The following is a 55,404-nucleotide window of genomic DNA, read 5'->3' as shown; positions in this document are numbered from 1 at the left end:
GCCGGCAGGTTCTCCTCGTACGGCGCCGTCCGGAAGTGCTCGTCCATGGTGTGGAACCCGTCGAGCAGCTCCCGGTAGTGCGCCGGGCCGATCGCGACCATGAGCGACAGCCCGATCGCCGACGTGAAGGAGTACCGGCCGCCGACCCAGTCCCAGAAGCCGAACATGTTGTCGGTGTCGATGCCGAACGCGGCGACCTTCTCCGCGTTGGTCGAGACCGCGACGAAGTGCCTGGCGACCGCCTTCTCGTCCCCGCCGAGGCCCTCGACGAGCCAGCGGCGGGCCTCCGTGGCGTTGGTCAGCGTCTCCTGCGTGGTGAACGTCTTCGACGCGACGATGAACAGCGTGCTGGCCGGATCGAGGTCCCGAGTGGCCTCGGCCAGGTCGGTGGGGTCGATGTTGGAGACGAAGCGGAAGGTCAGTGCGCGGTCGGAGTAGTCGCGCAGCGCCAGGTATGCCATGGCCGGCCCGAGGTCGGAGCCGCCGATGCCGATGTTCACCACGGCCCGGATCCGCTCGCCGGTGTGCCCGGTCCACTCGCCGCCGCGCACGCGGTCGGCGAAGTCGGCCATCCGCCGCAGTACCTCCTGGACGTCGCGCCGCACCTCCTGCCCGTCGACCTCGAGGCCGCCGGTGCGGGGATCGCGCAGCGCCACGTGGAGCACGGCGCGGTCCTCGGTGACGTTGATGTGCTCGCCACGGACCATGGCGTCGGTGCGCTCGCGGAGCCCGGCCCGCTCGGCCACCGCCACGAGCAGCCGGACCGTCTCGCGGGTCAGCCGGTTCTTGGAGTAGTCGAGGTACAGGTCGCCGGCGCGGCAGGTCAGCTCCTCGCCGCGGCCCGGGTCCTCGGCGAACAGGTCGCGGAGGTGGACCCCGCTCACCTCGCGGTGGTGCTCCGACAGTGCCTGCCACTCCGGGCTCTCGCTGATCCCCACCCGTCCACCTTCCCGCAGGCGGGAACGGGGGGCGACCCCGGGTTCAGGCGGTCATGCCCAACTCGGCCGCTGCGGCCACCGTCGTCTCCAGCGTCCGGCGGCGGACGACGAGCAGGTCGCCGTTGCCGAGCTCCTGCCAGTCGCGGCCCCAGCCGCTGGAGGAGACGACGACGGCGTCGTCGCTCACCCGGTACCGCAGCGTGTAGTACTCCGGGTCGTCGTCCTCGAGCGGGCCGTCGGGGTCGAACCGGCAGAAGGCGTACAGCTCGTCGGGGGTCAGCAGCAGGCAGTTGAGGCTGGTGAACGGCGTCGTGGCCGCGATCTCGTCCGCCGTCGTCCGCAGGGCCTCGGCCGGACCGGCGCCGTCGCGCAGCCGTTGGGCGACCGCGAGGAAGTAGCGCTCGCTGTCGGTCGTGCCGCGGCGCTGCCGCTGCGACCGCTGGGTCAGCAGCTCGTCGAGAGCGGCCGGCGGCCGGATCGAGCCGTTGTGCGCGAAGGCCACGCGTCCGTCGGTGAAGGGGTGCGTGTTGTCCGGGCCGATGCCCAGCCCGAGCGTGGCCCAGCGCAGGTGCGCGATGCCCGAGTCGGTGCGGCGCCGGCGCGCCCAGCGGGCGAACTCGTCGCTGGTCCGCGCGGCGTCGGCGCGCTTCCGGACGACCACCCGCCGAAGGGTGCTGCGGGCGACTCCCCAGCCGTCACCGTGCTTGACGGACAGCGCCGTGAAGTCGGCGAGGTCGTCCTCGCCGAGGAGGTCGCTCAGGGTCGTGGATGTCCGGGTGGTCCAGCCCAGCAGTCGGCACACGGCTCCACGATGACGGAGGAAGGCCCGGATCCGGCGCAACCCCAGGTGGCACCGGCACGTCGCGCCCGTCAGCCGTAGAAGCGGAACACCGGCTCGGCGATGCAGACCGGCTTGGCGGCACCGTCGGCCTCGATCACGGCGGCCACCGTGACCTGCAGGCCGCCGGCGACCTCCTCGACGTCCGTGAGCGTCGCGGTGAGGCGGAGCTTGGAGCCGACCGGCACGGGGGAGGGGAAGCGCACCTTGTTCAGCCCGTAGTTCACGGCCATCGTCGCGTCGCTGACGGCGAGCACCTCCGACCACATCGGGATGAGCAGCGACAGGGTCAGGTACCCGTGACCGATCGGCCCGCCGAAGGGGCTCTCGGCCTTCGCCCGGTCGACGTCGACGTGGATCCACTGGTGGTCACCGGTGGCGTCGGCGAAGAGGTTCACCCGGTCCTGGGTGACCTCGACCCACTCGCTGGTGCCGAGCTCCGTGCCCTTGAGGGCAGGCAGTTCGGCCATGGTCGTGGTGGTGCTCATGCGGTGGTCTCCTCGGTCGGGACGTAGCGGTGGCGCAGGTCGGGCTTGCGGATCTTGCCGGTGGCGGTCTTCGGCAGCTCGTCGGCGAACTCCACGTACTTGGGCACCTTGAACCCGGCGAGCCGGGTCCGGAGCCGGGTCCGGATCGCCTCGGGGTCGGGCTCCCGGCCGGGCGCCGGGACGATCACGGCCATGCCGACCTCGCCCCACGTCGGGTCGGGCACGCCGATGACCGCGACCTCGACGACCTCGGGGAACTCCAGCAGCGCGGACTCGATCTCGGCCGGGTACACGTTCTCGCCGCCGGAGATGATCATGTCCTTGTAGCGGTCGCGGATGTAGAGGTAGCCGTCCTCGTCGGTCGAGCCGGCATCCCCCGAGTGGTACCAGCCGTCGACGATCGCCGCCTCGGTGGCCTCGGGGGCGTTCCAGTAGCCGGCCATGATGTTGGGCCCGGACAGGACGACCTCGCCGATCTCGCCCGGTTCGCACTCGGTGCCGTCGGGGCGGACGACGCGGACGTCGACGAAGAACTGCGACTTCCCGGCCGACCCGACCTTGGCCACGGCGTCGGCGCTGTCCAGCGCGGTGCCGGCGGGGGCGGACTCGGTCATCCCGTAGGCCTGCTGCACGGTGATCCCCCGGTTGAGCCAGGTGTGCAGCAGGGGGAGGGGGAGCGGTGCGCCGGCGGCGCCGATGGTGCGCAGCGCGGACAGGTCGAGGCTGTCGAAGTCCGGCTGGCGGCTGAGCGCGTCGAGCATGGTCGGGACGGCGAAGAACGACGTCACCCGCTGCTCGGCGATGACCGCGAGCGTGGCCGGCGGGTCGAAGCCGCGGACGAGGACGACGCAGCCGCCCCGCAGCAGCGTCGGGTTGAGCGTGCCGTTCAGCCCGCCGATGTGGAACAGCGGCGCCAGCCCGAGGGTGCGCTCGTCGGGCGTGAAGTCGAACCCGAGGATCTGGTTGAGGCACGACCAGGTCATGTTGCCGTGGGTCAGGACGGCGCCCTTGGGCCGGCCGGTGGTGCCCGACGTGTACATGATCAGGCACGGGTCGTCGAGGCTGACCGGCTCGTCGCGGAGCACCGGCTCGGCCTCGGCGAGGAGCTGCTGCCAGTCGAGGGAGTCGCGGCCGCCGGCGAGCGGGGTCTCGGCGGCCATCCACTCGCGGACCGCCGGCAGCTCCGCCCGCAGGGCGTCGGCCGTCGTGCCGTGCTCCCGCCCGTGGACGACGAGGCTCGCCCCGGCGTGCTCGAGCACGTACCGCGCCTCGGGAGCAGTGAACCGGGCGTTCACCGGCACCCAGATCGCACCGAGCTGACCGCACGCGTACAGGGTCTCCAGCGCGGCGGGGTGGTTGGCTCCGAGCCAGGCGACCCGGTCCCCGCGCTGGACGCCGAGGGCGCTCAGCGCGGCGGCCGCCCGGCGGACCCGGTGGGCGAACTCACCGTGGGTCGTCGTCGTCCCCTCGAACCAGATGGCCGGCCGGTGCGGGGAGATCCGGAGCCGGCGCTCGGGCCACGAGCCCAGGCCTGCGTTCCTCATCGCAGCCCCAGTGCCTTGATCGCGTTCTCCTTCATGATGAGCGGCTTCACCTCGGGCTTGATGTCCAGCTGCTCGAAGTCGGCGATCCAGCGCTCGGGGCGCAGCAGCGGGTAGTCCGACCCGAAGAGCACCTTGTGCTTCAGCAGCCCGTTGGCGGCCTTGACCAGCTGCGGCGGGAAGTACTTGGGCGACCAGCCGGACAGGTCGATGTAGACGTTGGCCTTGTGGGTGGCCACCGAGATGGCGGCGTCCTGCCAGGGCACCGAGGGGTGCGCCATGATGATCGTCAGGCCGGGGAAGTCGGCGGCGACGTCGTCGAGCAGCATCGGGTCGGAGTACCGCAGCTTGATGCCGCGCCCCCCCGGGAGGCCCGCGCCGATGCCGGTCTGGCCGGTGTGGAACAGCGCCGGCACGCCGAGGCTCTGGATCTCCTCGAAGAGCGGGTAGACCGACCGGTCGTTGGGCTCGAAGGCCTGGATCGACGGGTGGAACTTGAAGCCGCGGACCCCGTGCGACTCCACGAGCTTGCGGGCCAGCCGGATGCCGGACAGGCCGCGAGCGGGGTCGACCGAGCCGAAGGGGATGAGCACGTCGGGGTGTTCCGCGGCCAGGTCGGCGATCTCCTCGTTGGAGAGCGCGGGCTGGCCGGTGGCCATCTCGGTGTCGACGCTGAACACCACGGCGGCCATGTTCTTGGCCCGGTAGTCCGCCGCGATGTCGGGCACCGTCGGGTCGTACGGGTCGCCCTTGAAGTACTTCGAGGCGGCCGCGGACAGCTCGTCGTCCAGGGCCATGTGCCCGTGCGTGTCGGCGTGCACGTGGGTGTGCACGTCGATGGCCACGAGTGCGTCGAGGTCCAGTCGGAGGCTCATTTCGGCGGCTCCGGGAACTGCTGGCCGACGGTCTGCTGGGACGGCGCGAAGCGGTCGGGCCAGATGCCGGCGATGGCGTCGGCCGACCAGCCGGTGCCGTCGGCGAACTCGACCACGGCCTCGGTCGGGTGGGACCACAGGGCGAGGCGGTCGCCCCCGATCCCGATGGCCTGGCCGGTGATGCCCGCGGCGGCGTCGGAGGCGAGGAAGGCGACCAGTCCGGCGGCGTCCTCGGGGGGACCGAAGGCCAGTTCCCGGCGGGCGTACGGGGGCAGCGGTTCGCCGGCCTGCAGCGCGTCCACGTAGGGCTTGAGGAAGGGCACTGTCTCGGTCATCCCGGTCGCGGCGACGGGGACGATCGCGTTGACCGTGATCTCGGCCCGGGCCAGCTCCATCGCCCAGGTGCGGACCATGCCGACGATCCCGGCCTTGGCCGCGGCGTAGTTGGTCTGCCCGAAGTTGCCGACCTGGCCGGTGGGGGAGCCGACGCAGATGATCCGGCCGCCCTCGCCCTGCTCGCGGAGCTTGATCGCGGCGGCCCGGGTGCAGGTGAACGTGCCGCGCAGGTGCGTGGCGACGACCGCGTCGAACTGCTCGTCGGTCATCTTCCAGAGGGTCGAGTCGCGCAGGATGCCGGCGTTGTTGACGAGGATGTCGAGCCGCCCGAACTCGTTCGCGGCACGGTCGACCAGTGCCTGGGCGGCCTCGCTCGACCCCACGGCGACCACCTCGGCGACGGCGCTGCCGCCGGCGTCGGTGATCGTCTTCACCGCGGCGTCGGCGACCTCGGGGTCGACGTCGTTGATGACGACGGCGGCGCCCGAGCGGGCCAGTTCGGTGGCGTAGGCGAGGCCGAGGCCCCGCCCGGATCCGGTGACGACGGCGACCTTGCCGGTCAGGTCCACGGCTGCTCCTCATCAAGGCGGGGGTGGTGCGGGCAACGTAGGCGGGTATCGTTGAGGTTGTCAACGATGGAGGTGTCCATGGAACAGCCCCTGGCCGACGACTTGGGTTTCCTGCTCTCCCGCGCCAGCGGACAGGTCGTGCGGGCGACGAACGCCGCCCTGGCCGAGCACGGGCTGCGGGTGCGGCACTACTCGGTCCTGGTGCTGGCCTGTGAGTCCGAGAGCGGGCTGAGTCAGCGTGAGCTGGCCACGGTGCTCGGGTTGGATCCCTCGCAGGTGGTCCTCCTCGTCGACGAACTGGCCGCCGCCGGACTGGTCGAGCGCCAGGCCCCGGAGGGCGACCGGCGGACCCGGCTGGTGGTCGCCACGTCCGAGGGGCGCCGTGTCCGGAAGGCCGCTGGTGAGGACGCCGACGCCGCCGTCGAAGGACCGCTCAGCCTGCTGGGGGACACCGAGAGGGACAGGCTCCGCGACATGCTGACCCGGATCTGGAGCGCTACCGGCTGAAGAAGGGCCACCTCCTCCCCACCACCCGTACCTAGCGGCGGGCCCCTGGGGGAGGCCTCAGGGGAGGCGGCCGCTCGCGCGGAGGCTGCGCTCGAGTGCCGCCCGGGCAGCCGGTTCCAGGCCGTCGAACACCCGTCGGTAGACGGCACTGCTGGTGGGCGCCGGCCAGTCCGCGCCCAGCTGAGCTGCAGGCAGACCGGGATCGGTCCGCAGCAGGGACAACCAGTCCGCACCCAGCAGCGTCAGCTGGGCGAGCGAGCCCGACACCCGCGGCGGGCGGCTCCAGGTCTCGATGAACCACGTGTGCGCCGCGCGGACGGCCGGCACGTCCCAGGCCCGGTGCACCAGCCGGTCGAGGTCGGTGCCCGGGAGGGCCCGGGCGGCGAACGCGTCGGCCAGTTGCGCGACCTCGACCAGGTCGGACCGGCCCAGCACGGCCGTGACGTCGACGGTGCCCGGAGCGATCCACAGGCCGTCCCGCAGGCCACCGAAACCGGCCCAGGTGAGCCGAGCCCGCACCCGGTGCCGCAGGTCGCGCCGGCTCTCGGGCACCGAATAGCTGAGCAGCGTCCACTCGCCCGCGGGGTGCTCGAACGGCGCCGCTGACGCCACCCGCTCACGGGCCTCGCGCAGCACCTCCTCGGCGAGCGGGGTGAGCGCGTACTCCGCCGTCCTCCCGACCTGACCGCGCGAGAACAGGCCGCGCTGGGTCATGCGCTTGAGGGTCGCCCGAGCCGCCGCCTCGGTGACGCCGAGGTCGGCCAGCAGGTCCAGCAGGGTCATCGAGGGCAGTGGGGGCAGCTCGGAGTCGAGGACCACCGCGCCCAGGAAGCTGAGAAGGAGGGACTGGGGCCGGTGGGCGGCCGGCCCGGGCTGCGCATCGTCCTCGACGACCGGTACCGCGCTCATCTACCGCTCCCTCCTGTTCCCGGTCTCATCGACGTCACGATCCACCGTCAAAAGTTAGACATCTCCTTGACGGACGTTCGTAGTCACTCTAGCTTTTGCGTGACCTGGAACACCATGGGCCACCTCGCTGGGGTTGACCGGCCAGCCGGAAGGACGCCGATGACAGCACCGCTGCTGAGCGTGGAGCACCTCGATGTCTCCTACGACGGCGCCGTCCAGGCCCTTCGGGACGTCTCGCTGGAGGTCGGAGCCGGTTCGGTCGTCGCCGTCCTGGGCTCCAACGGTGCCGGGAAGACGTCGCTCCTGCGGGCCATCTCCCGCGCGCTGGGCTCCTACGGTGGCTCGGTCACGGGGGGGACGATCCGCTACAAGGGTGTCGACCTGGCCGGGATGGACGCATCGGAGGTCGTCCGGCGGGGCCTGATGCAGGTGCCCGAGGGGCGACGGGTGTTCCGTGACCTGACCGTCGAGGAGAACCTCCAGGCCGGCGGGTTCACGGTCCGGGACGCCAAGCGCCGCAACGAGGCCCGCGACCGGGTCTTCGAGCTCTTCCCGGTGCTGGCCGAGCGGCGCACCCAGCTCGGCGGGCTGCTCTCCGGCGGTCAGCAGCAGATGCTGGCGATGGGCCGGGCCCTGATGACATCGCCCGAGCTGCTGCTCCTCGACGAGCCGTCCCTGGGACTGGCCCCGCTGCTGGTCGACCAGATCGGCGAGATCGTCACCCAGATCAACGGGCAGGGAACGGCCGTCCTGCTGATCGAGCAGAACGCCGTCATGGGCCTGCGCGTCGCCGACCGGGCCTACGTCCTGGAGGTCGGCCACGTGACGGCCTCGGGCAGCGCCGACGAACTCGCCGCCAGCGACGACGTGCGCGAGCGGTACCTCGGTGTCGCCGTCCCGGTACGGCCCGTCGACGTGCTGGTGTCCGAGCCGGCGATCCCGACGGCCGAGGCGCCCAAACGGCTCGCCGTCGAGGACCTGACCGTGCGCTTCGGCGGCATCGCTGCCCTGTCCGGGGTGTCCTTCCAGATCGACCCCGGCACGGTCCACGCGCTCATCGGCCCGAACGGGGCCGGCAAGTCGACCTGCATCAACGTGCTCGGTGGCGCCTACCGGGCCACCGAGGGGCGGGTCACCTACGGCGACGACGTCCTCACCGCGCTGCCCGCACACCGCACCGCCGGGCTCGGCGTGGCGCGGACCTTCCAGAACATCTCGCTGGCCCTCGAGGACACGGTCGAGGACAACCTGCTCGTCGGCCGGCACCGGCTGATGCGCTCCGGCGTGCTGTCCGGGGCCGTGCGGACGCCGCGGGCGCGGCGCGAGGAGCGCGTCCACCGGGAGACCGTTCGCGACATCGCGGAGCTGCTCGGCCTGACCCCGCTGCTGCGTACGCCCGTGCACAGCCTGTCCTACGGCAACCGCAAGCGCGTGGAGATGGGCCGGGCGCTGGCCGCCCGGCCGTCGCTGCTCCTGCTGGACGAGCCGGTCGCGGGCATGACCCACGGAGAGTCGCAGGAGATGGCCGAGACCATCCGGCAGGTCCGCCGCGACCTCGGACTGTCGATCCTGCTCGTCGAACACGACATGCCCTTCGTCATGGGTCTCGCCGAGCAGGTGACGGTCCTCGACTTCGGCAAGAAGATCGCCGAGGGCACCCCGGCCGAGGTCCAACGCGACCCCGAGGTCCTCCGTGCCTACCTGGGAGCGGCAGCCGTATGAGCTATTTCCTGACGCAGGTGCTCAACGGCCTGTCCTTCGGGCTGGTGCTGAGCCTGATCGCCGCGGGCTTCGCCATGGTGTTCACCTCGACCGGGGTGCTGAACTTCGCGCACGGCGCGATCGTCCTGCTCGGTGCCTACCTCGTGGCGGTCACCCAGCCCACGATCGGCTTCTGGCCGGCCGTCCTCGTCGGGATCGTCGGTGCGGCCGTCGTCGGCGTGCTGATCAACGCCCTCCTGGTCCGCAACCTCGCCGATCCCAACCCTGGCACGGCGGCCATCCTGATGCTCGGGGTGGACATCCTGCTGCTCACCGAGCTGACCCGCCGGATCGGCAACCGGGTGCTGCCGCTCGGAGCTCCCTGGGGAGCCGACGTGGTGCGCATCGGCGGCATCTCCCTCCCGACCGGCCGTGTCCTGGCTGCGGTCCTGGCCGTGGTGGTCTTCGCCGGCCTCTGGTTCCTGTTCGCCCGCACCCGCCTGGGGATCGGGATGCGCGCGGCGGCGGCCGACGGGCCCACCGCGTCGCTCATGGGCATCCGGCTGTCCCGCACCGGCGCCGCCGGGTGGGCGCTGGCCGGGGTGCTCGCCGCCCTCGCGGGCATCTTCCTGACCTCGTTCCCGTCGCCCGGGGTGGCTCCCACGGTGGCGCTGTCGGCCTTCCTCGCCATCCCCGCCTGGGTGCTCGGCGGCTTCGACTCGGTGCCGGGGGCGGTGCTGGGCGGCCTGGTCATCGGGCTGGTCACCGCGCTGACCGTCGGCTACGAGAGCGAACTGGCCTTCCTCGGCAGCGGCTTCGGCGAGGTCGTGCCCTACCTCGTGATGATCATCGTCCTGCTCGTGCGCCCCCAGGGCCTCCTCGGCAGCAAGGAGGCCGTCCGTGTCTGACCTCCCTCGTCGGATCGCCGGAGTGCTCCTGCTCCTGGTGGCCGTGGCGCTGCCCCTGGTGCTCGACGACTTCTGGCTCCAGCTGGGCCTCTTCGTGATGGCCACCATGGTCGGGGCGGTGGGCCTGACCCTGCTGGTCGGGGTGGCCGGTCAGCTGTCCCTCGGCCACGCCGCGTTCGCCGCCATCGGTGCCTACGTCTACGTCTGGGCGACATCGGAGTCCACGCCCACGCTCGCCGGTGCCGGCCTGCCGGCGATCGTGGGGCTCGTCCTCGCCGTGGCGATGGCGGCCCTCATCGGGTTCATCTTCTCCCCGGTCGCCAGCCGGCTGCGGGGCATCTACCTCGGCCTGGCCACCCTCGGGCTGGTCTTCGTGGTGCGGCACCTGCTGCTCAACCTGGACTCCTGGACCGGGGGGTTCAACGGGCGCTCGGTGGAGCCGTTCACCCTCGGCAACTTCAGCTTCAGCAACCGCGATCCCGACTACCTCGCCGTCGCCGGGGTGGAGCTGGAGGGCCTGCACCGGCTCTGGTACCTGTTCCTGCTCCTCACGCTGCTGGCCTGCTGGCTGGCCGCCAACCTGCGGACCAGCCGGACCGGGCGGGCGTGGGCGAACGTCCGTGACAGCGAGACCGCGGCCGCCGCCATGGGCATCGCCGTCGCCCGGCACAAGGCCTCGGCGTTCGTCGTCTCCTCCGGCTACGCCGGGCTCGCGGGGGCCCTGCTCGCCCTCGCGTACGGCCGCCTGGCGCCCGACGTCTTCACGCTCACGGTGTCCGTCGACTTCCTGGTCATGATCGTGATCGGCGGCCTGGGCTCGGTCGGCGGTGCCATGGTCGGCGCCCTCTTCGTCACCGCGCTCCCGCTCGTGCTCACGCAGTACAGCGACGTGCTGCCCTTCATGGCAGCCCCGGGCTCCGGCGGGCTCGATCCGGCGACCACGTCACGGCTGCTCTACGGGCTCGCCATCATCGCCGTCCTGATCTTCCTGCGCGGGGGCCTCGCCGGGGCCTTCCGCCGGCTCACCGGCAGGGGCACCGCGTCCGGCGCCCCGGACGACACCCCTGGCCCCACCACACCGATCGACCCCGGCCACGAGGCCGGGGACCACCCCTCCAGGTCTAAGGAGACCGCTCGATGAGGAAGACCCGTCCCGCCCTGGCCGCCGCCGCAGCCTGCTTGTTCGCGGTCACCGCCTGCTCCACCACGGAGCCGGAGGCCGCCGGCGGCGGTGACTCCGGAGACGTCGAGACCGGGAACGGAGTGACCGACTCCGCCATCAACATCGGCGTGCTGACCGACCTGTCCGGACCGTTCGCCGCCGGCGCCGCCGTGCAGGTCACCGAGTTCCAGGCCTACTGGGACCAGGTCAACGCCGACGGCGGGATCTGCGACCGCGACGTCGAGATGCAGGTGCAGGACCATGCCTACGACCCGCAGAAGGCGGTCTCCCTGTTCCGCAGCATCTCCTCCGACGTGGTCGCCCTGCAGCAGGTCCTCGGTGGACCCACCAGTGCCGCGGTGCTGCCGCTGGCCGACCAGGAGGGCCTCTACGTCGGCGGGGTGGGCTGGGCGAGCACGGCATTGGAGTACGAGTCCAACCAGCTGCCCGGCGCGAGCTACAGCATCCAGGGTGCGAACGCGATCGACTACCTGGTCGACGAGCTCGGTATCGCCGAGGGTGACTCGGTCGGCGTCGTGTACTTCGTCGGCGACTACGGCAACGACGCCCTCGCCGGCGCCGAGCACGCCGCCGAGGAGCGTGGACTGACGGTGATCCCGCAGGAGATCACTCCGGCGACGACCGACCTCTCGGCGCAGGCGTCCTCGCTCGTCCAGGAGGGTGCGTCCGCCGTCATCCTCGCCGCCGCTCCGGGGCAGCTGGCGTCGCTGGCCGGCGTGCTCGGGTCCCAGGGCGCGGACATCCCGATCGTGGGGATGAACCCGACGTTCAACCCGGCCCTGCTGAACACCCCTGCCGCGGACGCGCTGCTGGCCAACGCGTACAGCATCACCGCCGTCGCGCCCTACGCCTCCGACGCCCCGGGCGTCCAGGCGGCCAACGAGCTCTACGCCGAGGCCGACCCCGACGGCGCCGTCGGGTGGGAGGTGCCGCTGGCCTATGCGCAGGCACAGCTCCTGCGTACCTCCCTCGAGGGTGCCTGCGAGGCCGGTGACCTGACGCCCGAGGGCGTCGTCGCCGCGATGCGCGAAGGCTCCGACGTGGACACCGACGGCCTGCTCCCCGACGGCCTGGACTACTCCACGGTGGGCGAGTCCCCGACCCGGACGGTGTACGTCTCCAAGGTCAGCGACACGGCGGAGGCCGGGCTGGAGCTCCTCGACACCTACGAGGGCCCCAGCGCGCAGAGCTACACCTTCGGCTGACCGCCGTGGCCCTGGAGCGCAGTGAGCTGCTGGCCGCTCCGGTCCCGGGCCCGGTGGGGGGCGTCCTCGGCGACGTCCTCCACCGGGCCGCCCGGGAGTCACCGGAGGCGCTGCTGCTGACCACTCCGGCCTCCGGCGAGACCTGGACGGCGGCGCAGCTGCTCGCCGACGCCCGTGCGGTCGCCGGCGGTCTGCTCCAGGACCTCCAGCCCGGTTCCCGGATCGCCACCTGCCTGGGCAACGGTCCCGAGCCGGTGCTGCTCCAGCTGGGCGTCGCGCTGGCCGGGATGACCCTCGTGCCGATCAATCCCCGCTCGCGTCCGGCCGAGCTCGAGCACGCGCTGCGGCTGTCCGGTGCGGCGTGTCTCTTCGCCGCCGTCGACGTCGGCGGCAACCGGGTCGCCGACCTCGCGGTCGAGGCCGCCGCCCGACTTCCCGCGCTGCGGGAGGTCCGGCGGTGCGGCGACGACTGGCGGCACTCGATCGAGCTCGCCGAGCCCGCCGGACTGCCCTCGGTGGATCCGGAGAGCCTCGCGCAGGTGCAGTTCACCTCCGGTACGACGGGCCGGGCCAAGGGCGTCCGGATCACGCACTCCGGCATGGTCACCACCGGTCGCGCCTTCGCCGACCGCCTGGGGCCGCGGGCGGGCCGGGTGTGGGTGAACCCCATGCCGCTGTTCCACACCGCGGGCAACGTGCTGGGTGTGGTCGGCGCGCTGTGGGCGCAGGCGGAGCACGTCGTCCTGCCCTTCGCCCCTGGGCCGGTGCTGCGGGCGATGGCCGACCGCCGGGCAACCCTCCTGTCGGCCGCCCCCACGCTGCTCGACCTGCTCGCCTCCCACGTCGACCTGCCGGGAACCGACCTGTCCGCGCTGGAGGTGCTCTTCACCGGCGGCATGACCGTCACCCCGGCGTTCGTCGACCGCGTCGAGTCGCTGTTCGGCGCCCGGCTGTCGATCACCTTCGGCATGACCGAGACCTGTGGCGCGGTGCTGCAGACCGCGCCGACCGACCCCGACCGGATCCGCCGGGAGACCGTCGGGGCGCCGCTGGCCGGGACCGACGTGCGCATCGCCGGCCGGAACGGCGTGGCGGTGCCGCCGGGAACCCCCGGCGAGCTGTGGGTCCGCGGGGCGCGCATCACGCGCGGCTACCTGGACGACCCCGCGGCCACGGCCGAGGCCATCGACGCCGACGGGTGGCTGCACACCGGCGACCTGGCGGAGATGGACCGTGACGGTGCCTGCCGGGTCGTCGGGCGCATCAAGGACATGATCAAGACCGGTGGTGAGAACGTCTCGCCGGTCGAGGTCGAGGAGCTGCTGGTCCGGCACCCGGACGTCGACCGGGCCGCCGTCGTCGGGGTGCCCGACGAGCGGTGGGGGGAACTCGTCGTCGCGTTCGTCGTCCCCGCTGCCGGACGGGACCCGGACGCGGCGGACCTGACCGCGTTCTGCCGCAGCGGCCTGTCGCCGTTCAAGGTGCCCCGGCTCTGGCGCGTGGTCGACGACCTGCCGATGACCGCCTCCGCGAAGGTGCAGCGCGCGGAGCTGCGCCGCATGGCCACGGAGGACGTCGCGCCGCGCTGATCGCCGGGGACGGGCATCCTTGTCCGGGACGGCCGGCAGCGGCCCATCGATCGCGGCGACGCGGTCCGGACGAGGGGACGACGACATGGCACTGCTCGAGGACGGCGCCTGGCAGGGCAAGCTCTGGACCGGTTCGTGGAGCGACGGCAGCGGCGGCACCTACGACGCGGTCGAGCCGGCCACGGGGGAGACCCTCGGGGCGGTCGGCAGGGCGACGCCGGAGGACGTGCACGTCGCGGCGGTGCGTGCGGTCGACGCGCAGAAGGCGTGGGCCGCGCTGCCGTTCGAGGAGCGGGCCGCGGTCCTGCGCCGCGCCGGCGACGTCCTGACCGCTCACGCCGAGGAGATCAAGGGGTGGCTGGCCCGGGAGTCCGGAGCGATCCAGCCGTTCGGCGACTTCCAGGTCCACACCAGTGCCCAGGAGTGCTACGAGGCCTCCGCGCTGCCGTCGCACCCCTACGGCGAGCTGCTGCGCACCGGTTCCCCGCGGCTCTCCTTCGCCCGCCGGGTGCCGGCCGGCGTCGTGGGCGTGATCGCGCCGTTCAACGTGCCGACGATCCTCGCCATCCGGGCCGTGGCGCCGGCGCTGGCGCTCGGCAACGCGGTCATCCTCAAGCCCGACCCGCGGACGGCGATCTCCGGCGGCGCGATGTTCGCGAGGGTCTTCGAAGAGGCCGGGCTGCCCGCCGGCGTGCTGCAGGTGCTGCCGGGCGCGGCGGACGTCGGCGAGGCGCTGGTCGTCGAGCCCGCCGTCCGGGTCATCGCCTTCACGGGGTCCACCCGGGCCGGGCGCGCGGTCGGGGCGCTGGCCGGTCAGCACCTCAAGCGCGCCCACCTCGAGCTCGGCGGCAACTCCGCGCTGATCGTCCTGGGCGACGTCGACGTGACCGCCGCGGCGTCGGTCGGCGCCTGGGGCACGTTCGCCCATTCCGGCCAGATCTGCATGGCCACCTCCCGGCACCTGGTGCACGCCTCGATCGCCGAGGAGTACACGCAGGTGCTCACCGAGAAGGTGGAGAAGCTGCCGGTCGGCGACCCGTTCCGCGACCACGTGGCGCTCGGCCCGCTGATCGACGCCGGCCAGCGCGACCGGGTGCACGGCCTGGTCACCGCCAGCGTCGAGGGCGGCGCGCAGTTGCGGACGGGCGGCACCTACGACGGTCTGTTCTACCGGCCGACGGTGCTGGGCGACGTGCCGGTCGAGGCGCCGGCCTACCAGGAGGAGATCTTCGGCCCCGTCGCCCCGGTGACGCCGTTCTCCTCGCTCGACGAGGTGGTGGAGCTGGCTGCGGGCACGGAGTACGGGCTCTCGCTGGGCATCCTGACGAAGGACGTCTACGCCGGACTGCAGCTGGCCGAGCGGATCCCCTCCGGCCTGGTGCACATCAACGACCAGACGGTGAACGACGAGGCGGTCGCGCCCTTCGGTGGGGTGGGCGCCTCCGGCACGGGCTCGCGGCACGGCGGGCCGATGGCCAACATCGAGGCGTTCACCGAGACGCAGTGGGTCACCCTCCGCGGCGACCTCCCCGCCTATCCCTTCTGACCTCCCCAGTCGGCTGTCGGGTCGTCGTCGTCATGCGGGCCGAATGACGACGACCTGACGCGCCTCCAGCGGGTTCGCGAGGTTGCGGCGCAGGCGTCGGGGCGCGGATGCCGCCAGGTCCGTCAGGCAGTCGCACTGGCCGACGGGCTGGCCGGTTCACCGCAGGAGACGAGGGTTGCCTGCTGCTGCACGCGAACCGTGGCCTCCCTGCAGGGGCCCGCTGCGAGCTGGCGAGTGGTGGGGCGCAGGGAGGTCCTTCCGTTCGCGTGGCCGCACGCCGAGGTGATCGTCGAGTACGAGGGGAGGTGGCACGGCGAGACCCCGCAGCAGGTGGCCAAGGATCGGCGGAGGCTCAACCGGCCGAGCGCCGCCGGCTGGACGATCGTCTTCGTCACCGCCGAGGACCTCTGTCGACCCAGGGCTTTCCTCACCCGCATCGCGACCGCATTGAGCCGTTGAGTGTCGGGTCGTGGTCGCGATCCGAGCTCGATGACGACCACGACGCGACACTCGGCGACGAGGGCATTTCTCAGACGGTGGCGGGGAGGGGCATCTCGCGGAGGTCGTCGGCGATCGTGAGCGGGGCGCCGGTGGCGGCGACCACCTCGTCGGCGGTCACCCCGGGCGCGATCTCGCGCAGGACGAAACCGTCGGGCGCGACGTCGATGACGGCGAGGTCGGTGATGACGCGGTCGACGCAGTGCTTGCCGGTCAGCGGCAGGGTGCACTCCTCGAGCAGTTTGGGCGACCCGTCGCGGGCGACGTGCTCCATCATGATGATCACCTTGCGGGCGCCGTGGACGAGGTCCATCGCGCCGCCCATGCCGTTGACCATCTTGCCGGGGATCAGCCAGTTGGCCAGGTCGCCGCGGGGGTTGACCTGCATCGCACCCAGGACCGCGACGTCGAGGTGCTTGCCGCGGATCATCCCGAACGACATGGCGGAGTCGAAGAAGCTGGCGCCGGGCAGGATCGTCACGGTCTCCTTGCCGGCGTTGATCAGGTCGGGGTCCTCCTCGCCCTCGTAGGGGTAGGGGCCGACACCGAGGATGCCGTTCTCCGAGTGCAGGACGACGTGGATGTCGTCGGGCACGTAGTTCGGGACCAGGGTGGGCATCCCGATGCCGAGGTTGACGTACTGGCCGTCCTCCAGCTCGAGTGCGACCCGGGCGGCCAGCTGCTCGCGGGTGAGTGCCATCAGGCGGTGCCTCCAGCGGTTGCGATCTCCTCGCCGGCGCCGGCCGGGGTGTCGGAACGGTCGGTGCGCGGGCGGGTCGTGCGCTTCTCGATCTTCTTGCCCTCGGCGCCGACCACCACCACGCGGTCGACGAACACCCCGGGCAGGTGCACGTGCTCGGGGGTGATCCCGCCGGGCTCGACGAGCTCCTCGACCTCGGCGATGGTGATCCGCCCGGCCATGCCCGCGGGGGCGTTGAAGTTGCCGGCCGACTCGTGGAACACCAGGTTGCCGTGGCGGTCGCCGGTCTTGGCCCTGAGCAGCGCGAAGTCGGCGGTCAACGCGGTCTCGAGGACGTACTGCTCGCCGTCGAAGACCCGCACCTCCTTGGGCTCGCTGGTCTTCACGACGTTGCCCTCCGCGTCGTAGCGGACCGGGATGCCGCCCTCGGCGACCATCGTCCCGACACCGGTCGGCGTGTAGAAGGCGGGGATGCCGGCGCCGCCGGCGCGCAGCCGCTCGGCCAGCGTGCCCTGCGGCGTGAGCTCGACCTCCAGCTCACCGGTGAGGTAGAGCCGGGCCAGCTCCTTGTTGCCCCCGACGAACGAGCTGATCGTGCGGACGATCCGGCCGGCGTAGAGGAGCACGCCCAGGGCCTGGTCGTCGACGCCGCAGTTGTTCGAGATCGTGGTGAGTCCGCGGGAGCCCTTCTCGAGCAGCGCATCGATGAGCGCGACAGGGACGCCGCACAGCCCGAACCCGCCGACCGCGAGGACGGAGCCGTCGGCGATGTCGGCGACGGCCTCCCGGGTGGTGGCCACGACTTTGTCCAACACGTGCTCCCATCGGGTCGGGGACTGCCGCCGTCAGTATCGCCTGTCCTCCCGCGCGTACCCGACGTGCGGTCTCCGCTGGGTGGAATGGGTGCGGGAACTACTGACGCGCCGCCCCCGTTCGGCGGACATGGATCTGACCTGTCCGAAGTGCCAGGGGACGATGCGCACCTACGAGCGCAACGGCGTCCACGTCGACCAGTGCACCGAGTGCCGCGGGATCTTCCTGGACCGGGGCGAGCTCGACCGGCTCATCGACGCCGAGAACGCGTGGCACGGCGGCGGCGCGAAGCCGGCGGAGCGGCACGAGGAGCGTCCCGAGGAGCGTCGCGGGGACGAGTACCGCCGGGAGCAGGAGTCCTCCCACGGCTACTCGTCCGGCCACCAGTCCGCCGCGTCCGGCGCGGGCCTCGGCGCCGTCGTCGGGGAGGTGCTGCGCCAGGTGCAGGGATCGAAGTCGCACTCCTCGCACTCCTCGGACCCCTACTACAAGAAGCGGAAGAAGGAGTCCTTCCTCGGCGACCTCTTCGGCTGAGCGGCGCCGTCAGCCGAGGCGGACGGTGAGCCGGACGGCGACGCCGTGCTCACCGGCGGAGATGTCGACGTGGTCGCACAGCTGGCGGGCGAGCCAGAGACCCATCCCGCCGCGGGACAGGTCGTCGCCGTGCGCCGGCCCGTAACCGGCGAACGGGTCGTCGAAGCCCGGACCCCGGTCGCGGATGGTGCAGACGACGCGGTCGCCGCCGACCCACAGTCGCAGGCTCACCGGCGGCCCGCCGTGGCGGACGGCGTTCGACGTCATCTCGTCGACGGCGAGCAGGAAGTCCTCGACGAGGTCGCGCGGCGCGTCGACGGTGCCGAGTTCGGCGGCGACCGCGTGGCGCAGACCGATGAAGTCCGCGACGTCGCCGGCCTCCAGCCGCGGCACCGTCTCCTCGAGCGGTTCTCGCGGGACCGGCAGCGAGCGCAGGTAGGCAGCGGGCTCGGTGAACTGCGGGTTGGGGGCGCGACCACCGTCGCCGTCGAGGACGTGGGAGTGGGTGCGCAGGGCCGACTCGAGCAGGGGATCGGGCAGCCGCTGGGTGTCGAACACGCACAACCCCCAGAGCGGCCAGCCGCCGAGGGCCTCGTTGATCACCGACTCGTAGCGCTGCCACTCCAGCCAGTCCCGCTCGGTCGGGCCGAAGTCCACCTCGCCGACCACCCGCACCCGGGAGATCCCCTCGGCCGCGCGCTGCTCCGCCAGCGACCGGAAGGTCGTGATCGCCGTGGGCGTCCGCGCCCGGTAGACGTCGCCTCGCTCGAGGACGTGCACCCGCGGTTCGCCGCCGACGGCGTCCCGCAGGACGTCCGCCGTCGCAGCGCTGGTGGCGACCACCGCTGCATCGCCGGCGGCGAGACCCTCGAGCAGCCAGGGCGCGGCGATGTCGACGAGTTCGGCGGGCGAGTCGTAGAGGAGGGCGTCGTGGAGGTAGCGGTGAGGCGGGCGCGTCCGCGCCACCGCTGACTGCCCTGTCACGAATCCGTCCCTCGCAGTGTCGACCGCCACCGCTGAACGGAGGCATGCTCCCACGGTAGGTGACGCGAGCGAGGCATGTGCTCGGACGGTGGGGTCGCGACCCGCGGGCACGCGACCGCGGGACCCGTTTCGGCGACTCCGCGCCGGGCAGGTGTAGGACGGAAGGCGCGAACGAGCACGTCGACGGGAGACCAGCATGGCGATCGCCACCATCAACCCGGCCACCGGCGAGACGCTGAAGACCTACGAGCCGCTCTCCGGCGACGCGGTCGAGGAGAAGATCGCCCGCGCCGCCGCTGCGTGGGCGAGCTACCGGCTGACGACGGCGGAGGAGCGCGCCGGCTGGCTGCGGTCGGCCGCGGACGTGCTCGACGCCGACGCCGACGCCGTGGCGGAGCTGATGACCACCGAGATGGGCAAGACGCTGGCGTCGGCCAGGGCCGAGGTCGCCAAGTGCGGCAAGGCGCTGCGGTGGTACGCCGAGCACGGCCCCACGCTCCTGGAGCCCGAGCGCAAGGACGCCGACGCGGTGGGGGCGACCGAGGCCTACGTCGTCTACCAGCCGCTGGGCGTCGTCCTGGCGATCATGCCGTGGAACTTCCCGCTCTGGCAGGCGATGCGATTCGCCGCACCGGCCCTCATGGCCGGCAACGTCGGCCTGCTCAAGCACGCCAGCAACGTGCCGCAGACGGCGCTCTACCTGGAGGAGCTGTTCCGCAAGGCCGGCTTCCCGGCCGACGTGTTCCAGACGCTGCTCGTCGGTTCCGGCGCCGTCGAGAAGATCCTGCGCGACGACCGGGTGGTCGCCGCGACCCTCACCGGCAGTGCGCCCGCCGGGCAGTCCGTCGCCGCCATCGCCGGCGACGCCCTGAAGCCGACGGTGCTCGAGCTCGGCGGCAGCGATCCGTTCATCGTCATGCCCTCGGCCGACCTGGAGAAGGCCGCGGCGGTGGCCGTGACCGCGCGCAACCAGAACAACGGGCAGAGCTGCATCGCGGCCAAGCGGTTCTTCGTGCACCGGGACGTCGCCGAGGAGTTCACCCGGCAGTTCACCGAGAAGATCGCGGCCCTGACCGTCGGCGACCCGATGGACGCGAACACCGAGATCGGGCCGCTGGCGACGGAGTCCGGGCGCGAGGACGTGGAGAAGTACGTCCAGGACGCCGTCGCCAAGGGCGCGACGGTCCTCACCGGGGGGAAGCGCGTCGACGGGCCCGGCTGGTTCTACGAGCCCACCCTCCTGGCGCGCATCACGCCGGAGATGGACCTCTACTTCGAGGAGGTCTTCGGCCCGGTGGCGGCGCTGTTCACCGTCGACAGCCTCGAGGAGGCCATCGAGATCGCAAACGGCCACCCGTACGGACTCGGCGCCAACCTCTGGAGCGACGACGAGGACGAGCGGGCGCGGTTCGTCCGCGACATCGCCTCGGGCATGGCGTTCGTCAACGGCATGGTCACCAGCTATCCGGAGCTGCCGTTCGGCGGCGTGAAGCAGAGCGGCTACGGCCGGGAGCTCACCGAGGTCGGCATGCGCGCCTTCATGAACGCCAAGACGGTCTGGATCGGCGGGGCCAGCAGCGAGCACGACGGCGGGCACACCGCGGGCGCCGCGTCGGAGTGACTGCCGGGCCGCCAGGCCCTGGCCACTGCGGCTGGTCGCCGCCAGACTCGGGCCGTGTCCCCCTCAGTGCAGCTTGGCGCGCCAGTCGGCCGGTACCCGCTCCCGCGGGCCGGGCGCGGGCTGGTCGACCGGGTGGTGGTGCGGCGGCGCGAGGTCCGGCCCGTCGACCGCCTCCTCGGTGGTGAAGTTCCAGAACCACGTCTCACCGGGCTCGAAGCTGCGGATGACCGGGTGACCGGCCTCCTCCGCGTGGGCGCGCGCGTGCTGGCTCGGCGAGGAGTCGCAGCAGCCCACGTGCCCGCACTGGGCGCAGCGGCGCAGGTGGAACCACCAGCCGGCGGTCTGCTCGCACTCGGCGCAGCCGGTGCCGCTGGGCGGCACGCTGACGTCGATCGCTGACACGGAACTCTCGGGCACGGCGACCACCAGAGGAATCGGAGAGCGGCATGGAACCAGGCATCTACGGTACGGACGGCACGGACCCCGAGGAAGCCTCCGGCGTCCTGGAGCCCGAGGACACGCTGGAGGACTCCCGGGGCGTCCGCGACGTCCTGGACACCGGGTGGTCCCCGGCGGAACGGCCGTGGGCCGTCGACGACTGGGGGACGACGGAGGCCGAGGAGGAGGCGGGGGAGAGCCTCGACGGCCGCCTGCGGCGCGAGCTCCCCGACCGCTTCGACGACGACGGCGACGGGCTGGGCGACACCTCCGACACCGACGGCGAGCTGATCGACGACGAGGTCGGCGACCGGCGGGCCGGGCGGCTCGTGGACGCCGACGACGGCGGCACCGACGACAGCGATGACCGGCTCTACGCCCGGGACGAGGGCATCGACGGCGCCGCGGCGTCAGCGGAGGAGGCGGCGGTCCACGTCGTCCGGGACCGCGACCTGGAGGACTGAGCTGCGACGACCGCGGCCCCGCGAGCTGCGCGACTAGCGTTGTGAGAGGACCCCCTTGCCCCCCACCACTCGCACGCTCGCGGCGGGCCCCTGCAAGGGGGCCACGACACAGCAGGACGCCCGACAGGAGTCGCCATGGACAAGCCGGTCCTGCTGAGCGTCGACGACGACCCGGGCGTCTCCCGCGCCGTCGCCCGCGACCTGCGGCGGAAGTACGGCGAGGACTTCCGGATCCTGCGGGCGTCCTCGGGCGCGGAGGCGCTGGACGCGCTGCGGGAACTGAAGCTGCGCGGCGACGTCGTGGCGGTGCTGCTGGCCGACTACCGGATGCCGGGGATGAACGGAATCGAGTTCCTCGAGCAGGCGATGGACCTGTTCCCCCGCGCGCGGCGGGCCCTGCTCACCGCGTACGCCGACACCGACGCGGCGATCCAGGCGATCAACGTCGTCGACGTCGACGCCTACCTGCTCAAGCCGTGGGACCCGCCGGACGAGAAGCTCTATCCCACCGTCGACGGGATGATCAAGTCCTGGCGGCACAGCCCTGACACCGCCGTCGAGGACGTGAAGCTCGTCGGTCACCGCTGGTCGGCGCCCTCGTTCCGGGCGCGCGACTTCCTCGCCCGCAACGCCGTGCCCTACCGCTGGTACAGCGTGGACGAGCCGGAGGGGCAGCGGCTGCTCGCCGCGGCGGACGCCGGGCCCGACGACGTCCCCGTCGTGATCACGCCCGACGGCACGGTGCTGCGCGCACCCAGTGAGGTCGAGCTCGCCGGTGTCGCCGGGCTGAGCGTGGAACCGCAGGCGGACTTCTACGACCTGATCGTCGTCGGCGGCGGTCCCGCCGGCCTCGGCGCCGCTGTGTACGGCGCCTCGGAGGGGCTCCGCACGGTCCTCGTCGAACGCGAGGCCACGGGCGGGCAGGCCGGTCAGAGCAGCCGGATCGAGAACTACCTCGGGTTCCCCGACGGGGTCTCCGGCGGGCAGCTGGCCGACCGCGCGCGCCGGCAGGCCGCGAAGTTCGGCGCCGAGATGCTGCTGACCCGTGACTGCGTCGCACTGGAGGCCCATGGGTCCAAGCGGGTGCTGCGGTTCGCCGACGGCAGCACGATCGCCGCGCACGCCGTCGTCCTGGCGACGGGGGTCTCCTACCGCAGCCTGGGCGTGGCCGGCGCCGACGAGCTGACCGGTCGTGGCGTCTACTACGGCTCGGCCATGACGGAGGCGCAGGAGTGCGCCGACCAGAAGGTCGTCATCGTGGGCGGCGCGAACTCCGCCGGCCAGGCGGCCGTGTTCTTCTCCCGGTACGCCAGCACGGTGCACATCCTGGTGCGCGGGCCGTCGCTCGAGGCGTCGATGTCGCACTACCTCATCGAACAGATCGCCGGCATCGAGAACGTCCACGTGCACATCTGCACGACGGTGGCCGAGGCCCACGGCACCGACCACCTCGAGCAGCTGACGCTGCAGGACGCGCGCACCGGTGAACGCCAGACCGTGCCGACCACCCACCTGTTCGTCTTCATCGGTGGCGAACCGCGCACGCACTGGCTGGACGGGGCCGTGGTGCGCGACGACCGCGGCTTCATCCCGACCGGCCCGGAGCTGCTCGAGGACGGCCGCCGGCCGGCCGACTGGCCGCTGGACCGCGATCCGTACTTCCTCGAGTCCAGCCTGCCGGGGGTGTTCGTGGCCGGTGACGTCCGGGCCGACTCGGTCAAGCGGGTCGCGTCCGCCGTGGGCGAGGGTGCGATGGCGGTCACCCTCGTGCACCGCTACCTGGAGGACCGATGACGAGGGCGCAGCAGCTCACTCCTGAGGAACTGCGCGGGCTCTTCCTCTTCGAGGACCTGACCGAGGACCAGCTGGCCTGGGTGGCCGACAACGGCGACGTCGTCGAGTGTCCGGCGGGCGCGGAGGTCTCGGTCGAAGGTGAGCCGGCAGAGTGCTTCTTCGTGCTCCTGGAGGGGTCGCTCAGCATGGTCCGCCTGGTCGGGGGCAGCGAGGTGGAGACGGTCCGGACCGACCACCGCGGCGTCTATTCCGGCGCCGTCCAGTTCTACTTCGGCGACCGGCTCGAGCAGCGGTACCCGGCGACGGTCCGGGCCGTCACCGACTGCCGCTTCCTGACCCTGCCGGCGCAGCCGTTCGCCGCCGTCTTCCGGCAGTGGTACCCGATGGCGGTCCACCTGCTCGAGGGCATGTTCGTCGGACAGCGGAACTCCGCCGAGCTCGTCGGTCAGCGCGAGCGGCTGCTCGCACTGGGCAAGCTGACCGCCGGCCTGACCCACGAGCTGAACAACCCTGCGGCGGCCGCGGCGCGCGCCGCCGCCGCGCTGCGCGAGCGCTTCGCCGGGATGCGGCACAAGCTCGCACTGCTGTCGGAGAAGAAGCTCGACGGCGAGGTGCTGCGGGCGCTGACCGGGCTGCAGGAGGAGTTCATCGCCCGGATCCCCGGTACGCCCGACCTGTCGGCGCTGGAACGGTCCGACCGCGAGGACGCCCTGGGTGACTGGCTCGACCGGCGCGGCGTGGCCCAGCCCTGGGAGCTGGCCGGCGTCTTCGTCGCCGCGGGTCTCGGGCCGGAGGACCTCGAGCGCGTCGCCGCGGCCGTGGCGCCGTCCTTCCTGGAACCCGCCTTGCGGTGGCTGAGCTACACCGTCGAATCCGAGACGCTGCTCGCCGAGATCGCCGACAGCACCGGCCGGATCTCCAGCCTGGTGGACGCGGCCAAGCAGTACTCGCAGATGGACCGGATGCCGCACCAGCCGACCGACCTGCGCGCGGGCCTGGACGCCACCCTCGTGATGCTCGGCGCCAAGATCGCCCCCGGCGTCACCGTGGTCAAGGACTACGACGCGGACCTGCCGCCGGTGCCCGCCTACGCCGGCGAGCTGAACCAGGTGTGGACCAACCTGATCCACAACGCCCTCGACGCGATGGCGGGGGAGGGGACGCTCACCCTGCGCACCGCCCGGGACGGCGACTGCGCCCTGGTGGAGATCGTCGACACCGGCCCGGGCATCCCCGCCGAGCTGACCAGCCGCGTCTTCGAGCCGTTCTTCAGCACCAAGCCGGTCGGCCAGGGCACCGGTCTGGGGCTCGACGTCTCCTGGCGCATCGTGGTCAAGCGGCACGGCGGCGACCTGCGGGTGACGTCCCGGCCCGGCGACACCCGGTTCCAGGTCGTGCTCCCGCTCACCGAGCCGACGTCCCCGGCCTGAGATGTTCGACGACGAATGGATGGGGCTGCTCACCCGCGAGGTGCTGCGCGAGCGCACTGCCGAGCTGATCGCCGAGGCGTGCGCGTGGGCCGTCGGGATGTCCGACCAGCCGCACTACCTGCGCGCCGGCGGGCGGATCGTCGGGACGGGACCGACCGTCGGCGGACGGGCCCTCACCGGTCTGGCGCTGAGCGGGGACGAGGACGGCCGGCTCGACCTCGGCGACGCCCGGCCCGGCAGCTTCCGGGATGCGCTCAACGGCGTCGATTCCGCCGGCCGGCTGCAGGCCGACCGCTTCGACGACGAGCTGCTCCATCCGTTCGTCAGCGAGACCTGCCTGCGGGCGGCCGAGCGGGCGCAGCGCACCCGCCCCGGCGACTGGGCCGAGCTGGCCGACGACGTGGGCGAGGAGGAGGCAGACCTCGCCGACGTCGTCCGCGCCGGCGGCTGGGAGGCGCCGCTGCGGATCGACGCCGAGCACCTCGTCCTGGCCGCGCTGGGCGACGTCCCGCTCATCGAGGTGGAGGCGGAGGGACTGCCGTTGTCGCTGGTGCGGGCGGCGGAGGCGGCCACCCGCGCCGCGGTGCCCCTCGACACGGTAGTTCCGGACGACGCCCTCGCCGGTGCCCGTTTCCTCGCCGCGGCCGCCCTGGACGCGGCCGGTCTGCCGGTCCCCGTCCCGCCGGCCGACGCCGGCCGGCTGCTCGACGGGCTCGTCGCGCACGGCCTCGAGGACGACGAGGTCGTCCGGGTGCTGCCCGACCTGCCGCTGGAGACGGCGACCGCGGAGCGGATCAGCGAGCTGCTGCGCCGCCGCTAGAGCTCGGCCGCGACCAGGGTCTCCAGTGTCAGGTCCGGGTGCTTGTCCCTGAACACCCGCAGGCTCCACTTGTCGCTGAACACCGCGACGTACTCGCCGTTGGTGCGCTGCAGCACCTCCGCGCCGCGCGCGGTCGAGACGACCGGGGCGGAGGCCTCGTCGGTGCGCAGGGCGATGCTGTAGGGCAGCCGGTCCAGGTCCACCGCGGCGCCGAACTCGTGCTCCATGCGGTGGGTGGCGACCTCGAACTGCATCGGGCCGACGACGGCCAGCACCGGTGCCTGGTCGCCCCGGCGGTCCGAGCGCAGCACCTGGACGACGCCCTCGGAGTCCAGCTGCTCGATCCCGCGGCGGAACTGCTTGTGCTTGCCGGTGTCCCGGCCGCGGCAGACCGCGAAGTGCTCGGGCGCGAACGTGGTGAGCGGCGGGTAGGTCACCGGACGGTCGGCGTAGAGGGTGTCCCCGACGCCCAGCGCGGCGGCGTTGACCAGCCCGACGACGTCCCCGGGATAGGCGACGTCGATGCTCTCCCGCTCGCGGCCGAACACGTGCTGGGCGTACTTCGTGGCGAACGGGCGGCCGGTGCGGGCATGGGTGACGACCATGCCGCGCTCGAAGACCCCCGAGCAGATCCGGATGAACGCGAGCCGGTCGCGGTGGGCGGTGTCCATGCCGGCCTGCACCTTGAAGACGAACGCGCTGAAGGGGTCGGTCAGCGTCCGCGTGCCGCCATCGGCGTCGGTCTGGTCCGACGGCGCCGGGGCGAGGCCGACCAGGGTGTCCAGCAGCGCGCCGACGCCGAAGTTGGAGACGGCGGAGGCGAACAGCACGGGAGTCGTGACGCCGTCCAGGAAGAGGGACTGCTCGTGGTCGGCACCGGTCGCACCGAGCAGCTCGACCTCCTCCACCGCCTGCTGCCAGGCGTCGCCCTCGCGGGCGAGCGCGGCGTCGGCGGAGAGGGTCTCCTCCGGCGCGATGGTCGCCCCGCCGGCCGTGCGCGTGAACCTGCGGTAGGTGCCGTCGGAGCGGTCCAGCACGCCGCGGAAGTCGCCGGCGATCCCGACCGGCCAGGTCAAGGGCGTGGGGGTGAGACCGGTCCGCTCGCTGATCTCGTCCATCAGCTCGAGGGCGTCCTTGCCCGGACGATCCCACTTGTTGACGACGGTCAGCACGGGGATGCCGCGGTGCCGGCAGACCGCGAACAGCTTCATCGTCTGGGCCTCGAGGCCCTTGGCGGCGCTCCAGTTCGAGTACCAGGACGCGGTCATCAACCTGCTCGACACCCCGGGCCACGCCGACTTCTCGGAGGACACCTACCGCGTCCTCACCGCGGTCGACGCCGCCGTGATGCTGATCGACGCCGCCAAGGGCCTCGAGGCCCAGACGATGAAGCTGTTCGCGGTCTGCCGGCACCGCGGCATCCCCGTGCTGACCGTCGTCAACAAGTGGGATCGTCCGGGCAAGGACGCCCTCGAGCTGATGGACGAGATCAGCGAGCGGACCGGTCTCACCCCCACGCCCTTGACCTGGCCGGTCGGGATCGCCGGCGACTTCCGCGGCGTGCTGGACCGCTCCGACGGCACCTACCGCAGGTTCACGCGCACGGCCGGCGGGGCGACCATCGCGCCGGAGGAGACCCTCTCCGCCGACGCCGCGCTCGCCCGCGAGGGCGACGCCTGGCAGCAGGCGGTGGAGGAGGTCGAGCTGCTCGGTGCGACCGGTGCCGACCACGAGCAGTCCCTCTTCCTGGACGGCGTCACGACTCCCGTGCTGTTCGCCTCCGCCGTCTCCAACTTCGGCGTCGGCGCGCTGCTGGACACCCTGGTCGGCCTCGCCCCGGCGCCGTCGGACCAGACCGACGCCGATGGCGGCACGCGGACGCTGACCGACCCCTTCAGCGCGTTCGTCTTCAAGGTGCAGGCCGGCATGGACACCGCCCACCGCGACCGGCTCGCGTTCATCCGGATCTGCTCGGGGGTCTTCGAGCGCGGCATGGTCGTCACCCATGCCCGCACCGGCCGCCCGTTCGCCACGAAGTACGCCCAGCACGTGTTCGGCCGCGAGCGGGAGAGCATCGACGTCGCCTATCCCGGGGACGTCGTCGGGCTGGTCAACGCCGCCGCGCTGGGCGTCGGGGACACCCTCTACGCCGACCGTCCGGTGACCTACCCGCCGCTCACCACGTTCGCGCCCGAGCACTTCGCGGTCTGCCGCGGCCGGGACACCGGCAAGCACAAGCAGTTCCGCCGCGGGATCGAGCAGCTGGACTCCGAGGGCGTCGTCCAGGTGCTGCGCTCGGACCGCCGGGGCGACCAGGCACCGGTGCTGGCCGTCGTCGGCCCGATGCAGTTCGAGGTCGCCACCCACCGCATGGAGCACGAGTTCGGCGCCGCGGTGGACCTGGACCGGCTGCCCTACAGCATCGCCCTGCGCACCGACGAGGCCTCCGCCCCGGTCGTCTCGACCGCGCGCGGCGCGGAGGTGCTGCAGCGCACCAACGGCGAGTACGTCGCGGTGTTCAGCGACAAGTGGAGCCTGCGGGTGTTCAGGGACAAGCACCCGGACCTGACACTGGAGACCCTGGTCGCGGCCGAGCTCTAGCGGCGGCGCAGCAGCTCGCTGATCCGCTCCGCGGTCGCCGTCTCCAGCGGCAGGTCGGGCAGCACCCGGACGACCTCGTCGTCCTCGAGGCCGTGCGCGACGAGCCCGTCGAGCAGCCGGCCGGCGTCGGCCGGCGGGACGGGGACCGGCAGACCGGCCGCGTCCAGGGCGGCCGCGGCGAGGAAACGGGCACCGGCGAGGGCGTCGTCCGGAACTACCGTGTCGAGGGGCACCGCGGCGCGGGTGGCCGCCTCCGCCGCCCGCACCAGCGACAACGGCAGTCCCTCCGCCTCCACCTCGATGAGCGGGACGTCGCCCAGCGCGGCCAGGACGAGGTGCTCGGCGTCGATCCGCAGCGGCGCCTCCCAGCCGCCGGCGCGGACGACGTCGGCGAGGTCTGCCTCCTCCTCGCCCACGTCGTCGGCCAGCTCGGCCCAGTCGCCGGGGCGGGTGCGCTGCGCCCGCTCGGCCGCCCGCAGGCAGGTCTCGCTGACGAACGGATGGAGCAGCTCGTCGTCGAAGCGGTCGGCCTGCAGCCGGCCGGCGGAATCGACGCCGTTGAGCGCATCCCGGAAGCTGCCGGGCCGGGCGTCGCCGAGGTCGAGCCGGCCGTCCTCGTCCCCGCTCAGCGCCAGACCGGTGAGGGCCCGTCCGCCGACGGTCGGTCCCGTCCCGACGATCCGCCCGCCGGCGCGCAGGTAGTGCGGCTGGTCGGACATCCCGACGGCCCACGCGCACGCCTCGGCGATCAGCTCGGCAGTGCGCTCGCGCAGCACCTCGCGGGTGAGCAGCCCCATCCATTCGTCGTCGAACATCTCAGGCCGGGGACGTCGGCTCGGTGAGCGGGAGCACGACCTGGAACCGGGTGTCGCCGGGCCGGGACGTCACCCGCAGGTCGCCGCCGTGCCGCTTGACCACGATGCGCCAGGAGACGTCGAGCCCCAGACCGGTGCCCTGGCCGACCGGCTTGGTGCTGAAGAACGGCTCGAAGACGCGGCTGGTCAGCTCGGCGGGGATGCCCGGGCCGGTGTCGACGATCTCCACCAGGGCGCAGTCGCCGTCCCGGGCGGTGCGCAGGGTGAGCGTCCCCTCCCCCGCCATCGCGTCGAGGGCGTTGTGGATCAGGTTGGTCCACACCTGGTTCAGCTCGCCGGCGTAGGCGGGCACCGGCGGCAGGTCCGCGTCGTAGTCCTTGACCACGGTGACGCCGGGGGCGATCTTGGCGCCGAGCATCACGAGGGTGGCGTCCAGGCCCGCGCGCAGGTCGGTCGGCTGGTGCGGCATCCGGTCCATCTGCGAGTACTGCTTGGCCGCGTCCACCAGGCTGGAGATCCGGCCGGTGCTGTCGGCGATCTCGGCGAGCAGCGTCTCGGATTCGACGGTGTAGCTCAGCCACCGCAAGGCGGGTTCCAGGAAGGACGGCGCCACGGCCGCGGCGACGCGCTCGAGGTCCTCCGGCCCGAGACCCGCGGCGACGAAGACGCCGGCCAGCTCCCAGGGCTGGGCCACGCCGCGCCGGTCGAGCCAGTCACCCAGGGCGTCCTCGCGGTCGGACCGTTCCAGCGCCGACAGGTCGGGCGTACCGGGGATCCGGGCGATGAACTCCTCCTGCAGCCCGGTCAGCGCCCGCAGCACCTCGCCGTCGAGCTTCTTCTCCGACAGCAGTGCGAGCTTGTGCCGCATCCCGGCGAAGCGCTCGCGCAGCGCGGCGGCGGCGCGCGCCGCGGCCGCCGCAGGGTTGTTCAGCTCGTGGGTCAGGCCGGCGGTCAGCTTGCCCAGTGCGAGCAGCCGCTCGCGCTGACCGACGAGCTCGGCGGAGTTCCGCTGTCCGACGAACATGCCCTCGAGCAGGTGGACCGCCATCGGGTACCACTGCCGGAAGACGGCGGCGAACGGCTGCGCCGGCAGGGTCAGGAAGCGGCAGTCGGTGACGGCCCGGACCGTCGCCGGGTACCGCTGCTCGAGCCGGTCGCCGAAGTAGAACTGGACGGCGCCGGAATAGACGCCGCGGTGGTCGGTCCGGACCGTCTCCACCTCGCTGCCCCCGACCAGGCGGACCATGCTGAGCGACCCCTCCAGGAGCACGAAGAAGCACTCTGCCGGCTCACCTTCGACCGAGACCTCCGCGCCCGCCGGACACTCGACGACGTCGCCGTTGTCGGCCACCCAGGCCAGCTGGTCCTCGGTCAGGTCCTCGAAGAGGAAGAGCCCGCGCAGTTCCTCAGGAGTGAGCTGCTGCGCCCTCGTCATCGGTCCTCCAGGTAGCGGTGCACGAGGGTGACCGCCATCGCACCCTCGCCCACGGCGGACGCGACCCGCTTGACCGAGTCGGCCCGGACGTCACCGGCCACGAACACCCCCGGCAGGCTGGACTCGAGGAAGTACGGATCGCGGTCCAGCGGCCAGTCGGCCGGCCGGCGGCCGTCCTCGAGCAGCTCCGGGCCGGTCGGGATGAAGCCGCGGTCGTCGCGCACCACGGCCCCGTCCAGCCAGTGCGTGCGCGGTTCGCCACCGATGAAGACGAACAGGTGGGTGGTCGGCACGGTCTGGCGTTCACCGGTGCGCGCGTCCTGCAGCGTCAGCTGCTCGAGGTGGTCGGTGCCGTGGGCCTCGGCCACCGTCGTGCAGATGTGCACGTGGACGTTCTCGATGCCGGCGATCTGTTCGATGAGGTAGTGCGACATCGACGCCTCGAGCGACGGCCCGCGCACCAGGATGTGCACCGTGCTGGCGTACCGGGAGAAGAACACGGCCGCCTGGCCGGCGGAGTTCGCGCCGCCCACGATGACGACCTTCTGGTCGGCGCACTCCTGCGCCTCCGTCATGGCCGAGCCGTAGTAGACGCCACGACCGGTCAGCTCGTCGGCGCCGGCCACGCCCAGGCTGCGGTAGGAGACCCCCGTCGCCAGGACGACGGCGTGCGCGGCGATCGTGCTGCCGTCGGCGAACCGCAGCACCCGCTTGGACCCATGGGCCTCCAGTGCGACGCAGTCACGGGTCAGCAGCATCTCGGCGCCGAACTTCGCGGCCTGCCGGCGCGCGCGGTCGGCCAGCTGCCCGCCGGAGACCCCGTCGGGGAACCCGAGGTAGTTCTCGATCCGGCTGCTCTGACCGGCCTGCCCGCCCGTGGCCTCGCGTTCGACGAGGACCGTGCGGAGCCCCTCCGAGGCGCCGTACACAGCGGCGCCGAGGCCGGCGGGACCGCCGCCGACGACGATCAGGTCGTAGAAGTCCGCCTGCGGTTCCACGCTCAGCCCGGCGACACCGGCGAGCTCGACCTCACTGGGTGCGCGCAGCACCGTGCCGTCGGGCGTGATCACGACGGGGACGTCGTCGGGCCCGGCGTCCGCCGCGGCGAGCAGCCGCTGCCCCTCCGGCTCGTCCACGCTGTACCAGCGGTAGGGCACGGCGTTGCGGGCGAGGAAGTCGCGCGCCCGGAACGAGGGCGCCGACCAGCGGTGACCGACGAGCTTCACGTCCTCGACGGCGGTGTCAGGGCTGTGCCGCCAGGACTTGATCATCCCGTCGACGGTGGGATAGAGCTTCTCGTCCGGCGGGTCCCACGGCTTGAGCAGGTAGGCGTCGACGTCGACGACGTTGATCGCCTGGATCGCCGCGTCGGTGTCGGCGTACGCGGTGAGCAGGGCCCGCCGCGCGCGGGGGAACAGGTCCATCGCCTGCTCGAGGAACTCGATTCCGTTCATCCCCGGCATCCGGTAGTCGGCCAGCAGCACCGCCACGACGTCGCCGCGCAGCTTCAGTTCCCGCAGCGCGTCCAGCGCCTCCGCGCCCGAGGACGCCCGCAGGATCCGGAAGTCCTCGCCGTACTTCCGCCGCAGGTCGCGGGCGACGGCGCGGGAGACGCCCGGGTCGTCGTCGACGCTCAGCAGGACCGGCTTGTCCATGGCGACTCCTGTCGGGCGTCCTGCTGTGTCGTGGCCCCCTTGCAGGGGCCCGCCGCGAGCGTGCGAGTGGTGGGGGGCAAGGGGGTCCTCTCACAACGCTAGTCGCGCAGCTCGCGGGGCCGCGGTCGTCGCAGCTCAGTCCTCCAGGTCGCGGTCCCGGACGACGTGGACCGCCGCCTCCTCCGCTGACGCCGCGGCGCCGTCGATGCCCTCGTCCCGGGCGTAGAGCCGGTCATCGCTGTCGTCGGTGCCGCCGTCGTCGGCGTCCACGAGCCGCCCGGCCCGCCGGTCGCCGACCTCGTCGTCGATCAGCTCGCCGTCGGTGTCGGAGGTGTCGCCCAGCCCGTCGCCGTCGTCGTCGAAGCGGTCGGGGAGCTCGCGCCGCAGGCGGCCGTCGAGGCTCTCCCCCGCCTCCTCCTCGGCCTCCGTCGTCCCCCAGTCGTCGACGGCCCACGGCCGTTCCGCCGGGGACCACCCGGTGTCCAGGACGTCGCGGACGCCCCGGGAGTCCTCCAGCGTGTCCTCGGGCTCCAGGACGCCGGAGGCTTCCTCGGGGTCCGTGCCGTCCGTACCGTAGATGCCTGGTTCCATGCCGCTCTCCGATTCCTCTGGTGGTCGCCGTGCCCGAGAGTTCCGTGTCAGCGATCGACGTCAGCGTGCCGCCCAGCGGCACCGGCTGCGCCGAGTGCGAGCAGACCGCCGGCTGGTGGTTCCACCTGCGCCGCTGCGCCCAGTGCGGGCACGTGGGCTGCTGCGACTCCTCGCCGAGCCAGCACGCGCGCGCCCACGCGGAGGAGGCCGGTCACCCGGTCATCCGCAGCTTCGAGCCCGGTGAGACGTGGTTCTGGAACTTCACCACCGAGGAGGCGGTCGACGGGCCGGACCTCGCGCCGCCGCACCACCACCCGGTCGACCAGCCCGCGCCCGGCCCGCGGGAGCGGGTACCGGCCGACTGGCGCGCCAAGCTGCACTGAGGGGGACACGGCCCGAGTCTGGCGGCGACCAGCCGCAGTGGCCAGGGCCTGGCGGCCCGGCAGTCACTCCGACGCGGCGCCCGCGGTGTGCCCGCCGTCGTGCTCGCTGCTGGCCCCGCCGATCCAGACCGTCTTGGCGTTCATGAAGGCGCGCATGCCGACCTCGGTGAGCTCCCGGCCGTAGCCGCTCTGCTTCACGCCGCCGAACGGCAGCTCCGGATAGCTGGTGACCATGCCGTTGACGAACGCCATGCCCGAGGCGATGTCGCGGACGAACCGCGCCCGCTCGTCCTCGTCGTCGCTCCAGAGGTTGGCGCCGAGTCCGTACGGGTGGCCGTTTGCGATCTCGATGGCCTCCTCGAGGCTGTCGACGGTGAACAGCGCCGCCACCGGGCCGAAGACCTCCTCGAAGTAGAGGTCCATCTCCGGCGTGATGCGCGCCAGGAGGGTGGGCTCGTAGAACCAGCCGGGCCCGTCGACGCGCTTCCCCCCGGTGAGGACCGTCGCGCCCTTGGCGACGGCGTCCTGGACGTACTTCTCCACGTCCTCGCGCCCGGACTCCGTCGCCAGCGGCCCGATCTCGGTGTTCGCGTCCATCGGGTCGCCGACGGTCAGGGCCGCGATCTTCTCGGTGAACTGCCGGGTGAACTCCTCGGCGACGTCCCGGTGCACGAAGAACCGCTTGGCCGCGATGCAGCTCTGCCCGTTGTTCTGGTTGCGCGCGGTCACGGCCACCGCCGCGGCCTTCTCCAGGTCGGCCGAGGGCATGACGATGAACGGATCGCTGCCGCCGAGCTCGAGCACCGTCGGCTTCAGGGCGTCGCCGGCGATGGCGGCGACGGACTGCCCGGCGGGCGCACTGCCGGTGAGGGTCGCGGCGACCACCCGGTCGTCGCGCAGGATCTTCTCGACGGCGCCGGAACCGACGAGCAGCGTCTGGAACACGTCGGCCGGGAAGCCGGCCTTGCGGAACAGCTCCTCCAGGTAGAGCGCCGTCTGCGGCACGTTGCTGGCGTGCTTGAGCAGGCCGACGTTGCCGGCCATGAGGGCCGGTGCGGCGAATCGCATCGCCTGCCAGAGCGGGAAGTTCCACGGCATGATCGCCAGGACGACGCCCAGCGGCTGGTAGACGACGTAGGCCTCGGTCGCCCCCACCGCGTCGGCGTCCTTGCGCTCGGGCTCCAGGAGCGTGGGGCCGTGCTCGGCGTACCACCGCAGCGCCTTGCCGCACTTGGCGACCTCGGCCCTGGCCGACGCCAGCGTCTTGCCCATCTCGGTGGTCATCAGCTCCGCCACGGCGTCGGCGTCGGCGTCGAGCACGTCCGCGGCCGACCGCAGCCAGCCGGCGCGCTCCTCCGCCGTCGTCAGCCGGTAGCTCGCCCACGCAGCGGCGGCGCGGGCGATCTTCTCCTCGACCGCGTCGCCGGAGAGCGGCTCGTAGGTCTTCAGCGTCTCGCCGGTGGCCGGGTTGATGGTGGCGATCGCCATGCTGGTCTCCCGTCGACGTGCTCGTTCGCGCCTTCCGTCCTACACCTGCCCGGCGCGGAGTCGCCGAAACGGGTCCCGCGGTCGCGTGCCCGCGGGTCGCGACCCCACCGTCCGAGCACATGCCTCGCTCGCGTCACCTACCGTGGGAGCATGCCTCCGTTCAGCGGTGGCGGTCGACACTGCGAGGGACGGATTCGTGACAGGGCAGTCAGCGGTGGCGCGGACGCGCCCGCCTCACCGCTACCTCCACGACGCCCTCCTCTACGACTCGCCCGCCGAACTCGTCGACATCGCCGCGCCCTGGCTGCTCGAGGGTCTCGCCGCCGGCGATGCAGCGGTGGTCGCCACCAGCGCTGCGACGGCGGACGTCCTGCGGGACGCCGTCGGCGGCGAACCGCGGGTGCACGTCCTCGAGCGAGGCGACGTCTACCGGGCGCGGACGCCCACGGCGATCACGACCTTCCGGTCGCTGGCGGAGCAGCGCGCGGCCGAGGGGATCTCCCGGGTGCGGGTGGTCGGCGAGGTGGACTTCGGCCCGACCGAGCGGGACTGGCTGGAGTGGCAGCGCTACGAGTCGGTGATCAACGAGGCCCTCGGCGGCTGGCCGCTCTGGGGGTTGTGCGTGTTCGACACCCAGCGGCTGCCCGATCCCCTGCTCGAGTCGGCCCTGCGCACCCACTCCCACGTCCTCGACGGCGACGGTGGTCGCGCCCCCAACCCGCAGTTCACCGAGCCCGCTGCCTACCTGCGCTCGCTGCCGGTCCCGCGAGAACCGCTCGAGGAGACGGTGCCGCGGCTGGAGGCCGGCGACGTCGCGGACTTCATCGGTCTGCGCCACGCGGTCGCCGCCGAACTCGGCACCGTCGACGCGCCGCGCGACCTCGTCGAGGACTTCCTGCTCGCCGTCGACGAGATGACGTCGAACGCCGTCCGCCACGGCGGGCCGCCGGTGAGCCTGCGACTGTGGGTCGGCGGCGACCGCGTCGTCTGCACCATCCGCGACCGGGGTCCGGGCTTCGACGACCCGTTCGCCGGTTACGGGCCGGCGCACGGCGACGACCTGTCCCGCGGCGGGATGGGTCTCTGGCTCGCCCGCCAGCTGTGCGACCACGTCGACATCTCCGCCGGTGAGCACGGCGTCGCCGTCCGGCTCACCGTCCGCCTCGGCTGACGGCGCCGCTCAGCCGAAGAGGTCGCCGAGGAAGGACTCCTTCTTCCGCTTCTTGTAGTAGGGGTCCGAGGAGTGCGAGGAGTGCGACTTCGATCCCTGCACCTGGCGCAGCACCTCCCCGACGACGGCGCCGAGGCCCGCGCCGGACGCGGCGGACTGGTGGCCGGACGAGTAGCCGTGGGAGGACTCCTGCTCCCGGCGGTACTCGTCCCCGCGACGCTCCTCGGGACGCTCCTCGTGCCGCTCCGCCGGCTTCGCGCCGCCGCCGTGCCACGCGTTCTCGGCGTCGATGAGCCGGTCGAGCTCGCCCCGGTCCAGGAAGATCCCGCGGCACTCGGTGCACTGGTCGACGTGGACGCCGTTGCGCTCGTAGGTGCGCATCGTCCCCTGGCACTTCGGACAGGTCAGATCCATGTCCGCCGAACGGGGGCGGCGCGTCAGTAGTTCCCGCACCCATTCCACCCAGCGGAGACCGCACGTCGGGTACGCGCGGGAGGACAGGCGATACTGACGGCGGCAGTCCCCGACCCGATGGGAGCACGTGTTGGACAAAGTCGTGGCCACCACCCGGGAGGCCGTCGCCGACATCGCCGACGGCTCCGTCCTCGCGGTCGGCGGGTTCGGGCTGTGCGGCGTCCCTGTCGCGCTCATCGATGCGCTGCTCGAGAAGGGCTCCCGCGGACTCACCACGATCTCGAACAACTGCGGCGTCGACGACCAGGCCCTGGGCGTGCTCCTCTACGCCGGCCGGATCGTCCGCACGATCAGCTCGTTCGTCGGGGGCAACAAGGAGCTGGCCCGGCTCTACCTCACCGGTGAGCTGGAGGTCGAGCTCACGCCGCAGGGCACGCTGGCCGAGCGGCTGCGCGCCGGCGGCGCCGGCATCCCCGCCTTCTACACGCCGACCGGTGTCGGGACGATGGTCGCCGAGGGCGGCATCCCGGTCCGCTACGACGCGGAGGGCAACGTCGTGAAGACCAGCGAGCCCAAGGAGGTGCGGGTCTTCGACGGCGAGCAGTACGTCCTCGAGACCGCGTTGACCGCCGACTTCGCGCTGCTCAGGGCCAAGACCGGCGACCGCCACGGCAACCTGGTGTTCCACGAGTCGGCCGGCAACTTCAACGCCCCCGCGGGCATGGCCGGGCGGATCACCATCGCCGAGGTCGAGGAGCTCGTCGAGCCCGGCGGGATCACCCCCGAGCACGTGCACCTGCCCGGGGTGTTCGTCGACCGCGTGGTGGTGGTCGGCGCCGAGGGCAAGAAGATCGAGAAGCGCACGACCCGCCCGCGCACCGACCGTTCCGACACCCCGGCCGGCGCCGGCGAGGAGATCGCAACCGCTGGAGGCACCGCCTGATGGCACTCACCCGCGAGCAGCTGGCCGCCCGGGTCGCACTCGAGCTGGAGGACGGCCAGTACGTCAACCTCGGCATCGGGATGCCCACCCTGGTCCCGAACTACGTGCCCGACGACATCCACGTCGTCCTGCACTCGGAGAACGGCATCCTCGGTGTCGGCCCCTACCCCTACGAGGGCGAGGAGGACCCCGACCTGATCAACGCCGGCAAGGAGACCGTGACGATCCTGCCCGGCGCCAGCTTCTTCGACTCCGCCATGTCGTTCGGGATGATCCGCGGCAAGCACCTCGACGTCGCGGTCCTGGGTGCGATGCAGGTCAACCCCCGCGGCGACCTGGCCAACTGGCTGATCCCCGGCAAGATGGTCAACGGCATGGGCGGCGCGATGGACCTCGTCCACGGCGCCCGCAAGGTGATCATCATGATGGAGCACGTCGCCCGCGACGGGTCGCCCAAACTGCTCGAGGAGTGCACCCTGCCGCTGACCGGCAAGCACTGCGTCGACCGCGTCATCACCGACCTCGCCGTCATCGACGTCGCGCCCGACGGTTTCGTCCTGCGCGAGATCGCGCCCGGGGTGACCGCCGACGAGGTGGTCGCCGCCACCGGCGCCCCGCTCACGATCGCCGACGACCTCCGCGAGATGCCCCTCCCCGCCACCGTCTGAGAAATGCCCTCGTCGCCGAGTGTCGCGTCGTGGTCGTCATCGAGCTCGGATCGCGACCACGACCCGACACTCAACGGCTCAATGCGGTCGCGATGCGGGTGAGGAAAGCCCTGGGTCGACAGAGGTCCTCGGCGGTGACGAAGACGATCGTCCAGCCGGCGGCGCTCGGCCGGTTGAGCCTCCGCCGATCCTTGGCCACCTGCTGCGGGGTCTCGCCGTGCCACCTCCCCTCGTACTCGACGATCACCTCGGCGTGCGGCCACGCGAACGGAAGGACCTCCCTGCGCCCCACCACTCGCCAGCTCGCAGCGGGCCCCTGCAGGGAGGCCACGGTTCGCGTGCAGCAGCAGGCAACCCTCGTCTCCTGCGGTGAACCGGCCAGCCCGTCGGCCAGTGCGACTGCCTGACGGACCTGGCGGCATCCGCGCCCCGACGCCTGCGCCGCAACCTCGCGAACCCGCTGGAGGCGCGTCAGGTCGTCGTCATTCGGCCCGCATGACGACGACGACCCGACAGCCGACTGGGGAGGTCAGAAGGGATAGGCGGGGAGGTCGCCGCGGAGGGTGACCCACTGCGTCTCGGTGAACGCCTCGATGTTGGCCATCGGCCCGCCGTGCCGCGAGCCCGTGCCGGAGGCGCCCACCCCACCGAAGGGCGCGACCGCCTCGTCGTTCACCGTCTGGTCGTTGATGTGCACCAGGCCGGAGGGGATCCGCTCGGCCAGCTGCAGTCCGGCGTAGACGTCCTTCGTCAGGATGCCCAGCGAGAGCCCGTACTCCGTGCCCGCAGCCAGCTCCACCACCTCGTCGAGCGAGGAGAACGGCGTCACCGGGGCGACGGGGCCGAAGATCTCCTCCTGGTAGGCCGGCGCCTCGACCGGCACGTCGCCCAGCACCGTCGGCCGGTAGAACAGACCGTCGTAGGTGCCGCCCGTCCGCAACTGCGCGCCGCCCTCGACGCTGGCGGTGACCAGGCCGTGCACCCGGTCGCGCTGGCCGGCGTCGATCAGCGGGCCGAGCGCCACGTGGTCGCGGAACGGGTCGCCGACCGGCAGCTTCTCCACCTTCTCGGTGAGCACCTGCGTGTACTCCTCGGCGATCGAGGCGTGCACCAGGTGCCGGGAGGTGGCCATGCAGATCTGGCCGGAATGGGCGAACGTGCCCCAGGCGCCGACCGACGCCGCGGCGGTCACGTCGACGTCGCCCAGGACGATCAGCGCGGAGTTGCCGCCGAGCTCGAGGTGGGCGCGCTTGAGGTGCTGACCGGCCAGCGCCCCGACCGCGCGCCCGGCCCGGGTGGACCCCGTGAAGGCGATGACCCGGACGGCGGGCTCGACGACCAGCGCCTCGCCGACGTCCGCCGCGCCCGGCAGCACCTGCAGCACGCCGGCGGGCAGCCCGGCCTCTTCGAAGACCCTCGCGAACATCGCGCCGCCGGAGATCGCCGTCCGCGGGTCGGGCTTGAGGATGACCGCGTTGCCGAGCGCCAGCGCCGGCGCCACGGCCCGGATGGCGAGGATCGTCGGCACGTTGAACGGCGCGATCACGCCCACGACGCCGGCCGGCACCCGGCGGGCGAAGGAGAGCCGCGGGGAACCGGTGCGCAGCAGCTCGCCGTAGGGGTGCGACGGCAGCGCGGAGGCCTCGTAGCACTCCTGGGCACTGGTGTGGACCTGGAAGTCGCCGAACGGCTGGATCGCTCCGGACTCCCGGGCCAGCCACCCCTTGATCTCCTCGGCGTGAGCGGTCAGGACGTCGCCGGCGCGGCGCAGGACCGCGGCCCGCTCCTCGAACGGCAGCGCGGCCCACGCCTTCTGCGCGTCGACCGCACGCACCGCCGCGACGTGCACGTCCTCCGGCGTCGCCCTGCCGACCGCCCCGAGGGTCTCCCCCGTGGCCGGCTCGACCGCGTCGTAGGTGCCGCCGCTGCCGTCGCTCCACGAACCGGTCCAGAGCTTGCCCTGCCAGGCGCCGTCCTCGAGCAGTGCCATGTCGTCGTCCCCTCGTCCGGACCGCGTCGCCGCGATCGATGGGCCGCTGCCGGCCGTCCCGGACAAGGATGCCCGTCCCCGGCGATCAGCGCGGCGCGACGTCCTCCGTGGCCATGCGGCGCAGCTCCGCGCGCTGCACCTTCGCGGAGGCGGTCATCGGCAGGTCGTCGACCACGCGCCAGAGCCGGGGCACCTTGAACGGCGACAGGCCGCTGCGGCAGAACGCGGTCAGGTCCGCCGCGTCCGGGTCCCGTCCGGCAGCGGGGACGACGAACGCGACGACGAGTTCCCCCCACCGCTCGTCGGGCACCCCGACGACGGCGGCCCGGTCGACGTCCGGGTGCCGGACCAGCAGCTCCTCGACCTCGACCGGCGAGACGTTCTCACCACCGGTCTTGATCATGTCCTTGATGCGCCCGACGACCCGGCAGGCACCGTCACGGTCCATCTCCGCCAGGTCGCCGGTGTGCAGCCACCCGTCGGCGTCGATGGCCTCGGCCGTGGCCGCGGGGTCGTCCAGGTAGCCGCGCGTGATGCGCGCCCCGCGGACCCACAGCTCGCCGGGGGTTCCCGGCGGCACCGCCACGCCGTTCCGGCCGGCGATGCGCACGTCGGTCCCGGCCAGCGGCGCCCCGACGGTCTCCCGGCGGATCCGGTCGGGGTCGGTCGGCGCGGTCTGCAGCACCGCGCCACAGGTCTCGGTCATGCCGAAGGTGATCGACAGCCGGGCGCCGAACAGCGACTCGACGCGGTCGACGAACGCCGGGGTGACGGTCATGCCGCCGGTGAAGAGCACCTCCAGCGCGGACAGGTCGGTTCCCGGCAGGTCGACGTGGGAGGCGAGCAGGTCGAGCAGCGTGGGGGCGGCCGACAGGAGGGTTGCCCGGCGGTCGGCCATCGCCCGCAGCACCGGCCCAGGGGCGAAGGGCAGGACGACGTGCTCCGCCTGCGCCCACAGCGCGCCGACCACACCCAGCACGTTGCCCGCGGTGTGGAACAGCGGCATGGGGTTCACCCACACCCGGCCCGCCCGCGGCCCCAGGCGGTCGGCGAAGGCGCGACCGGTGGTGACCATGCCGGAGTGCGTGATCCGGACGCCCTTGGCCCGGCCCGTCGTACCGGAGGTGAACTGCACCTGCGCGAGGCTCTCCGGATCCACCGAGGGCAGTCCGGCGGGCTCGGCGAGCTCGATCGAGTGCCGCCAGTCGTCGCCGCACCGCCGGACCTCCCGCAGCGCGGGAAGTCGGGCGGCGGCCTCGACCGCGAGGTCGGCGACCCGGTTGCCGCCGACGTCGACGGCGGCGAAGAGACACGCCGCACCGGACAGCCGCAGCGCGTGCTCGAGCTCGGCCGGACGCGAGCGGGGATTGATCGGCACGAGGGTCATCCCGGCCAGCGCGACGCCCAGCTGGAGCAGCACCGGCTCGGGACCGTTGCCCAGGCAGGTGGCGATCCGGGAACCGGGCTGGAGGTCCTGGAGCAGACCGCCGGCGACCGCACGGGCGTCGGCGAGCAGCTGCGCCGCCGTCCAGGTCTCGCCGGAGGCCGGAGTGGTCAGCAGCAGCGCCTCCGGTGACTCCCGGGCGGCCCGGTGGAGGACGTCGCCGAGGACGCCCCCCACCGGGCCCGGGACCGGAGCGGCCAGCAGCTCACTGCGCTCCAGGGCCACGGCGGTCAGCCGAAGGTGTAGCTCTGCGCGCTGGGGCCCTCGTAGGTGTCGAGGAGCTCCAGCCCGGCCTCCGCCGTGTCGCTGACCTTGGAGACGTACACCGTCCGGGTCGGGGACTCGCCCACCGTGGAGTAGTCCAGGCCGTCGGGGAGCAGGCCGTCGGTGTCCACGTCGGAGCCTTCGCGCATCGCGGCGACGACGCCCTCGGGCGTCAGGTCACCGGCCTCGCAGGCACCCTCGAGGGAGGTACGCAGGAGCTGTGCCTGCGCATAGGCCAGCGGCACCTCCCACCCGACGGCGCCGTCGGGGTCGGCCTCGGCGTAGAGCTCGTTGGCCGCCTGGACGCCCGGGGCGTCGGAGGCGTAGGGCGCGACGGCGGTGATGCTGTACGCGTTGGCCAGCAGCGCGTCCGCGGCAGGGGTGTTCAGCAGGGCCGGGTTGAACGTCGGGTTCATCCCCACGATCGGGATGTCCGCGCCCTGGGACCCGAGCACGCCGGCCAGCGACGCCAGCTGCCCCGGAGCGGCGGCGAGGATGACGGCGGACGCACCCTCCTGGACGAGCGAGGACGCCTGCGCCGAGAGGTCGGTCGTCGCCGGAGTGATCTCCTGCGGGATCACCGTCAGTCCACGCTCCTCGGCGGCGTGCTCGGCGCCGGCGAGGGCGTCGTTGCCGTAGTCGCCGACGAAGTACACGACGCCGACCGAGTCACCCTCGGCGATACCGAGCTCGTCGACCAGGTAGTCGATCGCGTTCGCACCCTGGATGCTGTAGCTCGCGCCGGGCAGCTGGTTGGACTCGTACTCCAATGCCGTGCTCGCCCAGCCCACCCCGCCGACGTAGAGGCCCTCCTGGTCGGCCAGCGGCAGCACCGCGGCACTGGTGGGTCCACCGAGGACCTGCTGCAGGGCGACCACGTCGGAGGAGATGCTGCGGAACAGGGAGACCGCCTTCTGCGGGTCGTAGGCATGGTCCTGCACCTGCATCTCGACGTCGCGGTCGCAGATCCCGCCGTCGGCGTTGACCTGGTCCCAGTAGGCCTGGAACTCGGTGACCTGCACGGCGGCGCCGGCGGCGAACGGTCCGGACAGGTCGGTCAGCACGCCGATGTTGATGGCGGAGTCGGTCACTCCGTTCCCGGTCTCGACGTCTCCGGAGTCACCGCCGCCGGCGGCCTCCGGCTCCGTGGTGGAGCAGGCGGTGACCGCGAACAAGCAGGCTGCGGCGGCGGCCAGGGCGGGACGGGTCTTCCTCATCGAGCGGTCTCCTTAGACCTGGAGGGGTGGTCCCCGGCCTCGTGGCCGGGGTCGATCGGTGTGGTGGGGCCAGGGGTGTCGTCCGGGGCGCCGGACGCGGTGCCCCTGCCGGTGAGCCGGCGGAAGGCCCCGGCGAGGCCCCCGCGCAGGAAGATCAGGACGGCGATGATGGCGAGCCCGTAGAGCAGCCGTGACGTGGTCGCCGGATCGAGCCCGCCGGAGCCCGGGGCTGCCATGAAGGGCAGCACGTCGCTGTACTGCGTGAGCACGAGCGGGAGCGCGGTGACGAAGAGGGCGCCGACCATGGCACCGCCGACCGAGCCCAGGCCGCCGATCACGATCATGACCAGGAAGTCGACGGACACCGTGAGCGTGAAGACGTCGGGCGCCAGGCGGCCGTACGCGAGGGCGAGCAGGGCCCCCGCGAGCCCGGCGTAGCCGGAGGAGACGACGAACGCCGAGGCCTTGTGCCGGGCGACGGCGATGCCCATGGCGGCGGCCGCGGTCTCGCTGTCACGGACGTTCGCCCACGCCCGCCCGGTCCGGCTGGTCCGCAGGTTGGCGGCCAGCCAGCAGGCCAGCAGCGTGAGGAGCAGGAACAGGTACCAGAGCCGGTGCAGGCCCTCCAGCTCCACCCCGGCGACGGCGAGGTAGTCGGGATCGCGGTTGCTGAAGCTGAAGTTGCCGAGGGTGAACGGCTCCACCGAGCGCCCGTTGAACCCCCCGGTCCAGGAGTCCAGGTTGAGCAGCAGGTGCCGCACCACGAAGACCAGCCCGAGGGTGGCCAGGCCGAGGTAGATGCCCCGCAGCCGGCTGGCGACCGGGGAGAAGATGAACCCGATGAGGGCCGCCATCGCCACGGCGAGGACGAGCCCCACGATCGCCGGCAGGCCGGCACCGGCGAGCGTGGGCGTGGACTCCGATGTCGCCCAGACGTAGACGTAGGCACCGATGGCGGCGAACGCGGCGTGGCCGAGGGACAGCTGACCGGCCACCCCGACCAGCAGGGTCAGGCCCACCGCCCCGACCATGGTGGCCATCACGAAGAGGCCCAGCTGGAGCCAGAAGTCGTCGAGCACCAGGGGCAGCGCCACGGCCACCAGGAGCAGGAGCACTCCGGCGATCCGACGAGGGAGGTCAGACACGGACGGCCTCCTTGCTGCCGAGGAGGCCCTGGGGGCGCACGAGCAGGACGATGATCATCACGAGGTAGGGCACGACCTCGCCGAAGCCGCTGCCGAGGAAGGCCAGTTCGCTCTCGTAGCCGACGGTCAGCGCGGTGACCAGCCCGATGACCAGGCCGCCCAGCACCGCCCCCGGCACCGAGTCGAAGCCGCCGAGCACCCAGGCGGGGATGGCGAGGAAGGCCGACAGCGCCACCGTGGGAGCCACCCCGGGCGACGGGAACGAGGTCAGGAAGATGCCCGCGAGGGCGGCGAGCACCCCGGCCAGCGCCCACCCGGCGGCGCCGGTGCGGGACAGCCGGATGCCCATGAGCGACGCGGTGGGCCCGTCGGCCGCCGCCGCGCGCATCCCGATCCCCAGGCGGGTGCGGGCGAACAGGAACCAGAGGCCGGCGAAGACCACCACGGCCAGGACCGCAGCCAGGACACGGCCGGTCGGGAGGGAGATGCCGCCGATGCGCACCACGTCGGCTCCCCAGGGAGCTCCGAGCGGCAGCACCCGGTTGCCGATCCGGCGGGTCAGCTCGGTGAGCAGCAGGATGTCCACCCCGAGCATCAGGATGGCCGCCGTGCCAGGGTTGGGATCGGCGAGGTTGCGGACCAGGAGGGCGTTGATCAGCACGCCGACGACGGCCGCACCGACGATCCCGACGAGGACGGCCGGCCAGAAGCCGATCGTGGGCTGGGTGACCGCCACGAGGTAGGCACCGAGCAGGACGATCGCGCCGTGCGCGAAGTTCAGCACCCCGGTCGAGGTGAACACCATGGCGAAGCCCGCGGCGATCAGGCTCAGCACCAGCCCGAAGGACAGGCCGTTGAGCACCTGCGTCAGGAAATAGCTCATACGGCTGCCGCTCCCAGGTAGGCACGGAGGACCTCGGGGTCGCGTTGGACCTCGGCCGGGGTGCCCTCGGCGATCTTCTTGCCGAAGTCGAGGACCGTCACCTGCTCGGCGAGACCCATGACGAAGGGCATGTCGTGTTCGACGAGCAGGATCGACAGTCCGAGGTCGCGGCGGACCTGCCGGATGGTCTCGGCCATCTCCTGCGACTCTCCGTGGGTCATGCCCGCGACCGGCTCGTCCAGCAGGAGCAGCGACGGCCGGGCGGCCAGCGCCCGGCCCATCTCCACGCGCTTGCGGTTGCCGTAGGACAGGCTGTGCACGGGCGTACGCAGCAGCGGGGTCAGGCCGAGCAGCTCCGCGATGTCGCGAACGGTCTCCCGGTGGACGCGCTCCTCGCGCCGCGCCCGCGGCGTCCGCACGGCCCCGGACAGCACGCCGGAGCGCATCAGCCGGTGCCGGCCGACGAGCAGGTTGTCCTCGACCGTGTCCTCGAGGGCCAGCGAGATGTTCTGGAAGGTCCGCGCCACGCCGAGCCCGGCGGTGCGGTGTGCGGGCAGCGCGGTGAGGACGTCGTCGCCGTAGGTGACCCGCCCCTCGGTGGCCCGGTAGGCGCCACCGAGCACGTTGATGCAGGTCGACTTGCCGGCCCCGTTCGGGCCGATGAGCGCGTGGACCGTGCCGGGGTCGATCTGGAAGGACACCCCGGACAGGGCAGCGATGCCGCCGAAGCGCACGGTCAGGTCCTCGACGGCGAGCCGTTTGGGCGCCTCGGCCGTCGGGATCGCCGGCTCGGACACCAGCACGTCGACGGGCCGTACCGGGACGGCGACACCGAGGTACCGCTCGCGCACGTCGTCGCTGGCGGCGAGTTCGTCGGCGCTGCCCGAGGCCGTCACGTGGCCGACCTCCAGGACGTAGGCCCGGTCGGCGACGCGCAGGCCCATGACGGCGTTCTGCTCGATCAGCAGGACGGCCGTTCCCTGCCCGTTGATCTGGGTGACGATCTCGCCGATCTGGTCGACCAGCAGCGGGGCCAGTCCCAGGGACGGCTCGTCGAGGAGCAGCAGCTCGGGCGATGTCATCAGGGCCCGGCCCATCGCCAGCATCTGCTGCTGACCGCCGGAGAGCAGCCCGCCGAGCTGGGTGCGCCGCTCGGCCAGCACCGGGAAGAGCTCGAAGACCCGGTCGCGGGCCTCGTTGCGGCGCTTGGCGTCCCGGACCGTGAACCCGCCGGCCTGGAGGTTCTCCTCGACGGTCAGGTCACGGAACACCCGTCGCCCCTCGGGCACCTGCATCAGGCCCCGCCGGACGACCTCCGATGCGTCCATCCCGGCCAGGTCGACACCCTTGTAGCGGATCGTCCCCCCCGTGACCGAGCCACCGTAGGAGCCCAGCGCGCGGGAGATGGCCCGCAGGAGCGACGTCTTCCCGGCACCGTTGGAGCCCAGGACGGCGACGACCGAACCGGCTCCGACCTCCAGCGAGACGTCCCGAAGGGCCTGGACGGCGCCGTCGTAGGAGACATCGAGGTGCTCCACGCTCAGCAGCGGTGCTGTCATCGGCGTCCTTCCGGCTGGCCGGTCAACCCCAGCGAGGTGGCCCATGGTGTTCCAGGTCACGCAAAAGCTAGAGTGACTACGAACGTCCGTCAAGGAGATGTCTAACTTTTGACGGTGGATCGTGACGTCGATGAGACCGGGAACAGGAGGGAGCGGTAGATGAGCGCGGTACCGGTCGTCGAGGACGATGCGCAGCCCGGGCCGGCCGCCCACCGGCCCCAGTCCCTCCTTCTCAGCTTCCTGGGCGCGGTGGTCCTCGACTCCGAGCTGCCCCCACTGCCCTCGATGACCCTGCTGGACCTGCTGGCCGACCTCGGCGTCACCGAGGCGGCGGCTCGGGCGACCCTCAAGCGCATGACCCAGCGCGGCCTGTTCTCGCGCGGTCAGGTCGGGAGGACGGCGGAGTACGCGCTCACCCCGCTCGCCGAGGAGGTGCTGCGCGAGGCCCGTGAGCGGGTGGCGTCAGCGGCGCCGTTCGAGCACCCCGCGGGCGAGTGGACGCTGCTCAGCTATTCGGTGCCCGAGAGCCGGCGCGACCTGCGGCACCGGGTGCGGGCTCGGCTCACCTGGGCCGGTTTCGGTGGCCTGCGGGACGGCCTGTGGATCGCTCCGGGCACCGTCGACGTCACGGCCGTGCTGGGCCGGTCCGACCTGGTCGAGGTCGCGCAACTGGCCGACGCGTTCGCCGCCCGGGCCCTCCCGGGCACCGACCTCGACCGGCTGGTGCACCGGGCCTGGGACGTGCCGGCCGTCCGCGCGGCGCACACGTGGTTCATCGAGACCTGGAGCCGCCCGCCGCGGGTGTCGGGCTCGCTCGCCCAGCTGACGCTGCTGGGTGCGGACTGGTTGTCCCTGCTGCGGACCGATCCCGGTCTGCCTGCAGCTCAGCTGGGCGCGGACTGGCCGGCGCCCACCAGCAGTGCCGTCTACCGACGGGTGTTCGACGGCCTGGAACCGGCTGCCCGGGCGGCACTCGAGCGCAGCCTCCGCGCGAGCGGCCGCCTCCCCTGAGGCCTCCCCCAGGGGCCCGCCGCTAGGTACGGGTGGTGGGGAGGAGGTGGCCCTTCTTCAGCCGGTAGCGCTCCAGATCCGGGTCAGCATGTCGCGGAGCCTGTCCCTCTCGGTGTCCCCCAGCAGGCTGAGCGGTCCTTCGACGGCGGCGTCGGCGTCCTCACCAGCGGCCTTCCGGACACGGCGCCCCTCGGACGTGGCGACCACCAGCCGGGTCCGCCGGTCGCCCTCCGGGGCCTGGCGCTCGACCAGTCCGGCGGCGGCCAGTTCGTCGACGAGGAGGACCACCTGCGAGGGATCCAACCCGAGCACCGTGGCCAGCTCACGCTGACTCAGCCCGCTCTCGGACTCACAGGCCAGCACCAGGACCGAGTAGTGCCGCACCCGCAGCCCGTGCTCGGCCAGGGCGGCGTTCGTCGCCCGCACGACCTGTCCGCTGGCGCGGGAGAGCAGGAAACCCAAGTCGTCGGCCAGGGGCTGTTCCATGGACACCTCCATCGTTGACAACCTCAACGATACCCGCCTACGTTGCCCGCACCACCCCCGCCTTGATGAGGAGCAGCCGTGGACCTGACCGGCAAGGTCGCCGTCGTCACCGGATCCGGGCGGGGCCTCGGCCTCGCCTACGCCACCGAACTGGCCCGCTCGGGCGCCGCCGTCGTCATCAACGACGTCGACCCCGAGGTCGCCGACGCCGCGGTGAAGACGATCACCGACGCCGGCGGCAGCGCCGTCGCCGAGGTGGTCGCCGTGGGGTCGAGCGAGGCCGCCCAGGCACTGGTCGACCGTGCCGCGAACGAGTTCGGGCGGCTCGACATCCTCGTCAACAACGCCGGCATCCTGCGCGACTCGACCCTCTGGAAGATGACCGACGAGCAGTTCGACGCGGTCGTCGCCACGCACCTGCGCGGCACGTTCACCTGCACCCGGGCCGCCGCGATCAAGCTCCGCGAGCAGGGCGAGGGCGGCCGGATCATCTGCGTCGGCTCCCCCACCGGCCAGGTCGGCAACTTCGGGCAGACCAACTACGCCGCGGCCAAGGCCGGGATCGTCGGCATGGTCCGCACCTGGGCGATGGAGCTGGCCCGGGCCGAGATCACGGTCAACGCGATCGTCCCCGTCGCCGCGACCGGGATGACCGAGACAGTGCCCTTCCTCAAGCCCTACGTGGACGCGCTGCAGGCCGGCGAACCGCTGCCCCCGTACGCCCGCCGGGAACTGGCCTTCGGTCCCCCCGAGGACGCCGCCGGACTGGTCGCCTTCCTCGCCTCCGACGCCGCCGCGGGCATCACCGGCCAGGCCATCGGGATCGGGGGCGACCGCCTCGCCCTGTGGTCCCACCCGACCGAGGCCGTGGTCGAGTTCGCCGACGGCACCGGCTGGTCGGCCGACGCCATCGCCGGCATCTGGCCCGACCGCTTCGCGCCGTCCCAGCAGACCGTCGGCCAGCAGTTCCCGGAGCCGCCGAAATGAGCCTCCGACTGGACCTCGACGCACTCGTGGCCATCGACGTGCACACCCACGTGCACGCCGACACGCACGGGCACATGGCCCTGGACGACGAGCTGTCCGCGGCCGCCTCGAAGTACTTCAAGGGCGACCCGTACGACCCGACGGTGCCCGACATCGCGGCGGACTACCGGGCCAAGAACATGGCCGCCGTGGTGTTCAGCGTCGACACCGAGATGGCCACCGGCCAGCCCGCGCTCTCCAACGAGGAGATCGCCGACCTGGCCGCGGAACACCCCGACGTGCTCATCCCCTTCGGCTCGGTCGACCCCGCTCGCGGCCTGTCCGGCATCCGGCTGGCCCGCAAGCTCGTGGAGTCGCACGGGGTCCGCGGCTTCAAGTTCCACCCGTCGATCCAGGCCTTCGAGCCCAACGACCGGTCGGTCTACCCGCTCTTCGAGGAGATCCAGAGCCTCGGCGTGCCGGCGCTGTTCCACACCGGCCAGACCGGCATCGGCGCGGGCCTCCCGGGGGGGCGCGGCATCAAGCTGCGGTACTCCGACCCGATGCTGCTCGACGACGTCGCCGCCGACTTCCCCGGCCTGACGATCATCATGGCGCACCCCTCGGTGCCCTGGCAGGACGCCGCCATCTCGGTGGCCACCCACAAGGCCAACGTCTACATCGACCTGTCCGGCTGGTCGCCCAAGTACTTCCCGCCGCAGCTGGTCAAGGCCGCCAACGGGCTGCTGAAGCACAAGGTGCTCTTCGGGTCGGACTACCCGCTGCTGCGCCCCGAGCGCTGGATCGCCGACTTCGAGCAGCTGGACATCAAGCCCGAGGTGAAGCCGCTCATCATGAAGGAGAACGCGATCAAGGCACTGGGGCTGCGATGAGGAACGCAGGCCTGGGCTCGTGGCCCGAGCGCCGGCTCCGGATCTCCCCGCACCGGCCGGCCATCTGGTTCGAGGGGACGACGACGACCCACGGTGAGTTCGCCCACCGGGTCCGCCGGGCGGCCGCCGCGCTGAGCGCCCTCGGCGTCCAGCGCGGGGACCGGGTCGCCTGGCTCGGAGCCAACCACCCCGCCGCGCTGGAGACCCTGTACGCGTGCGGTCAGCTCGGTGCGATCTGGGTGCCGGTGAACGCCCGGTTCACTGCTCCCGAGGCGCGGTACGTGCTCGAGCACGCCGGGGCGAGCCTCGTCGTCCACGGGCGGGAGCACGGCACGACGGCCGACGCCCTGCGGGCGGAGCTGCCGGCGGTCCGCGAGTGGATGGCCGCCGAGACCCCGCTCGCCGGCGGCCGCGACTCCCTCGACTGGCAGCAGCTCCTCGCCGAGGCCGAGCCGGTGCTCCGCGACGAGCCGGTCAGCCTCGACGACCCGTGCCTGATCATGTACACGTCGGGCACCACCGGCCGGCCCAAGGGCGCCGTCCTGACCCACGGCAACATGACCTGGTCGTGCCTCAACCAGATCCTCGGGTTCGACTTCACGCCCGACGAGCGCACCCTCGGGCTGGCGCCGCTGTTCCACATCGGCGGGCTGAACGGCACGCTCAACCCGACGCTGCTGCGGGGCGGCTGCGTCGTCCTCGTCCGCGGCTTCGACCCGCCGGCCACGCTCGCGGTCATCGCCGAGCAGCGGGTGACGTCGTTCTTCGCCGTCCCGACCATGCTCGACGCGCTCAGCCGCCAGCCGGACTTCGACAGCCTCGACCTGTCCGCGCTGCGCACCATCGGCGCCGCCGGCGCACCGCTCCCCCTCCCCCTGCTGCACACCTGGCTCAACCGGGGGATCACCGTGCAGCAGGCCTACGGGATGACCGAGTCCGCCCCCGCCGGCACCGCGCTGGACAGCGCCGACGCCGTGGCCAAGGTCGGGTCGGCCGGGAAGTCGCAGTTCTTCGTCGACGTCCGCGTCGTCCGCCCCGACGGCACCGAGTGCGAACCGGGCGAGATCGGCGAGGTCGTCCTGTCCGGGCCCAACATCATGGCCGGCTACTGGAACGCCCCCGAGGCCACCGAGGCGGCGATCGTCGACGGCTGGTACCACTCGGGGGATGCCGGCTCGACCGACGAGGACGGCTACCTCTACATCCGCGACCGCTACAAGGACATGATCATCTCCGGCGGCGAGAACGTGTACCCGGCCGAGATCGAGTCCGCGCTGCTGGAGTTCCCCGAGGTCGTCGAGGTCGCGGTCATCGGCGTGCCCGACCCGACGTGGGGCGAGGTCGGCATGGCCGTGATCGTCCCGGCGCCCGGCCGGGAGCCCGACCCCGAGGCGATCCGGACCCGGCTCCGGACCCGGCTCGCCGGGTTCAAGGTGCCCAAGTACGTGGAGTTCGCCGACGAGCTGCCGAAGACCGCCACCGGCAAGATCCGCAAGCCCGACCTGCGCCACCGCTACGTCCCGACCGAGGAGACCACCGCATGAGCACCACCACGACCATGGCCGAACTGCCTGCCCTCAAGGGCACGGAGCTCGGCACCAGCGAGTGGGTCGAGGTCACCCAGGACCGGGTGAACCTCTTCGCCGACGCCACCGGTGACCACCAGTGGATCCACGTCGACGTCGACCGGGCGAAGGCCGAGAGCCCCTTCGGCGGGCCGATCGGTCACGGGTACCTGACCCTGTCGCTGCTCATCCCGATGTGGTCGGAGGTGCTCGCCGTCAGCGACGCGACGATGGCCGTGAACTACGGGCTGAACAAGGTGCGCTTCCCCTCCCCCGTGCCGGTCGGCTCCAAGCTCCGCCTCACCGCGACGCTCACGGACGTCGAGGAGGTCGCCGGCGGCCTGCAGGTCACGGTGGCCGCCGTGATCGAGGCCGACGGTGCCGCCAAGCCGGTCTGCATCGCCGAGCCGGTGTTCCGCTTCTACGGCTGACGGGCGCGACGTGCCGGTGCCACCTGGGGTTGCGCCGGATCCGGGCCTTCCTCCGTCATCGTGGAGCCGTGTGCCGACTGCTGGGCTGGACCACCCGGACATCCACGACCCTGAGCGACCTCCTCGGCGAGGACGACCTCGCCGACTTCACGGCGCTGTCCGTCAAGCACGGTGACGGCTGGGGAGTCGCCCGCAGCACCCTTCGGCGGGTGGTCGTCCGGAAGCGCGCCGACGCCGCGCGGACCAGCGACGAGTTCGCCCGCTGGGCGCGCCGGCGCCGCACCGACTCGGGCATCGCGCACCTGCGCTGGGCCACGCTCGGGCTGGGCATCGGCCCGGACAACACGCACCCCTTCACCGACGGACGCGTGGCCTTCGCGCACAACGGCTCGATCCGGCCGCCGGCCGCTCTCGACGAGCTGCTGACCCAGCGGTCGCAGCGGCAGCGCCGCGGCACGACCGACAGCGAGCGCTACTTCCTCGCGGTCGCCCAACGGCTGCGCGACGGCGCCGGTCCGGCCGAGGCCCTGCGGACGACGGCGGACGAGATCGCGGCCACGACGCCGTTCACCAGCCTCAACTGCCTGCTGCTGACCCCCGACGAGCTGTACGCCTTCTGCCGGTTCGACCCCGACGGCCCGCTCGAGGACGACGACCCGGAGTACTACACGCTGCGGTACCGGGTGAGCGACGACGCCGTCGTCGTCTCCTCCAGCGGCTGGGGCCGCGACTGGCAGGAGCTCGGCAACGGCGACCTGCTCGTCGTCCGCCGCCGGACGCTGGAGACGACGGTGGCCGCAGCGGCCGAGTTGGGCATGACCGCCTGAACCCGGGGTCGCCCCCCGTTCCCGCCTGCGGGAAGGTGGACGGGTGGGGATCAGCGAGAGCCCGGAGTGGCAGGCACTGTCGGAGCACCACCGCGAGGTGAGCGGGGTCCACCTCCGCGACCTGTTCGCCGAGGACCCGGGCCGCGGCGAGGAGCTGACCTGCCGCGCCGGCGACCTGTACCTCGACTACTCCAAGAACCGGCTGACCCGCGAGACGGTCCGGCTGCTCGTGGCGGTGGCCGAGCGGGCCGGGCTCCGCGAGCGCACCGACGCCATGGTCCGTGGCGAGCACATCAACGTCACCGAGGACCGCGCCGTGCTCCACGTGGCGCTGCGCGATCCCCGCACCGGCGGCCTCGAGGTCGACGGGCAGGAGGTGCGGCGCGACGTCCAGGAGGTACTGCGGCGGATGGCCGACTTCGCCGACCGCGTGCGCGGCGGCGAGTGGACCGGGCACACCGGCGAGCGGATCCGGGCCGTGGTGAACATCGGCATCGGCGGCTCCGACCTCGGGCCGGCCATGGCATACCTGGCGCTGCGCGACTACTCCGACCGCGCACTGACCTTCCGCTTCGTCTCCAACATCGACCCCACCGACCTGGCCGAGGCCACTCGGGACCTCGATCCGGCCAGCACGCTGTTCATCGTCGCGTCGAAGACGTTCACCACGCAGGAGACGCTGACCAACGCCACGGAGGCCCGCCGCTGGCTCGTCGAGGGCCTCGGCGGGGACGAGAAGGCGGTCGCCAGGCACTTCGTCGCGGTCTCGACCAACGCGGAGAAGGTCGCCGCGTTCGGCATCGACACCGACAACATGTTCGGCTTCTGGGACTGGGTCGGCGGCCGGTACTCCTTCACGTCGGCGATCGGGCTGTCGCTCATGGTCGCGATCGGCCCGGCGCACTACCGGGAGCTGCTCGACGGGTTCCACACCATGGACGAGCACTTCCGGACGGCGCCGTACGAGGAGAACCTGCCGGCGCTGCTCGGGCTCATCTCCCTCTGGTACATCGACTTCTTCGGCGCGCAGACCTCCGCCGTCCTGCCGTACGCGCAGTACCTCGCCCGCTTCCCCGCCTACCTGCAGCAGCTGTGCATGGAGTCCAACGGAAAGTCGGTGACCCTGGACGGCGGCCGGGTCGACGTCGCGACCGGCGAGATCGTGTGGGGCGAGCCGGGTACCAACGGCCAGCACGCCTTCTACCAGCTGCTGCACCAGGGCACGGTGCTCGTGCCGGCCGACTTCATCGCCTTCGCGCAGCCCAACCACGACCTGGACGGGATGCACGACCTGTTCATGGCGAACTTCCTCGCCCAGCCGCGGGCGCTGGCCTTCGGCCGCACCGCCGAGGAGGTCGCCGCCGAGGGGACGCCGCCGGACGTCGTCCCGCACAAGGTGATGCCGGGCAACCACCCCTCCAACGCGATCGTCGCGCCGAAGCTGACCCCCGCAGTGCTCGGCCAGCTGGTCGCCGCCTACGAGCACCGCGTCTTCACCCAGGGCGTCGTCTGGGGCATCAACCCGTTCGACCAGTGGGGCGTCGAGCTCGGCAAGGTCATGGCCAACCAGCTCGCCCCGAAGCTGCAGAGCGCGTCCCCGCCGGAGTACGACTCCGACTCCTCGACCAACGCGTTGGTGAAGCTGCTCCGCGAGGGCCGCGGCCGGCCGGCCTGACGGTCGGCCCGGTCCGACGTCACTCGAAGACGACGGTCCGGTTCCCCTTGATGATGACGCGGTTCTCGGTGTGCCAGCGCACCGCGTGCGCGAGGGCCCGGGTCTCCGCCTCGCGGCCCCGGGCGGCGAGCTGCTCGGGGCTCAGCGAGTGGTCGACGCGCAACATCTCCTGCTCGATGATCGGTCCCTCGTCCAGATCCGCGGTGACGTAGTGCGCGGTCGCGCCGATGAACTTGACACCGCGGGCGTGCGCCTGGTGGTACGGGCGGGCCCCCTTGAAGCTCGGCAGCATCGAGTGGTGGATGTTGATCGCCCGGCCCTCGAGCTCCCTGCACAGGCCGTCGGAGAGGATCTGCATGTAGCGGGCCAGCACCACCAGGTCGACCCGCTCCTCCCGCACGATGTCGAGGAGCGCCGCCTCCGCCTCGGGCTTGGTCTCGCGGGTGACCGGGATGTGCCGGAAGGGCACGCCGTAGAAGTCGGCGATGCCCTTCAGGGTCGGGTGGTTGGACACGATGGCGACCACGTCGAGGTTGAGCTCGCCGACCGAGTTGCGGAAGAGCAGGTCGTTGAGGCAGTGCGCGTACTGGCTGACCATGATGAGCACGCGCTGCCGCTCGGCGGCGTCGGCCATCCGCCAGGACATCTGGAACCGCTGGGCGATCGGCTCGAAGGCCTGGCACAGACGGGCGAAGTCCAGCGGGGCACCGTCGGCGTGCGCGAACTCGACACGCATGTAGAACATGCCGCTCACGAGGCTGTCGAACTGGTGGCTCTCCACGATGGTGCACTGCTCCTCGACGAGCAGTCCGGACACCGCGTGCACGATCCCGGGGGCATCCTTGCAGGACAGCACCAGGACCCCGTGCTGAGCGTCGGCGGGCCGCGTCATCGCGCTCCTCCTATCGGTCGGTCGGCGAGGCCGCGTGGCCGGCCGCACCCGGAGTCGTTCCCGCTGGACTCCGTGGAGAACCATGGAGCCGGGCGTCGGGATCGTGCCGAGCCTAGGGATCGGAGCGCCTGCGCGGGATGCCGCAGATGACGCCTCCCGAACGGCACGAGGTGTCGGCCCCGGCCGCGACAATCGACGTAGGCGGGCACCGGTCGCAGGGCCGGGTTTTCGCCACCTCCGGCGGGGGAACCGTCGCGGCAGCACGACGAGAGGAACCCGCGATGACCGTGAGCCCGCAGCAGATCAAGGTCCGCAAGGTCACTCACTGGCAGCCGACGTTCACCCACCGGGAATCCGGCCAGGACGGGCTGTACACCTTCCAGCTCATCCTGGACAACGGTGCTGACGAGCACATCCTGGGGGTGACGGCCGAGGACGCCGACAACCTGTTCGACTGGCTGCACGCGAGCAGCGACGTCTACTACGACCTCGAGCGACGCGTGCTCATGTTCGGCACCCGGGCGGTCGGCGACTAGTCCCGGTTGCCCCTCATCTGCAGGCCGGACAGGCTGTTGTCCGGCCGCGCTGCCGCACGGCACGGGCCGCCCGTGATCACCTGGAGGACGAGTGGCTGCGATGTACGCGAGGTCGACGACGATCCACGGCGAGGCGTCATCGGTCCCCGAGGCGACCTCGTACGTCCGCGACGAGGTCATGCCCACCGTCCGGTCCATGGAGGGCTGCGTCGGCCTGTCGATGCTCG

The 55,404-nt window shown here is 72.5% G+C and carries 54 protein-coding genes and 3 pseudogenes (1 of these 57 only partly in view); 28 read left to right on the top strand and 29 right to left on the bottom strand.

Annotated features, from left to right (window positions below):
- The 6 genes from pgi (E4P40_RS06625) to E4P40_RS06600 form a co-directional block, all read right to left on the bottom strand.
- On the bottom strand, positions 1-938 hold the 5' portion of the coding sequence (pgi, locus tag E4P40_RS06625; RefSeq protein ID WP_135158048.1) for a glucose-6-phosphate isomerase. The gene continues 694 nt to the left of window position 1, outside the view; 938 of the gene's 1,632 nt are visible here — the first part of the coding sequence; the start codon lies at positions 936-938; the stop codon falls past the left edge of the window.
- Between the two features lie 43 nt (positions 939-981).
- Complete coding sequence (locus tag E4P40_RS06620) at positions 982-1,740, bottom strand: class II glutamine amidotransferase (RefSeq protein WP_167762129.1); 759 nt, start codon at positions 1,738-1,740, stop codon at positions 982-984.
- A gap of 68 nt (positions 1,741-1,808) precedes the next feature.
- A complete protein-coding gene (locus E4P40_RS06615; RefSeq protein ID WP_135158050.1) occupies positions 1,809-2,264 on the bottom strand; it encodes a MaoC family dehydratase in 456 nt (151 codons plus the stop codon).
- Positions 2,261-3,808, bottom strand: a complete 1,548-nt coding sequence (locus E4P40_RS06610) for a long-chain fatty acid--CoA ligase (protein WP_135158051.1) — start codon at positions 3,806-3,808, stop codon at positions 2,261-2,263. The genes E4P40_RS06615 and E4P40_RS06610 overlap by 4 nt, the downstream gene beginning before the upstream one ends.
- Positions 3,805-4,668, bottom strand: coding sequence for an amidohydrolase family protein (locus E4P40_RS06605; RefSeq protein ID WP_280790579.1), 864 nt, complete (start codon positions 4,666-4,668; stop codon positions 3,805-3,807). Before E4P40_RS06605 ends, E4P40_RS06610 begins: the two co-directional genes overlap by 4 nt.
- An 8-nt stretch (positions 4,669-4,676) precedes the next feature.
- Positions 4,677-5,585 (bottom strand): SDR family NAD(P)-dependent oxidoreductase, encoded by a 909-nt coding sequence (locus E4P40_RS06600; protein WP_135158053.1) that lies wholly within the window; start codon positions 5,583-5,585, stop codon positions 4,677-4,679.
- Positions 5,586-5,663: 78 nt separating this feature from the next.
- Here E4P40_RS06600 and E4P40_RS06595 point away from each other — a divergent pair, with 78 nt between their 5' ends.
- A complete protein-coding gene (locus E4P40_RS06595) occupies positions 5,664-6,092 on the top strand; it encodes a MarR family winged helix-turn-helix transcriptional regulator (RefSeq protein ID WP_209305209.1) in 429 nt (142 codons plus the stop codon).
- Positions 6,093-6,149: 57 nt separating this feature from the next.
- Here E4P40_RS06595 and E4P40_RS06590 read toward each other — a convergent pair whose 3' ends face one another.
- Positions 6,150-7,001 carry a PaaX family transcriptional regulator C-terminal domain-containing protein gene (locus E4P40_RS06590; RefSeq protein WP_135158055.1) on the bottom strand — a complete coding sequence of 284 codons (852 nt, stop codon included), beginning with the start codon at positions 6,999-7,001 and terminating at the stop codon, positions 6,150-6,152.
- A gap of 171 nt (positions 7,002-7,172) precedes the next feature.
- Here E4P40_RS06590 and E4P40_RS29515 point away from each other — a divergent pair.
- The 8 genes and pseudogenes from E4P40_RS29515 to E4P40_RS06555 form a co-directional block, all read left to right on the top strand.
- Positions 7,173-7,889: pseudogene (locus E4P40_RS29515) on the top strand (ABC transporter ATP-binding protein); the annotation flags it as partial.
- Positions 7,869-8,723: an ABC transporter ATP-binding protein gene (locus E4P40_RS29510; RefSeq protein ID WP_348519638.1), complete on the top strand. Its 855-nt coding sequence runs from the start codon at positions 7,869-7,871 to the stop codon at positions 8,721-8,723. The pseudogene E4P40_RS29515 and the gene E4P40_RS29510, both read left to right, overlap by 21 nt.
- On the top strand, positions 8,720-9,610 hold the full coding sequence (locus tag E4P40_RS06580) for a branched-chain amino acid ABC transporter permease (RefSeq protein WP_135158057.1): 891 nt from the start codon (positions 8,720-8,722) through the stop codon (positions 9,608-9,610). The genes E4P40_RS29510 and E4P40_RS06580 overlap by 4 nt, the downstream gene beginning before the upstream one ends.
- Positions 9,603-10,751, top strand: a complete 1,149-nt coding sequence (locus E4P40_RS06575; RefSeq protein ID WP_135158058.1) for a branched-chain amino acid ABC transporter permease — start codon at positions 9,603-9,605, stop codon at positions 10,749-10,751. Before E4P40_RS06580 ends, E4P40_RS06575 begins: the two co-directional genes overlap by 8 nt.
- Entirely contained in the window at positions 10,748-11,998 is a 1,251-nt protein-coding gene (locus E4P40_RS06570) for an ABC transporter substrate-binding protein (protein ID WP_135158059.1), read from the top strand. Before E4P40_RS06575 ends, E4P40_RS06570 begins: the two co-directional genes overlap by 4 nt.
- A gap of 5 nt (positions 11,999-12,003) precedes the next feature.
- Positions 12,004-13,587: a class I adenylate-forming enzyme family protein gene (locus E4P40_RS06565; RefSeq protein ID WP_135158060.1), complete on the top strand. Its 1,584-nt coding sequence runs from the start codon at positions 12,004-12,006 to the stop codon at positions 13,585-13,587.
- An 85-nt stretch (positions 13,588-13,672) separates the two neighbouring features.
- Positions 13,673-15,133 carry a benzaldehyde dehydrogenase gene (locus tag E4P40_RS06560; RefSeq protein WP_135158061.1) on the top strand — a complete coding sequence of 487 codons (1,461 nt, stop codon included), beginning with the start codon at positions 13,673-13,675 and terminating at the stop codon, positions 15,131-15,133.
- Positions 15,134-15,370: 237 nt separating this feature from the next.
- Complete coding sequence (locus tag E4P40_RS06555) at positions 15,371-15,592, top strand: hypothetical protein (RefSeq protein WP_135158062.1); 222 nt, start codon at positions 15,371-15,373, stop codon at positions 15,590-15,592.
- Between the two features lie 70 nt (positions 15,593-15,662).
- Here the strand turns inward: E4P40_RS06555 and E4P40_RS06550 are convergent, their stop codons facing one another.
- The gene (locus tag E4P40_RS06550; RefSeq protein WP_135158063.1) at positions 15,663-16,331 is read right to left on the bottom strand and encodes a CoA transferase subunit B; all 669 of its coding nucleotides are present in this window, start codon (positions 16,329-16,331) and stop codon (positions 15,663-15,665) included.
- Positions 16,331-17,146 (bottom strand): CoA transferase subunit A, encoded by an 816-nt coding sequence (locus E4P40_RS06545; RefSeq protein WP_167762130.1) that lies wholly within the window; start codon positions 17,144-17,146, stop codon positions 16,331-16,333. The genes E4P40_RS06550 and E4P40_RS06545 overlap by 1 nt, the downstream gene beginning before the upstream one ends.
- A 127-nt stretch (positions 17,147-17,273) precedes the next feature.
- On the opposite strand from E4P40_RS06545, the gene E4P40_RS06540 reads away from it, so the two are divergent.
- Positions 17,274-17,678: a zf-TFIIB domain-containing protein gene (locus tag E4P40_RS06540; RefSeq protein ID WP_135158064.1), complete on the top strand. Its 405-nt coding sequence runs from the start codon at positions 17,274-17,276 to the stop codon at positions 17,676-17,678.
- A 9-nt stretch (positions 17,679-17,687) separates the two neighbouring features.
- On the opposite strand, the gene E4P40_RS06535 is transcribed toward E4P40_RS06540, so the two are convergent.
- Entirely contained in the window at positions 17,688-18,662 is a 975-nt protein-coding gene (locus tag E4P40_RS06535) for a sensor histidine kinase (RefSeq protein WP_245160171.1), read from the bottom strand.
- A 196-nt stretch (positions 18,663-18,858) separates the two neighbouring features.
- Between E4P40_RS06535 and E4P40_RS06530 the strand changes: the two genes are divergently transcribed.
- On the top strand, positions 18,859-20,283 hold the full coding sequence (locus E4P40_RS06530) for an NADP-dependent succinic semialdehyde dehydrogenase (RefSeq protein WP_135158065.1): 1,425 nt from the start codon (positions 18,859-18,861) through the stop codon (positions 20,281-20,283).
- Between the two features lie 63 nt (positions 20,284-20,346).
- Here E4P40_RS06530 and E4P40_RS06525 read toward each other — a convergent pair whose 3' ends face one another.
- Positions 20,347-20,700, bottom strand: a complete 354-nt coding sequence (locus E4P40_RS06525) for a UBP-type zinc finger domain-containing protein (RefSeq protein ID WP_135158066.1) — start codon at positions 20,698-20,700, stop codon at positions 20,347-20,349.
- Between the two features lie 29 nt (positions 20,701-20,729).
- Between E4P40_RS06525 and E4P40_RS06520 the strand changes: the two genes are divergently transcribed.
- The 4 genes from E4P40_RS06520 (at position 20,730) to E4P40_RS06505 (ending at position 25,229) form a co-directional block, all read left to right on the top strand.
- Positions 20,730-21,185 (top strand): DUF5709 domain-containing protein, encoded by a 456-nt coding sequence (locus E4P40_RS06520; protein ID WP_135158067.1) that lies wholly within the window; start codon positions 20,730-20,732, stop codon positions 21,183-21,185.
- Positions 21,186-21,320: 135 nt separating this feature from the next.
- A complete protein-coding gene (locus E4P40_RS06515; RefSeq protein ID WP_135158068.1) occupies positions 21,321-22,979 on the top strand; it encodes an FAD-dependent oxidoreductase in 1,659 nt (552 codons plus the stop codon).
- Positions 22,976-24,409: an ATP-binding protein gene (locus E4P40_RS06510; protein WP_135158069.1), complete on the top strand. Its 1,434-nt coding sequence runs from the start codon at positions 22,976-22,978 to the stop codon at positions 24,407-24,409. Before E4P40_RS06515 ends, E4P40_RS06510 begins: the two co-directional genes overlap by 4 nt.
- Before the next feature lies 1 nt (position 24,410).
- Complete coding sequence (locus tag E4P40_RS06505; RefSeq protein WP_135158070.1) at positions 24,411-25,229, top strand: hypothetical protein; 819 nt, start codon at positions 24,411-24,413, stop codon at positions 25,227-25,229.
- Here the strand turns inward: E4P40_RS06505 and E4P40_RS06500 are convergent.
- The gene (locus E4P40_RS06500) at positions 25,226-26,497 is read right to left on the bottom strand and encodes a GTP-binding protein (RefSeq protein ID WP_209305210.1); all 1,272 of its coding nucleotides are present in this window, start codon (positions 26,495-26,497) and stop codon (positions 25,226-25,228) included. The genes E4P40_RS06505 and E4P40_RS06500 overlap by 4 nt on opposite strands.
- Here E4P40_RS06500 and E4P40_RS06495 point away from each other — a divergent pair.
- On the top strand, positions 26,460-27,830 hold the full coding sequence (locus E4P40_RS06495; protein ID WP_245160172.1) for a GTP-binding protein: 1,371 nt from the start codon (positions 26,460-26,462) through the stop codon (positions 27,828-27,830). The two genes, E4P40_RS06500 and E4P40_RS06495, sit on opposite strands and share 38 nt — an antisense overlap.
- On the opposite strand, the gene E4P40_RS06490 is transcribed toward E4P40_RS06495, so the two are convergent.
- The 4 genes from E4P40_RS06490 to E4P40_RS06475 form a co-directional block, all read right to left on the bottom strand.
- The gene (locus tag E4P40_RS06490) at positions 27,827-28,645 is read right to left on the bottom strand and encodes a hypothetical protein (protein WP_135158070.1); all 819 of its coding nucleotides are present in this window, start codon (positions 28,643-28,645) and stop codon (positions 27,827-27,829) included. The two genes, E4P40_RS06495 and E4P40_RS06490, sit on opposite strands and share 4 nt — an antisense overlap.
- 1 nt (position 28,646) lies before the next feature.
- Positions 28,647-30,080, bottom strand: coding sequence for an ATP-binding protein (locus tag E4P40_RS06485; RefSeq protein ID WP_135158069.1), 1,434 nt, complete (start codon positions 30,078-30,080; stop codon positions 28,647-28,649).
- Complete coding sequence (locus E4P40_RS06480) at positions 30,077-31,735, bottom strand: FAD-dependent oxidoreductase (protein ID WP_135158068.1); 1,659 nt, start codon at positions 31,733-31,735, stop codon at positions 30,077-30,079. Before E4P40_RS06480 ends, E4P40_RS06485 begins: the two co-directional genes overlap by 4 nt.
- Positions 31,736-31,870: 135 nt before the next feature.
- The gene (locus tag E4P40_RS06475; RefSeq protein ID WP_135158067.1) at positions 31,871-32,326 is read right to left on the bottom strand and encodes a DUF5709 domain-containing protein; all 456 of its coding nucleotides are present in this window, start codon (positions 32,324-32,326) and stop codon (positions 31,871-31,873) included.
- Positions 32,327-32,355: 29 nt separating this feature from the next.
- On the opposite strand from E4P40_RS06475, the gene E4P40_RS06470 reads away from it, so the two are divergent.
- On the top strand, positions 32,356-32,709 hold the full coding sequence (locus tag E4P40_RS06470; protein ID WP_135158066.1) for a UBP-type zinc finger domain-containing protein: 354 nt from the start codon (positions 32,356-32,358) through the stop codon (positions 32,707-32,709).
- Positions 32,710-32,772: 63 nt separating this feature from the next.
- Here the strand turns inward: E4P40_RS06470 and E4P40_RS06465 are convergent, their stop codons facing one another.
- Positions 32,773-34,197 (bottom strand): NADP-dependent succinic semialdehyde dehydrogenase, encoded by a 1,425-nt coding sequence (locus E4P40_RS06465; protein WP_135158065.1) that lies wholly within the window; start codon positions 34,195-34,197, stop codon positions 32,773-32,775.
- Positions 34,198-34,393: 196 nt separating this feature from the next.
- Between E4P40_RS06465 and E4P40_RS06460 the strand changes: the two genes are divergently transcribed.
- Positions 34,394-35,368: a sensor histidine kinase gene (locus E4P40_RS06460; protein ID WP_245160171.1), complete on the top strand. Its 975-nt coding sequence runs from the start codon at positions 34,394-34,396 to the stop codon at positions 35,366-35,368.
- Between the two features lie 9 nt (positions 35,369-35,377).
- On the opposite strand, the gene E4P40_RS06455 is transcribed toward E4P40_RS06460, so the two are convergent.
- Positions 35,378-35,782 carry a zf-TFIIB domain-containing protein gene (locus E4P40_RS06455; protein ID WP_135158064.1) on the bottom strand — a complete coding sequence of 135 codons (405 nt, stop codon included), beginning with the start codon at positions 35,780-35,782 and terminating at the stop codon, positions 35,378-35,380.
- 127 nt (positions 35,783-35,909) lie between these two features.
- Between E4P40_RS06455 and E4P40_RS06450 the strand changes: the two genes are divergently transcribed.
- Both E4P40_RS06450 and E4P40_RS06445 read left to right on the top strand, forming a co-directional pair.
- Positions 35,910-36,725, top strand: a complete 816-nt coding sequence (locus E4P40_RS06450; protein WP_167762130.1) for a CoA transferase subunit A — start codon at positions 35,910-35,912, stop codon at positions 36,723-36,725.
- The gene (locus tag E4P40_RS06445) at positions 36,725-37,393 is read left to right on the top strand and encodes a CoA transferase subunit B (protein ID WP_135158063.1); all 669 of its coding nucleotides are present in this window, start codon (positions 36,725-36,727) and stop codon (positions 37,391-37,393) included. The genes E4P40_RS06450 and E4P40_RS06445 overlap by 1 nt, the downstream gene beginning before the upstream one ends.
- Positions 37,394-37,463: 70 nt before the next feature.
- Here the strand turns inward: E4P40_RS06445 and E4P40_RS06440 are convergent, their stop codons facing one another.
- The 9 genes and pseudogenes from E4P40_RS06440 to E4P40_RS29495 all read right to left on the bottom strand — a co-directional run.
- Positions 37,464-37,685, bottom strand: a complete 222-nt coding sequence (locus tag E4P40_RS06440; RefSeq protein ID WP_135158062.1) for a hypothetical protein — start codon at positions 37,683-37,685, stop codon at positions 37,464-37,466.
- A 237-nt stretch (positions 37,686-37,922) separates the two neighbouring features.
- A complete protein-coding gene (locus E4P40_RS06435; protein ID WP_135158061.1) occupies positions 37,923-39,383 on the bottom strand; it encodes a benzaldehyde dehydrogenase in 1,461 nt (486 codons plus the stop codon).
- Positions 39,384-39,468: 85 nt separating this feature from the next.
- A complete protein-coding gene (locus E4P40_RS06430) occupies positions 39,469-41,052 on the bottom strand; it encodes a class I adenylate-forming enzyme family protein (RefSeq protein ID WP_135158060.1) in 1,584 nt (527 codons plus the stop codon).
- A gap of 5 nt (positions 41,053-41,057) precedes the next feature.
- The gene (locus E4P40_RS06425) at positions 41,058-42,308 is read right to left on the bottom strand and encodes an ABC transporter substrate-binding protein (RefSeq protein ID WP_135158059.1); all 1,251 of its coding nucleotides are present in this window, start codon (positions 42,306-42,308) and stop codon (positions 41,058-41,060) included.
- Positions 42,305-43,453, bottom strand: a complete 1,149-nt coding sequence (locus E4P40_RS06420; RefSeq protein ID WP_135158058.1) for a branched-chain amino acid ABC transporter permease — start codon at positions 43,451-43,453, stop codon at positions 42,305-42,307. Before E4P40_RS06420 ends, E4P40_RS06425 begins: the two co-directional genes overlap by 4 nt.
- Positions 43,446-44,336: a branched-chain amino acid ABC transporter permease gene (locus tag E4P40_RS06415; RefSeq protein ID WP_135158057.1), complete on the bottom strand. Its 891-nt coding sequence runs from the start codon at positions 44,334-44,336 to the stop codon at positions 43,446-43,448. Before E4P40_RS06415 ends, E4P40_RS06420 begins: the two co-directional genes overlap by 8 nt.
- Positions 44,333-44,455, bottom strand: coding sequence for a hypothetical protein (locus E4P40_RS29505; protein ID WP_348519637.1), 123 nt, complete (start codon positions 44,453-44,455; stop codon positions 44,333-44,335). The genes E4P40_RS06415 and E4P40_RS29505 overlap by 4 nt, the downstream gene beginning before the upstream one ends.
- Before the next feature lie 117 nt (positions 44,456-44,572).
- Positions 44,573-45,034: pseudogene (locus E4P40_RS29500) on the bottom strand (ATP-binding cassette domain-containing protein); the annotation flags it as partial.
- Positions 45,035-45,166: 132 nt separating this feature from the next.
- Positions 45,167-45,883, bottom strand: a pseudogene (locus tag E4P40_RS29495) (ABC transporter ATP-binding protein); the annotation flags it as partial.
- 171 nt (positions 45,884-46,054) lie between these two features.
- Here E4P40_RS29495 and E4P40_RS06405 point away from each other — a divergent pair.
- Positions 46,055-46,906: a PaaX family transcriptional regulator C-terminal domain-containing protein gene (locus tag E4P40_RS06405; protein WP_135158055.1), complete on the top strand. Its 852-nt coding sequence runs from the start codon at positions 46,055-46,057 to the stop codon at positions 46,904-46,906.
- Between the two features lie 57 nt (positions 46,907-46,963).
- On the opposite strand, the gene E4P40_RS06400 is transcribed toward E4P40_RS06405, so the two are convergent.
- Positions 46,964-47,392: a MarR family winged helix-turn-helix transcriptional regulator gene (locus E4P40_RS06400; protein ID WP_209305209.1), complete on the bottom strand. Its 429-nt coding sequence runs from the start codon at positions 47,390-47,392 to the stop codon at positions 46,964-46,966.
- Positions 47,393-47,470: 78 nt separating this feature from the next.
- Between E4P40_RS06400 and E4P40_RS06395 the strand changes: the two genes are divergently transcribed.
- The 6 genes from E4P40_RS06395 (at position 47,471) to pgi (E4P40_RS06370) (ending at position 53,749) form a co-directional block, all read left to right on the top strand.
- Positions 47,471-48,379: an SDR family NAD(P)-dependent oxidoreductase gene (locus E4P40_RS06395; RefSeq protein WP_135158053.1), complete on the top strand. Its 909-nt coding sequence runs from the start codon at positions 47,471-47,473 to the stop codon at positions 48,377-48,379.
- An 8-nt stretch (positions 48,380-48,387) separates the two neighbouring features.
- Positions 48,388-49,251, top strand: coding sequence for an amidohydrolase family protein (locus tag E4P40_RS06390; RefSeq protein ID WP_280790579.1), 864 nt, complete (start codon positions 48,388-48,390; stop codon positions 49,249-49,251).
- A complete protein-coding gene (locus E4P40_RS06385) occupies positions 49,248-50,795 on the top strand; it encodes a long-chain fatty acid--CoA ligase (RefSeq protein ID WP_135158051.1) in 1,548 nt (515 codons plus the stop codon). The genes E4P40_RS06390 and E4P40_RS06385 overlap by 4 nt, the downstream gene beginning before the upstream one ends.
- Entirely contained in the window at positions 50,792-51,247 is a 456-nt protein-coding gene (locus tag E4P40_RS06380) for a MaoC family dehydratase (protein WP_135158050.1), read from the top strand. The genes E4P40_RS06385 and E4P40_RS06380 overlap by 4 nt, the downstream gene beginning before the upstream one ends.
- A 68-nt stretch (positions 51,248-51,315) precedes the next feature.
- Entirely contained in the window at positions 51,316-52,074 is a 759-nt protein-coding gene (locus E4P40_RS06375) for a class II glutamine amidotransferase (RefSeq protein WP_167762129.1), read from the top strand.
- A gap of 43 nt (positions 52,075-52,117) precedes the next feature.
- A complete protein-coding gene (gene pgi / locus E4P40_RS06370) occupies positions 52,118-53,749 on the top strand; it encodes a glucose-6-phosphate isomerase (protein ID WP_135158048.1) in 1,632 nt (543 codons plus the stop codon).
- 19 nt (positions 53,750-53,768) lie between these two features.
- On the opposite strand, the gene purU is transcribed toward pgi (E4P40_RS06370), so the two are convergent.
- Entirely contained in the window at positions 53,769-54,641 is an 873-nt protein-coding gene (gene purU, locus E4P40_RS06365) for a formyltetrahydrofolate deformylase (RefSeq protein WP_135158047.1), read from the bottom strand.
- A gap of 281 nt (positions 54,642-54,922) precedes the next feature.
- On the opposite strand from purU, the gene E4P40_RS06360 reads away from it, so the two are divergent.
- Positions 54,923-55,177 carry a hypothetical protein gene (locus tag E4P40_RS06360; protein WP_135158046.1) on the top strand — a complete coding sequence of 85 codons (255 nt, stop codon included), beginning with the start codon at positions 54,923-54,925 and terminating at the stop codon, positions 55,175-55,177.
- Positions 55,178-55,404: the final 227 nt, after the last annotated feature.

It is taken from the genome of Blastococcus sp. CT_GayMR20, from assembly GCF_004570345.1.
Note: the sequence above shows the minus strand (reverse complement) of the source record. Positions and strands in the feature narration are given on the sequence as shown.

What these genes read in the sequence shown, in the direction of transcription:
- E4P40_RS06615 (WP_135158050.1), bottom strand. Translation starts at nt 2,264, where the DNA reads ATGAGCACCACCACGACCATGGCCGAACTGCCTGCCCTCAAGGGCACG.
- E4P40_RS06610 (WP_135158051.1), bottom strand. Translation starts at nt 3,808, where the DNA reads ATGAGGAACGCAGGCCTGGGCTCGTGGCCCGAGCGCCGGCTCCGGATC.
- E4P40_RS06595 (WP_209305209.1), top strand. Translation starts at nt 5,664, where the DNA reads ATGGAACAGCCCCTGGCCGACGACTTGGGTTTCCTGCTCTCCCGCGCC.
- E4P40_RS06590 (WP_135158055.1), bottom strand. Translation starts at nt 7,001, where the DNA reads ATGAGCGCGGTACCGGTCGTCGAGGACGATGCGCAGCCCGGGCCGGCC.
- E4P40_RS06580 (WP_135158057.1), top strand. Translation starts at nt 8,720, where the DNA reads ATGAGCTATTTCCTGACGCAGGTGCTCAACGGCCTGTCCTTCGGGCTG.
- E4P40_RS06570 (WP_135158059.1), top strand. Translation starts at nt 10,748, where the DNA reads ATGAGGAAGACCCGTCCCGCCCTGGCCGCCGCCGCAGCCTGCTTGTTC.
- E4P40_RS06560 (WP_135158061.1), top strand. Translation starts at nt 13,673, where the DNA reads ATGGCACTGCTCGAGGACGGCGCCTGGCAGGGCAAGCTCTGGACCGGT.
- E4P40_RS06550 (WP_135158063.1), bottom strand. Translation starts at nt 16,331, where the DNA reads ATGGCACTCACCCGCGAGCAGCTGGCCGCCCGGGTCGCACTCGAGCTG.
- E4P40_RS06540 (WP_135158064.1), top strand. Translation starts at nt 17,274, where the DNA reads ATGGATCTGACCTGTCCGAAGTGCCAGGGGACGATGCGCACCTACGAG.
- E4P40_RS06530 (WP_135158065.1), top strand. Translation starts at nt 18,859, where the DNA reads ATGGCGATCGCCACCATCAACCCGGCCACCGGCGAGACGCTGAAGACC.
- E4P40_RS06520 (WP_135158067.1), top strand. Translation starts at nt 20,730, where the DNA reads ATGGAACCAGGCATCTACGGTACGGACGGCACGGACCCCGAGGAAGCC.
- E4P40_RS06515 (WP_135158068.1), top strand. Translation starts at nt 21,321, where the DNA reads ATGGACAAGCCGGTCCTGCTGAGCGTCGACGACGACCCGGGCGTCTCC.
- E4P40_RS06510 (WP_135158069.1), top strand. Translation starts at nt 22,976, where the DNA reads ATGACGAGGGCGCAGCAGCTCACTCCTGAGGAACTGCGCGGGCTCTTC.
- E4P40_RS06505 (WP_135158070.1), top strand. Translation starts at nt 24,411, where the DNA reads ATGTTCGACGACGAATGGATGGGGCTGCTCACCCGCGAGGTGCTGCGC.
- E4P40_RS06500 (WP_209305210.1), bottom strand. Translation starts at nt 26,497, where the DNA reads ATGACCGCGTCCTGGTACTCGAACTGGAGCGCCGCCAAGGGCCTCGAG.
- E4P40_RS06490 (WP_135158070.1), bottom strand. Translation starts at nt 28,645, where the DNA reads ATGTTCGACGACGAATGGATGGGGCTGCTCACCCGCGAGGTGCTGCGC.
- E4P40_RS06485 (WP_135158069.1), bottom strand. Translation starts at nt 30,080, where the DNA reads ATGACGAGGGCGCAGCAGCTCACTCCTGAGGAACTGCGCGGGCTCTTC.
- E4P40_RS06480 (WP_135158068.1), bottom strand. Translation starts at nt 31,735, where the DNA reads ATGGACAAGCCGGTCCTGCTGAGCGTCGACGACGACCCGGGCGTCTCC.
- E4P40_RS06475 (WP_135158067.1), bottom strand. Translation starts at nt 32,326, where the DNA reads ATGGAACCAGGCATCTACGGTACGGACGGCACGGACCCCGAGGAAGCC.
- E4P40_RS06465 (WP_135158065.1), bottom strand. Translation starts at nt 34,197, where the DNA reads ATGGCGATCGCCACCATCAACCCGGCCACCGGCGAGACGCTGAAGACC.
- E4P40_RS06455 (WP_135158064.1), bottom strand. Translation starts at nt 35,782, where the DNA reads ATGGATCTGACCTGTCCGAAGTGCCAGGGGACGATGCGCACCTACGAG.
- E4P40_RS06445 (WP_135158063.1), top strand. Translation starts at nt 36,725, where the DNA reads ATGGCACTCACCCGCGAGCAGCTGGCCGCCCGGGTCGCACTCGAGCTG.
- E4P40_RS06435 (WP_135158061.1), bottom strand. Translation starts at nt 39,383, where the DNA reads ATGGCACTGCTCGAGGACGGCGCCTGGCAGGGCAAGCTCTGGACCGGT.
- E4P40_RS06425 (WP_135158059.1), bottom strand. Translation starts at nt 42,308, where the DNA reads ATGAGGAAGACCCGTCCCGCCCTGGCCGCCGCCGCAGCCTGCTTGTTC.
- E4P40_RS06415 (WP_135158057.1), bottom strand. Translation starts at nt 44,336, where the DNA reads ATGAGCTATTTCCTGACGCAGGTGCTCAACGGCCTGTCCTTCGGGCTG.
- E4P40_RS29505 (WP_348519637.1), bottom strand. Translation starts at nt 44,455, where the DNA reads ATGGGTCTCGCCGAGCAGGTGACGGTCCTCGACTTCGGCAAGAAGATC.
- E4P40_RS06405 (WP_135158055.1), top strand. Translation starts at nt 46,055, where the DNA reads ATGAGCGCGGTACCGGTCGTCGAGGACGATGCGCAGCCCGGGCCGGCC.
- E4P40_RS06400 (WP_209305209.1), bottom strand. Translation starts at nt 47,392, where the DNA reads ATGGAACAGCCCCTGGCCGACGACTTGGGTTTCCTGCTCTCCCGCGCC.
- E4P40_RS06385 (WP_135158051.1), top strand. Translation starts at nt 49,248, where the DNA reads ATGAGGAACGCAGGCCTGGGCTCGTGGCCCGAGCGCCGGCTCCGGATC.
- E4P40_RS06380 (WP_135158050.1), top strand. Translation starts at nt 50,792, where the DNA reads ATGAGCACCACCACGACCATGGCCGAACTGCCTGCCCTCAAGGGCACG.
- purU (WP_135158047.1), bottom strand. Translation starts at nt 54,641, where the DNA reads ATGACGCGGCCCGCCGACGCTCAGCACGGGGTCCTGGTGCTGTCCTGC.
- E4P40_RS06360 (WP_135158046.1), top strand. Translation starts at nt 54,923, where the DNA reads ATGACCGTGAGCCCGCAGCAGATCAAGGTCCGCAAGGTCACTCACTGG.